This window comes from Pseudomonas sp. St386, assembly GCF_018325865.1.
GTDB lineage: Bacteria > Pseudomonadota > Gammaproteobacteria > Pseudomonadales > Pseudomonadaceae > Aquipseudomonas > Aquipseudomonas brassicacearum.
The window spans coordinates 286,423-344,093 of record NZ_AP021900.1; the positions used below are offsets into that span (position 1 = coordinate 286,423).

The window sequence follows — 57,671 nt, forward strand, 5'->3', positions numbered from 1 at the left end:
ACCTGGACCGCGACGCTCACCCCGAGCGCCAGCACCACCGATGCCACCAACCTGATCATCCTGGCCAATACCGGTGTGGCGGACGCGGCGGGCAACACCGGCAGCGGCACCACCAGTTCCAACAACTATGCCGTCGACACCCAGCGTCCGACCGCGACTATCGTCGTGGCCGACAACGCCTTGAGCGTCGGCGAAACCTCGCTGGTGACCATCACCTTCAACGAAGCGGTGACAGGCTTTACCACCGCCGACCTGACGGTCGCCAACGGTACGATCACCGGCCTGAGCAGCGGCGACGGCGGCATCACCTGGACCGGCACGCTCACGCCAAGTGCCAGCGTCAGCGACACCACCAACCTGGTCACCCTGGATAACACCGGCATTACGGACTCAGCCGGCAACGCTGGCAGCGGGACCACCGATTCCAATAACTACGCCATCGACACCGTGCGTCCGACCGCCACCATCGTGGTCGCCGACACGGCCATCGCCGTTGGCGAAACATCGCTGGTGACGATCACCTTCAGCGAGCCCGTGACGGGTTTCACCCTGGCGGACCTGACCGTCGCCAACGGCAGCCTGAGCGGCCTGAGCACCAGCGACAACATCACTTACACCGCGACCTTCACGCCGAGCGCTGGCATCAGCGATACCACCAACCTGATCACGCTCAATAACACGGGCGTGGTGGACGGTGCAGGCAACGTCGGCAGCGGTACCACCGACTCCAACAACTACGTCGTCGACACGCTGCGCCCGACCGCCACCATCGTGGTTGCCGATACGGCGCTGAGCGTTGGCGAAACGTCGCTGGTCACCATCACCTTCTCCGAAGCGGTGACCGGTTTCGACAATTCGGACCTGAGCGTGGCCAACGGCACGTTGAGTGCCGTCAGCAGCAGTGATGGCGGCATCACCTGGACCGCCACCTTCACGCCAGCCCTCGGGGTCAGCGACACGTCCAACCTCATTGTCCTGAACAACACCGGCGTCAGCGATGCGGCGGGCAACACCGGTACCGGCACCACCAACTCCAACAACTACCAGGTCGACACCAACGTGCCGACGGCGACCATCGTGATTGCCGATACCACATTGAGCATCGGCGAGACGACGTTGGTCACCGTGACGTTCAACTCGGCGGTCAGCGGGTTCGACAACGCGGACTTGACCGTCAGCAACGGTACGCTCAGCACCATGAGCAGCACCGACGGCGGCGTCACCTGGACGGCCACGTTCACGCCGAGCGCGAGCATTTCCGACACCAGCAACGTGATCACCCTGGACAATACCGGCTTGATCAACGCTGCGGGCAACGCCGGCGTGGGCACCACCGACTCCAACAACTATGCTGTCGATACAGTGCGCCCAACCGCGACCATCGTCGTGGCCGACACCGCCATTGCCGCTGGCGAGACCTCGCTGGTGACCATCACCTTCAACGAGGCCGTGACGGCATTCACCAGTGCTGACCTGACGGTCGCCAACGGCGTGATCTCCGGGCTGAGCAGCAGCGATGGTGGCATCACCTGGACTGCGACCTTCACGCCGACCAGTGGCGTCACGGACACCAGCAACGTCATCTCGCTCAACAGCGGCAGCATCGTTGACCTGGCGGGCAACCTCAATGTCGGCGGCACCGACTCCAACAACTACGCGCTGGACACCGAACGTCCGACCGCAACGATCGTGCTGGCCGATGCCAACCTCAGTGTCGGCGAAACCTCGCTGGTGACCATCACCTTCAGCGAGGCGGTGACCGGTTTCACCAACGCTGACCTGAGCGTTGCCAACGGCACGCTGAGTGCCGTCAGCAGCAGCGATGGCGGCCTGACCTGGACTGCGACCTTCACGCCGACCCTCGGTGTGCGGGATACATCCAACCTGATCATCCTGGACAATACCGGCGTGAGTGACGCGGCGGGCAACACCGGAGCCGGCACGACCAACTCGACCAACTACGCGATCGACACGCAGGTGCCGACGGCGACCATCGTGGTGGCCGATACGTCCCTGAGCATCGGTGAAACCAGCCAGGTGACCATCACCTTCAACGAAGCGGTGAGCGGTTTCGACAACAGCGACCTGACCATCAGCAACGGCACGCTGAGCAACGTGTCGTCCTCCGACGGTGGCGTTACCTGGACGGCCACGTTCACACCGAGCGCGAGCATTTCCGATACCAGCAACCTGATCACCCTGGACAATACCGGTGTCGTCAACGTCTCAGGCAACGCTGGCGTCGGCACCACCGATTCGAACAACTACGCCGTCGACACCGTGCGCCCAACGGCGACCATCGTCGTCGCCGACACCGCCATTGCCGCCGGTGAGACCTCGCTGGTGACCATCACCTTCAACGAGGCCGTGACCGGTTTCACCGACGCCGACCTGAGCGTCGCCAACGGTACGCTCAGCGGGTTGAGCAGCAGTGACGGCGGCATCACCTGGACCGCGACTTTCACTCCGACCAGTGGCGTCACGGACACCAGCAACGTCATCACCCTTGCCAACAGCGGCGTCGCCGACCTGGCGGGCAACGCGGGCAGCGGCACCACTGATTCGAACAACTACAGCGTCGACAGCCAGCGCCCGTCCGCCACTATCGTGCTGAGCGATTCGGTGTTGAAACCGGGTGAAACCGCGCAGGTGACCATCACCTTCAGCGAGGCGGTGACCGGCTTCAGCAACGCTGACCTGAGCGTCGCCAACGGTACTCTGAGCGCCGTCAGCAGCAGCGATGGCGGCCTGACCTGGACCGCAACCTTCACGCCGACCCTGGGCGTGACCGACACCAGCAACCTGATCACCCTGGACAATACCGGCGTGAGCGACGCGGCCGGCAATACCGGGACCGGCACTACCGATTCGGCCAACTATGCAGTCGAGACGCAGGTGCCGACGGCCACGATCGTGGTGGCCGACAGTGCGCTGCGCATAGGAGAAACCTCGCAGGTCACCATTACGTTCTCGGAAGCGGTGAGCGGTTTCGACAACAGCGACCTGACCATCAGCAACGGTACGCTCAGCAATGTGTCGTCCACCGACGGCGGCGTCACCTGGACGGCCACGTTCACGCCGAGCGCCAGCATCACCGACACCAGCAACCTGATCAGCCTGGACACCAGCGGCGTGGTCAACGCCTCGGGCAACAGCGGTGTCGGTGTGGTGGACTCCAACAACTACGCAATCGACACGGTTCGCCCTGGCGCCACCATCACCGTGGGCGATACCACCCTGGGCATTGGCCAGAGCACCACCGTGACCATCAGCTTCACCGAGGCGGTGTCCGGTTTCGACTTGTCGGATCTCAGTGTCGCCAATGGCGTGTTGTCCAACCTTGCCAGCAGTGACGGTGGCCTGACCTGGACCGCGACCCTGACGCCGACTGTGGGCGTCAACGATGCCACCAACCTGATCCTGCTCGATGCCGGCAATGTGCAGGACCTGGCCGGTAACGCCGGCGTGGGCATCGCGATTTCCGCCAACTACGCACTCGACGCCACCCGGCCGACGGCAACCATCGTGGTCGCCGACCCGAATCTGACAGTGGGCGAGACGACCCAGGTGACCTTCACCTTCAGCGAAGCGGTGACGGATTTTGACCTGTCGGACCTCAGCGTCACCAACGGTGAACTGACCAACCTGACCACCAGCGATGGTGGCAAGACCTGGACCGCGACGTTCACACCGACGGTGAACCTCACCGACCCGAGCAATTTCATTGCCCTGGACACCAGCAACGTCAGCGACCAGACGGGCAACGCCGGGGCCAGCGTGGCGGTGTCCAACAACTATGCGATCGACACTGTGGTGCCCAACGATGTGAAGCCGCCGCCGGAGTTCCTGACCACCGATCCGGTCACGGTTATCCCGCCGTCCGAGGTGCCGTTGCAACCGATCGTCTTTACCCCGCCGACCGGCAACCTCGGTTCGCCGCTGGGCTTCCCGCCGCTGTTCGAGCAACGGGACGTGGGCGGTGGCCTGCGGCCGATCGGGGATATTTTCATCAACCATGGTGCGCTTGCGCCGAGCTATATCGCCCAGGTCTTCAGCACTGACGCCGCCGGCGACGGTAGCGGCCAGGGGTTCCTGGGCTTTGGTGGTGGTGATGGCGGGGTGTTCGGCACCAGCACGCTGTCGACCCTGTTCAACCAGGACTCCGGCTCCGAGGGCGAATCAATGGACGCCTTCGACAGCCAGTCGATGCAGGGCGGCGATGTTTCCCAAGGGCTGCGCGGGACGTTCGGGGCGCCGACCCTGGGTCAGCAACTGCAACACCTCAAGGACACTGAACAGCGTCAGGTCGACAGCCTGGCGAGCGCGTTACAACAGGTCGGCATCAGCCAAGTGCAGGCCTGAATTCTAAAAAAATATTGGGGCAGCCAGGGGCAATCCAGGGAATGAATAGAAGTCAGAAGTTATTCGGTATGAGTTTGCTGGCGTTGGTGGTGAGTGGTTGTGCGGTCACCAGCGATCCGATCGAGCGTAGCGTCAGCGAACAGCGCGCTCGAACCGACCTGCAGAATATGTACAAGGATCAGGAGCCGCTCAGCGGCCCGCTGACCCTGCACCAGGCCATGGCCCGGGCAGTGAAGTACAACCTCGAAGGCCGCTTGAAGATCATGGAGGAAGCCCTGGCCAAGCGTCAGTTGGACCTGGCCAGTTTCGACATGCTGCCGCGCATGGCCCTGGACGCCGGTTATGTGGGCCGCAACAACGTCAACGCCTCCAGCAGCCAGAGCGTGGAAACCGGCACCCAGTCCCTGGAGCCGTCGACCTCCCAGGACCGCGACCGCGAGGTGGCGGACCTGACCATGGTCTGGAACGTGCTCGATTTCGGCGTCAGCTACATCAGCGCCAAGCAGGCCGGGGACCAGCGCCTGATCGTGCAGGAGCGCCGGCGCAAGGTGATCAACACCATCGTCCAGGACGTGCGTTCAGCCTACTGGCGCGCCATGGCCGCCGAGCGCCTGCTCAAGCAGATCGACAGCCTGATGGCCCGGGTCGAGACGGCGCGGGACAATAGCCAGAGCATGAGCGAACAGCGCATTGGCGACCCGGTGCAGGCCCTGGGCTACCAGCGCTCGCTGATCCAGGCTACTCGCCAGCTCGAAGAGCAGCGTCGGGCGCTGTCCCTGGCCAAGACCGAACTGGCGACCCTGATCAACTTGCCCTTGGGCACCGAGCTGACCCTGGCGACCCAGGATGAATACGCCATCCCGGAACTCAAGGTCGACCTGGCCCGTCTCGAACAGGAAGCCCTGGCCAGCCGTCCGGAACTGCGCGAGCAGGATTACCAGACCCGCATCACCGCCGCCGAAACCCGCAAGGCCATGCTGCGCCTGCTGCCGGGGCTGGAGTTTTCCGCCGGCGGGCATTACGACAGCAACTCGTTCCTGGTGGAACAGGGCTGGGCCGACTATGGCGTGAAAGTCACCTGGAACCTGTTCAACGTGATTTCCGCCCCGGCGGCCATCGACGTGGCCAAGGCCGGTGAAGAAGTGGCGTCGGCGCGGCGCCAGGCGATGTCGATTGCCGTGTTGGCGCAGTTGTACGTGGCCAATGCCAACTATCGCGAAGCGCTGCGCCAGTTCAAGACCAGCCAGCAACTGGCGGACATCGACGGGCAGATTGTCGGTCAACTGCGCAACCGTCACGAGGCTGCCGGCATTGGCGAGCTGGATCTGATCCAGGGTGAACTGAACACCCTGCAGGCCGATCTGCGCCGGGACCTGGCCTACGCCGACCTGCGCAACGCTTATGGGCAGATCTTCGCCAGCGCCGGTCTGGACCCGCTGCCAAACGAAGTGCAATCGACCGCAGTCCAGTCGATTGCCTCGGCGCTGGCTAATCGTGAAGCAGCCTGGGCCCAAGGCGACATCACGGTGCCGACGACGGCCGCGGTGACTCAATAACCGGGCGCTGGCATGACGCGCCCGGCGTTTTCCCGGCTGCCGGTGGCGGTGAACCTGCCGTTGCTGTTGCAGGCACTGGCCGCCGTTGAAGACGAGCGCTGGCAGGGGCATTTCAACAGTGCCTATTACAGCGGCGACTGGAGCGGGGTGGCGCTGATCTCGGCGGCGGATGCCGTCACCGAGCTGTCGCCCGGGCGCGGTCAGCCCCTGCACCGCGCGCCTTGGTCAACGGATGGCCGTTGGCATGAGGCGTTGCGCGACTGGCCCCTGGAGATCGTCTCGGCCCGGCTGCTGCGGCTCGGGCCCGGCGGGTGCATCCACGAACATCGCGACTATGACCTGGACGGGCCGGACGCCGACCTGCGCCTGCACGTGCCGCTGCTCAGCTCGCCTGGCGTGGACTTCTTCCTGGATGGGCAAATCATTCCGATGACGGCGGGCGAGTGCTGGTTCCTCGACCTGGCGCGACCTCATCGAGTTGTGAATCGAAGCGCTCATTCGCGGGTTCACCTGGTGCTCGATTGTCGTCCTGGGCCTTGGCTGGCACAGCAGATTGCCGATGGGCTGCCCACCACACCCGCTGTGGGCGTCGGGCCAAGCGACTTTGTCCTTTTTCGGCAGCGTGTAGAAACGGATCCCCATCTCGCCCGAACCTTGCAGAACCTGCATGAGCCGGAAGCTTTCATTGACTCCGCGCTGGCGCTGGGGGCCGAACGAGGGCTTCATTTCACCCGGGAGGAGTTGCGGGCTGCGATGCGCACCGGTCGCCAGCAGTGGAGAGACCAATGGAAGACCTGAATCTGCATGGCTGGTTGCCGATCCGCGTATGGCAAGAGGCCGGGCAGTGGCGGGTCGATTGGTGCTGGTTCGGCGACGCGCGACTGTCGCAGCCATTCTTCGGCGACGCCGTGGAAGACGCCCTGCGCTTGCCCTTCAACCAGGCGTTCCGCCGCCAGACACCCTTGGACGTGTTCGGTCAGTGGCAACGACAAAGCCCGGGCCTGGCGCCCAGTGCGTTCATTTTCCATGCCTCCCGCTGCGGCTCGACCTTGATCAGCCAGATGCTTGCCCAATTGGACGATCACATCGTTATCTCGGAACCACCGCCCCTGGATACGTTGCTGCGCAGTGATCTGTCGCCTGCCGAGCAGTGCGTGGCGCTCAAGGGCTTGATGTCCGCCTATGGGCAGCGCCGCCGAGGCGTGGAGCAACGCCTGGTGGTCAAACTCGACGCCTGGAACATCGGTGAGCTGGCGCTGTTGCGTGAGTGTTTCCCCGACACGCCCTGGCTGTTCCTGTACCGCGACCCCTTGGAAATCGCCGTCTCCCACCTGCGGCGTCCCGGCATGCACATGGTGCCGGGGATGATCGGGGCGACGGTCCTGGACGATGGATTGCCGTTCGGCAGCCCGGAAGATTTCATCTCGCGTCGGGTGGGACGGTTGTTGGCGACGGGTTTGGAACACTGTCAGGTATTTGGCGCAATGGCGGTCAACTACACCGAACTGCCCGAGGCGATGACGGGCAGGCTAGCGGCGTTTTTCCGGCTCGATGATGAGCAATGCGGGCAAGTGTTCGCAGCGGTCGGGCAGCACGCCAAGCAGCCGGCGCAAGCGTTTGTAGGCGATAGCGAGGACAAGCGCCGGGAGGCTTCGGCGTTGTTGCGTGAGCGGGTCATGCGCTGGGCGCAGGGGCCCTATGAAGCTCTCGAAACATTGCGCTATGGCGAGGGGTTCTAGCGAAACGCCGCACTTCCCCATTGTGGGAGCAAAGCTTGCTCGCGAAACAGGCGCCTCGATTTCTGAAAGACCGCATCGCCGCCATCGCGGGCCAGCCTTGCTCCCACAGTGGGCAATGCATCAAGCCTTGTTGGGCGACAACTCCGCCATCCCCTTGAGCAATTCAATCGGCAAGGGGAAGACGATGGTGGAGCTTTTATCCCCGGCAATCGAGCCCAGCGTCTGCATGTAGCGCAACTGCATGGCGCCCGGCTGGCGGCCGAGCATTTCGGCGGCCTGCATGAGTTTTTCCGAGGCTTGAAGCTCGCCTTCGGCGTGGATCACCTTGGCCCGGCGTTCCCGCTCGGCCTCGGCTTGGCGGGCGATGGCGCGGATCATCGATTCGTTGAGGTCCACGTGCTTGATCTCGACGTTCGCCACCTTGATGCCCCAGGCGTCGGTCTGGGCGTCGAGCACTTGCTGGATGTCGCCGTTCAATTGCTCGCGCTCGGCCAGCAATTGGTCCAGGTCATGCTTGCCGAGGACCGCGCGCAAGGTGGTCTGGGCCAGTTGGCTGGTGGCCATGAGGAAGTTTTCGACCTGAATGATGGCTTTCTGCGGATCGAGCACGCGGAAATACAGCACCGCGTTGACCTTCACCGAGACGTTGTCGCGGGTGATCACGTCCTGGGGCGGCACGTCGAGGACAATGGTGCGCAGGTCGACGCGGATCATCTGCTGCACCACTGGAATCAGCAGGATCAACCCCGGCCCCTTGACCTGCCAGAACCGTCCGAGCTGGAACACCACTGCCCGTTCATATTCACGCAGGATCCGGAATGTCGAAGCCGCCAACGCGATCAACAGCAACAACAGCATCGTAAAACCGATTTGCATACCCATCTCAGACTCCTTGCGAATCAGCGGGGGCCACTTCCAGCAGCAAACCCTTGCGAGTGATGACACGCACCGCTTGCCCAGGCCGCAGCGGCGTCGCGCTTACCACCTGCCAGCGTTCGCCTTCCAACCGGACCCAGCCATGATGATGATTGCCGGCCTGCAACGCGGTCACCGTCGTGACACTGCCCAACAGCGCGGCATCGCCGCTGAAAGGTCGGCGCGGTCGTGTTTTCAACGCACGGACCAACAGGACGATCAGCAGCAAAGCACTGACCAGGCCCAGGCCGAGCATCAGCGGAACCGGGACTTCGGCGTTGGTCAGGATGACCGCGCCAATCACACACAGGACAATCCCGCCCAGCCCCGCGACGCCGTAATTGGGCAGGGCCGCCTCGAAGACCAGCAAGCCCACGCCAAAGGCGATCAGCCAGAAAGCCATCGGGTCGGTATATGGCAGCGCGAGGCCATCGGCGCCGAATGCAGGCCCGCTGATCGCCAGCAGCGCAACCGTCAACCAGTGAATGTTCACGGGATCCTCCGCAACGTGTATTCGTCGGGACGTTATCCAAAGTCTAGTCGAGTCGAGGGTTGATTGAATTTTGATCAGTCTGGCGGTCGGCGAGGGGCTAGACTGCGGAGAAACACCCCGCCATCTCCATTATGTTCAGGAGGCCCGTATGGAAACCCCAATTCACCCTCTTTCCTCATTATTCAAGCAACTTGGCTTGCCCGATGACGCTCAGGGCATTGATCAATTTATCACCAGCCATTCACCCCTCAAGCCTGGGCTGCACCTGGCCGATGCGTTTTTCTGGAGCGAGGGCCAGCGGCAAATGTTGCGCGACGAGATCCTCGAGGATGCGGACTGGGCGGAAGTGATCGACCAGTTGGATGTGTTGTTGCGCAAGGGGCGTAGCGAGTGAGATCGACGCATTACCTGTGGGAGCGAGCTTGCTCGCGATAGCGAACGGTCGGTCAGCATGGATGTACCAGACATACCGCTATCGTGAGCAAGCTCGCTCCCACAGGTTCGAGTTAATATTCTTTTCAGGTCTTAACAAATAGCTTCTTATTCCTTAAGTAATATAGCTCTCCTCCCTATACTCGTCCGGGAACAGACACGCAGGAGAGCACCCATGCGCAACGAATCGATTCGCTACCTGATTGTGCCGGGCTGGCAAGGATCGCCGGAAAATCATTGGCAAACCCACTGGCAGAACAGCTTGCCCAACAGCGCCCGGGTCGAGCAGGCCGACTGGGTCACGCCCCGGCGTGAAGACTGGGTCGCGGCGCTGGCCGAGGCCGTGGCCGCCGACAGCACGCCAGTGATCCTGATCGCCCATAGCCTGGGTTGCATCACGGTGGCTCATTGGGCCGCCACCGCGCCGGTGCAATTCCTGCGACAAGTCCGTGGGGCGTTGCTGGTGGCGCCGGCGGATGTCGAGCGGCCAGCCTGCGCTCCGGCGCTGCGCAACTTCGCGCCGATTCCCACTGATCTGTTGCCGTTCCCAAGTCAAGTGGTCAGCTCCGACAACGACGCCGCCGTGAGCGCCCCGCGTGCCCTGGAACTGGCGCGCAATTGGGGAGCCGAGGCCGGGATCCTGGCGGGGGCGGGGCATATCAACGTGAAGTCCGGCCACCAGCGCTGGGAGCAGGGTTTCGCTTATCTCTATCGTCTGCAAAACCGCATGGAGCATCACGCCCTGCGTCGCGCCTGAATTTTTAGCGCCCCCCGTCTCCCGGCGGTCTGGGGCGGGAGCCAGCCATGAGTTTGCATGAAACCTTCGGTCAGCCCTTGCTGACCTTTCCCGATGCGGAAAAAAGCCCCCTGAGCATTCGCGCCAAGGCGCTGGTGTTCGTCGACCCCCGTTCACGGCAGTTGCGCCAGGAATTGGAGCAACTGGCACCCCGTGCGATTTCGGTGCTGATACGCGGCGAAACCGGTAGCGGCAAGGAACTGCTGGCCCGGCATATCCATCGCGAAAGCGATCGCGGCGGATTGTTTGTGTCGGTCAACTGCGGCGCTATCAGCCCGACCTACGCCGACGCCGAACTGTTCGGTTATGCCGCCGGCAGCTACAGTGGCTCGGCCAGCAGCCGGGCCGGTTGGTTCGGCTCGGCCAACGGCGGCACCCTTTACCTGGACGAAATCGGCGATTTGCCACTGCCGATCCAGATCAAGTTGCTGGCGGCCCTGGAGAACCACGAAGTCACCCGTGTCGGCGCGCATCAGCCCAGTCCGGTGGATGTCCGCCTGGTTGCGGCCACCAGCATCGACCTGGCGCAAGCAGTGGCCGCCGGGAAATTCCATGAGCGGCTCTATCACTACCTGAGTGAAGGCCGGCTCGAATTGCCCGCCCTGCGTGAGAGAGTGGGCGATATCCTGTCATTGGCCGAGTATTTCCTGGGCATCTACAGCCAACGCCTGGGCCTGACAGTGCCGCTGATCAGCGAAGCGGCGCAACTCGCACTTGAACAGCACAGTTGGCCGGGCAATACCCGCGAACTGGAGAATGTCATTCATTTTGCGTTGTTGGTGAGCACTGGGGATTACATCTTGCCAGAACATCTTAACTTGCCAGCCCTGACGGAACCTTTGGCGGTGGTAAAGCAGATGGCTCTAACGTTAGTCAGGTCCGGCAATCATCAGCAACTGGAGCAGTTGAAAGAGTGGTTTGCTGAACTCTGATTTGTGCATGTGCCCGCCGATTTTATTTAGCCCCGACGGCTGTGCCGTCGGGGCGATTTGTTATGTGAGTATTAAAAGTATTGCCTTGATAATGTTATGTCAGTCGTTAAGTTATATATTTTAATATAAATAATATGTTTGATTTGTCCGCTTGATTTACGGAGGTTTTGTGGCCGTTAATTGAATGGCGCAAGCAGTTTTGACTTGCGAATTCATTAACTAAAGGTCGAGGTTTAAAATGCAGTTTGGAAATGATACGTCTGTCGTGGCAAATGCTCCTGCATGGTTCGAGTTGCAAGAGTTCAAGATTTTTTCAGTGTCGGGTGGTAACCGAGTATATAGGAATGGTCGTCAACAGCTGAAGGTCAGGGTAGTTGTCGCGGTGGCAGATGCGTTCCATAGGAGAGTTCCCCTGACCCAGTCCGAACTTGACTCCATCGTTTTGGTCGATGCATCGAGTGGGTTGCCTTTGTCCAAAAAAAACAGATACGGCCCGGAGGGTACCCATGTATGGGAGTACATGGAGTTCCAAGATAGTCGATTTCGCGAACTGCCTCACAACGGCCCTGTGCCTGGTTCGGTACCGCCGGGACCGTTCGTCTATGTAGTGGATTTTTATGTCAGCAGCACTTCGTATACACCCATTAGAGTGCGGCCGCGAATAACGCGGGCGGACGGCGAGATGTTCCAGTTTGATACGAAAACCGAACTGGCATCTCTTCAATTGTATTCGCTTCCTGTGGCGGTTTATCGGGCAGAACAGTATTCGCTCAATCGCACTTCGGCCCCCTACGCCTCCACCTCGCGTGACATTGAAAAGGTCGAGGTTTTTGTCTTGGAACTGATCATTGATCAGCAGCGAATTGAGTTCGTAACGGGCTTCAATATCGGCACTCATCCGCGGATAGGAAGCTCGGATCGCCGATACACAGGTTATTACCTGGTTGGCTATGGCAATGGCAGGTATATGCGAACAGGCGGGGCTCCGAGGTGGGAGCGACCTGATGCGTTGGGAGGGAGTCGCAGCGAAGAAGGGCAGGTTGCTTTGGTACTTGCCTACGGCAAACACGGGGGGATGTGTGGGTCCGAGACCCTGTATCCAACACGCTTATGGAATTTCAAGATATGTATGGGAATCCTCACCAACTGCGCTTGGAGCTAACCGATGATCCGCTTTTGGTCCGGATTCATCGATAAATAAAAAGACGTTTTCAAGGACGATCCCATGAGTAACTCAACCTCTCCTTCCGGGCAGTTAACTTCGGCTGCCTTCAAGTTTGATAGTTTTGTCCGTTCGGGTGTGGACCCCCGTACCGGTACCTACAGCTGCAGTGTGGCGCTGGACGCGGTGCCGGCTGAGGCAGCCGGCGGCCCGAAGGTCTCACTGACCCTTTCATACGATTGCTTCAATGATAGGAATCTGGGCCTCGGAACCGGCTGGTCTCTTCGTACCTGCAGTTACGATCAACGTCGACGTAAATTGACATTGACGAACGGAGAGACCTATCAGCTATTTATCAGCGGTGGCCAGGTAACTTTCCTTGATAAGAAGCTCGATAACCTACTCGTCACGATACAAGACAATGAAATGCTTATTAAGCACATCGATGGCAGGATTGAAATTCTTTCACGCCCCAGCGCGACCTATAACGAGTGGCTGCTGGAGCGCGAGTATTGGCCCGATGGCAAGGAAACGCTCTACCAGTATCATCTCCTGTCCGGAACGCGACAGTTGGCGACGGTCCATCATCAGCGTCGACGGGTCTTGCATATCGACTATGCCCTGAACAGCCCGGAGCCACCGTCAATTACCGTGTGGCCGGATATTCCCTCCAAGAGGCTTCAGTACCTGCTTGCGCTACGGCTTGGAGAGCTCCAGGGCATCAAGCTGGTTACCGCTGAAAATACCGAGTTGAATTGGAACTTTGGCTATTCCCCGATCAATGGCTTCTTGGTGATGAGCGAAGTTCATCAGCCAAACGGTGCCCAGGAAAGTCTCACGTACAAGAGTCAGGGGCATAGGCTACCCGACGGTGCACCAGTCCCCGACATGCCGTACGTCACCCAATCGGTCATGTTTCCCGGCGGAGACCAGCCGGCGATTATCAATACATACCAGTATTCGCCTAGAAACTTCCTTGGCAATGCCTCAGGTTTTCGCTGGTCCGCTGAGCGTGATGTGCTTTATAGCGTCAGTAGCGATTATCAATACTCCTGCACTCAGATTCAGTGGATCCTTGATAGAAACGGTCGACGCGAATACTCACGAATTATTCGTACCTACAACCGCTTCCATTCGATGATTTCACAAAGGACGATCTGCGGCAGCACGATGCAACTGCGGGAGATCCAATATCACGATGTGCCCGATAAGGCTTTCAGCAATCAGCCTCCACAGTTCCAGATGCAACGCGCCGTGCATGACAGCTTTTTTTTCAACACCAGCGCGACTGAGGATATGGGGCGCAGCAACGTCCGGACGGAGACCACCCGGACGTCTTATGACGTGCATGGAAACCTGTTGGAAAAAACCAGTCCATGCGGTGCCCGGGAGATTTATGAGTACTTCCCGGCACAAGGATGCGTGGATTGTCCACCCAGCCCCATAGGCGTGCCTTGTTTCCTCAAGCGCAAGTCGATACACCCTTCGCCTGATTTCGCCACCGCACCTACCACCGTCGTTCATTACACCTACAGCCAATCGCCCTCACTGCTTGCTGGGCGTCCCTGTGTTCGGCTCGCCAGTGAAACACTCTACGAAGAGGGCATCAGCGAGCCACGGGTGGACTGTCGGTTGAAATACATCAACAACGTTAGTGACGTCTTTCATGGGCGGTTGCAGAGCAAAGTTGAAACGGTAGGTGGCGTGCGGAGCGAATATCGTTACGCCTACCAACATGAAAACGATAACGTTCGCACCGACCAGACCTTTAGCGCCCAAGGACTGAGCCATCTACGACAGGACTGGCATGACGTATGCGGATGGTTGATCAAGAGCAGTGAGGCCGGTGGCTGCGTGGTCAGCATGGAATACGATTCGCTGGGGCAGTTGACCCGTGAAACGGTAATGCCCGACACCGGCCACTCTGCGTTGCGTGAGTTCATCTATCAGTCGGCGCCCGGCGGTCATGCCACCGTCACTGTCAAGGACGCCCGCGGCGGCCTGACAGTGACCCGCAGCGACGGACTGGGTCGCACCCTGAACGTCGAGAAACAGGACGTCGATATGCCCGGCGCGCCGATGCGGGTCGTTTATGAGGCCCGATACGACGGCCTCGGTCGCCTGCAGTCGGATAAACAAATCGATTGGTTCAACGGCGAGCCGAAAACGCTGGAAACGCTTTACGACTACGACCAGTGGGGGCATCAGAACCGTACCAATCGTCGTGGGCAAGTGATCGTTCATGATGAGATCGATCCTGTGGCACGCACTCGTACCCACTGGACGGATGGTGGCGGCAAGACCTGTACATTCCTTAACGCTCTGGAGAAACCAGCGCGCGTCGAACGTATGGATCTGTCAGGCGTTGTGCGGGAGGTCACTGTCTATGACTACGATGGCTTGGGACGGTGTATCAGGCAAATCGCTTCCGACGGTGCGGTTACCCGCTACACATACGATTTGGCTGGCCGTGTGCTGAGTACGACTCTACCGGACGGTACTGTCATCGAGAAAAAGTACGCGCTGCAAAGTCAGGCTGATCACCCCACGCAAATCAGCGCGAACGGCTATGTACTGGGAACTCGTGCCTACGATGGGTTGATGCGCATTACCGACAATCAATGCGGCGGTCGCAGCGAACGAATGAGCTATGCGGGTTCCAGCAGGAACGCTTCGCGCAAGCGCACTCCCGCCGGGAAAGAGCTGCGGTTCACACTTGATCCAATGCTCGATGATTGCATCACCAGCCGCTCCGGCAGCCAGGCATCCGTCGCCACGAAGCATCGGTTTGATCCGCACACCGGCTTGCTTCAGGAAGCGGCCAATTCGCTGGTGCAGCGGCGTATGGAATATGGTCCTTCAGGCCGGCTCAGCCGAGAATCCTGGGTCACTGCGCTTGACCGGTTCGATAGTGAGCAAACCTATTCATTGATGGGTAAGCCGATTGGCCATACCGACGTCAACGGCATGGCCCGCATCTGTCTTTATGATCAAACGGGACGCCTGTCGGGAGTCACACAAGGCCCAGTCAGCGCCTCCGCTCAAGAACGCATCACCGCCACCTATTCGTACGACGCCCAAGGGCTCGTCAAGTGCATCACCGTCACCGATCCTCGATCAGGCCTTTCGATGGTCACCGATCTGGTATACGACGAGTTTGGCCGCGAAATCCTTAGACGTTCCGCCTCCTCGGCCAATGACGTCGTCGAGGTCGCCCAGTCGTTCGGCCCGGGGGATAAGCTCAGCCGGCGTACGCTCAAGTCAAACGGGGTGCTGCGTGTCGAGACGTTTGCCTATGATTTGCGGGGCCGATTGACCCGTTACGCCTGTCAAGGCCCGCAGGCGCCCGTGGACGTACAGGGCAAAATCATCACGTCGCAGGATTACACCTATGACTATCTCGATAATATCCGGCGGGTCGTCACGCGTTTCGCGGGCGGCGAGAACACCGCCACGTACCGATATGACCTGGCTGACAAAACGCAACTGAGTGCTGTTACCCACAGTCATCGCGATTATGTGTCCGCCAATTCGACCTTCCGATATGACGACGACGGCAACTTGCTCAACGACTCATGGGGTCGCCAGCTGACCTACGATGAATTGGGCCGCCTGGAGCGCGTGAGTTCGGCTGACTCAAGGTCGACATTGGCGCGCTATCGGTACGATGCTTCGGACCGGCTTCATGCCGTTGAGTTGACGGGGCAGGAGCCGTATCGCCGGTTCTACCGAGAAGAGCAGTTATCCAGCGAGGTAACGGAAAAGGGCAGTCGCAGCATCGTTCGCGAAGAACGACAGTTGTTGGCGTTGTTGCAGGGGCAAGAGACAGCGTTATTCAGAACCGATGGCTGCGGCAATGTCCTGCAAGCACTTTCTGGCGGCGACAATCCCCATCACGCCTATTCGCCTTATGGCCAACGCCCGGGGGGAGACGGGTTGGGCAGCCTGTTCGGTTTCGGCGGCGAACCGCTGGATCCGGTCACTGGCTGCTACCTGCTTGGCAATGGCTATCGGGCCTACGATCCGGTACTGATGCGATTTCATAGGCCCGACAGTTGGAGTCCTTTTGATGGCGGTGGCCTGAACCCCTATGCCTATTGCCTCGCAGACCCGATCAATCTCAGCGATCCGACCGGTCATATTTCTACCTGGGGCTGGATCAAGATCGGCCTTACTGCTGCTTTCGCGATCGCCTCTGTTGCATTCACCATTGCGACACTTGGCGCATCCGCGCCATTGGTAGGGGTGTCGTTTTCGGCTGCGGCGGCCTTGACGCTGGAGGTGGTGGGAGGCGCGGTATCGATTGCGTCGGTGGTGTTGGAAGAGGCCGCGCCGGACGCCGTTGCCGCTCAAATCCTGAGCTACACCAGCCTTGCCTTGGGCGCCGTCTCCGGCGGGGCTGCGCTGGCCGGCAAATTGCTGGGAAGGGGGACATCGCTAGCCCTGCGCAAAACCGTTGATTCGCTCGGTGACGTGGTGACGCTGGGTCGCAGCAATGTGCGCGCGACACGTGCTGGCGGCTACTCCAAGGCCGCGAGCCCTTTGGTTCGGGAAGGCCAGCGCAACTTCATCGGCCTGCAAGACGATCTCGCCAACGTGCTGACGGCCAAGGATGTAGTCGGCTACGCCAATTACCCGGTTAAAGGCGTCACCTATACAATCGAGAGAGAAAAATACATTGAAAAGGCCAAAGGGTATCTTCGACAGGCGGACGAATGGTTCAGCAATCATGAGCGAGCTGAAGCCCCCGAAGATATTTACGGTGAAGTCAGGAAGCGAGGCTCGGACATCCGATTTGCATGACGAAGGTACCTCCGTATGTTTTTGTTATATGCAATATTGATATATGTCCGTCCATAAAAAATATTTTTAAGGCATAAAAAATATCGGTATCTTCCGCATCACGCCAGCGATAGCACTTAGCTGGCACTCCCTCGTTGGCCGTCGTCCATGACGACAGTGATATTCGATAAGGACACTGCATGAAAAAGGTTCTGTTGTTCACCGCATTGGCGGCAGCCCTGGCCTCGGGCCTGGCCCAGGCCGCGGAAAAACTGGTCGTGGCGGCCACGCCTGTACCCCACGCTGAAATCCTCGAGCTGATCAAGCCAGCCCTGGCCAAGGAAGGCGTGGACCTGGAAATCAAGGTCTTCACCGACTACGTCCAACCCAACGTGCAGGTGGATCAGAAGCGCCTGGACGCCAACTACTTCCAGACCCTGCCGTACCTGACGAACTTCAACGAAGGCAAAGGCACCCATCTGGTGACCGTGATCGGCGTTCACGTCGAACCGTTCGGCGGCTACTCGAAGAAGTACAAAAAGCTGGCTGATCTGCCAAATGGCGCGACCATCGCGTTGCCTAACGAAGGCAGCAACAGCGGCCGTGCGCTGATCCTGCTGCAGAAGGCAGGCCTGATCGAGTTGAAAGACCCGAAAAACGCGTTGGCGACCCCGAAAGACATCGCCAAGAACCCGCACAACTTCAAGTTCAAGGAACTGGAATCGGCCATGCTGCCGCGTGTGCTGGACCAGGTCGACCTGGACCTGATCAACACCAACTATGCCCTGGAAGCGGGTCTCAACCCGGCCAAGGACGCACTGGTGATCGAAGGTGCGGATTCGCCTTACGTCAACTTCCTGGTGGCCCGTCCGGACAACAAGGACAGCCCGGCCATCCAGAAACTGGCCAAGGCCCTGACCAGCCCTGAAGTGAAGGCGTTCATCGAGAAGAAATACAGCGGCGCGGTACTGCCGGCGTTCTGATTCGCGCGGTAAACCTTGTCACGGTTTCAAGCGCCGACGGCTGATACAGCGTCGGCGTGATCGTTCCCCTCAGGCCACCCCGCTCTTCAACGCCCTGCGCAACGCCACCAACAATTTCACTATTTCCTGCGGTTCCAGTCGCTGCGGCACTTTTACGTCAGCCATGTTCTCTTCCTTGTGATGGTTCGGCCGGGTGAAAAACAGTGCTCCCTTGGAGGGGTACTTAAAAATCCGTCTTTCGGCGAAAAGAAAAGTAGTCGTCTTTGTCCTTCGCGGCAAATTCGGGGTGTGGGAGCGAGCTTGCTCGCGATTCGGTTTATCAGGCGCTGGCTAGTCCGGCCAATGCCACGCCGGCTCATCCAACACCCGCTGCCCGACAATCCCGGTCTGCCCAAGCTCCTTTTCCAGCACGATGCAATTGCAACCCTCATCCTGCTCCAGGGCGGCGATCAGGCGCGTGGCGTGGGACACCACCCAGACCTGGCAATTGACTGAAGCCCGGATGATCAGCCGCGCCAAGGCCGGCAACAGATCGGGGTGCAGGCTGGTTTCCGGTTCGTTGAGCACCATCAGCGAGGGCGGTCGTGGTGTGAGCAGGGCGGCCACCAGCAACAGATAGCGCAGGGTCCCGTCCGACAGTTCGGCGGCGGACAACGGGCGCAGCAGGCCATGCTGTTGAAACGCGATAGCGAAACGTCCGCCTTGCAGTTTCTCGATGTGCAGGTGGGCTCCGGGGAACGCGTCTCCGATGGCGGCATGCAAGGCCTCGACGTCACCGATTTCAAGGATGGTCTGCAACGCGGCGGCCAGGTCGCGTCCGTCGTGGTGCAGCACCGGCGTGCGGGTGCCCAGTTGCGGTTGGCGCACCGGGGCGTCGGCATCGCTGCGAAAATGATCGTAGAAGCGCCAGCGACGAATGAACTCGCGCATCTGCAGGACCTCCGGCGAAGTACGCAGGCTGCCGACCTGGTCGAACAGGCTGTCGAAGGTCGGCGTGTGCTGGGCCAGCACATCCCAGGAGCGGCCTTCGCGGGCACGGATCATCGGCCCGTTGCGGTCCACCAGCAGACTGGCCGGCCGAAACACCGGGCCGGCCCAGATGCATTCGCGCTTGATTTCAGGGTCCAGTGAAAATGCTGAAAGACTGGGCTCCGGCAAGCCCAGGGCGATGCAATAGCTGAAGTCTTCCCCAGCGAAGCCCAGGCGCAGGCGCTTGGTGCCCTGGCGCACAATCGCCTGGACCGGCACTTCGCCGTTACGCATGCGCCGGCTGATTTCTTCCGGCCCGGCCCAGAAGGTCGAGTCCAGTCCGCCTTCGCGGGCCAGGGCGTTGACCACTCCGCCCTGGGCTGTCTCTGCCAACAGGCGCAGGGCGCGGTACAGATTGGACTTGCCGCTGCCGTTGGGACCGGTGATCAGGTTCAGCCGACCCAGGGGGATTACCAACTTGTTGATGGAGCGGTAATTGGCCACCGCCAGGGTCTTGAGCATGAGCAGACTCCTGCTGCAGGGGTCCATAGGAGACGATCAGTTTGCCTGATTTGTGCTCCTGTTGTATTCGTTGAACCCTGTTCTAAGCTCACAGTCGTATCGTCACTGGTACGTCCGTACAGCGCAAAGGAGTCTGCATGGCTGGTCCCCGAATCAAACTGATAGTTGGCCTGGGCCTCTGTGCGATGTTGGCCGGATGCGGTGATGACAAGCCTGTGGAAAAAGCCCTGCCACGGGTTTTTGTGCAGCAAGCCGTGCCCAGCGAATACGCCGCTTCTGTGACCCTGACCGGCGATGTCCAGGCGCGGGTGCAGGCTGACTTGTCGTTTCGCGTGGGTGGCAAGATCATCGAACGCAAGGTCGATGTCGGCGCCCGGGTCTCGGCCCGGCAAGTGCTGGCCCGGCTCGATCCTCGGGACCTGCAGACCAACGTCGACTCCGCCGAGGCCCAGGTGGCTGCAGAGCAGGCGCGGGTCAAGCAGAGTGCGGCGGCGTTCGTGCGCCAGCAGAAACTCTTGCCCAAGGGCTACACCAGCCAGAGCGAATACGACGCTGCCCAGGCTCAACTACGCAGTAGCCAGAGTGCGCTGACCGCTGCCCAGGCCCAACTGGCCAACGCCCGCGAGCAACTGAGCTACACCGCACTGATTGCCGAGGCACCGGGCATCATCACGGCGCGTCAGGCGGAAGTCGGCCAGGTGGTGCAGGCCACGGAGCCGATCTTCAGCCTGGCCCGGGATGGCGAACGCGACGCGGTGTTCAACATCTACGAATCGCTGTTGAGCGAACCGCCGTCGGACCCTGCAATCACCATCAGTTTGCTGGATAACCCCGCCATCAAGACCACCGGCACGGTGCGTGAGATCACCCCGGCGGTGTCTGCCCAGACCGGCACCGTGCAGGTCAAGGTCACCCTCGATGATTTACCCGAAGGCATGCACTTGGGCTCGGTGGTCAGTGCCACGGCCAAATCCGCCGGCAAGACCGCCTTCGAGCTGCCCTGGTCGGCCCTGACCAAGAACCTCAGTGACCCGGCCGTGTGGCTGGTGGATGGTGAGGGCAAGGCGCAGTTGCAGACGGTGACCGTCGGCCGTTACCTGACCGGCAAAGTCATCATCAGCGATGGCCTCAAGGGCGGTGAGAAAATCATCACCGCAGGCGGGCAATTGCTACACCCCGGCGTACGCGTCGAGATCGCTGAAAACACCTCTGAAAAAACCAGGCCGGGAGCCCAGCCATGAAGCGTTTATGGATGGTCTCGGCCGGCCTCTTGCTGGCTGCCTGCTCCAAGGAAGAAGCGCCACCCGAACCGGTGCGCCCGGTGTTGTCCATTGAAGTCAGGGCCCTCGACCAGCAGGCGCTTGGGCGGTTCGCCGGGAATATCCAGGCGCGCTACGAGAGCGACGTGGGTTTCCGCGTGCCAGGACGGATCGCCAGCCGCAATGTCGACGTCGGCGCGGAGGTGAAGAAGGGCGACCTGCTTGCCACGCTCGACCCTACCGACCAGCAGAACCAGTTGCGCGCCGCCCAGGGCGATCTGGCGCGGATCGAGGCGCAGTACATCAATGCCCAGGCCAATGCCCGCCGCCAGCAGCAATTGTTCGACCGTGGCGTCGGTGCCCAGGCGCAGTTGGATATCGCCCAGACCGATTTGAAAACCACAGGCGCTTCCCTTGAACAGGCCCGGGCTTCGGTGGAGCAGGCCCGCGACCAGCTCAACTACAGCGAACTGCACACCGACCACGACGCCGTCGTCACGGCCTGGAATGCCGAAGCCGGGCAGGTGGTCACCGCCGGCCAGCAAGTGGTGACCCTGGCCCGCCCGGACATCAAGGAGGCGGTGATCGACCTGCCGGCCGGTCTGGCCGAGCGCCTGCCCGCGGACGTGGTGTTCGAGGTCGCCGCGCAATTGGACCCGAGCATCCACACCACCGCCACCGTGCGCGAGATCGAACCCCAGGCCCAGAGCGCCACCCGCACCCGCCGCGCGCGCCTGACATTGGCCGATACGCCGCCAGGTTTTCGCCTGGGCACGGCCATCAGCGTGACCCTGAGCTCGACCATCGAACCGCGCATCGAGCTGCCACTCAGCGCGTTGCAAGAGATCGACGGCAAGGCGCGGATCTGGCTGGTCGACCCGCACAGCCAGACCGTCTCGCCCCGTGACGTGCGGATTCTCGAACGTTCGGCCAGCTCGGTGCTGGTGGCCAACGGCATCAAGGCCGGCGATCGCGTGGTCAGCGCCGGGGTGAACAGTCTCCAGCCGGGGCAGAAAGTGAAACTCGACGAGGAAGCACGATGAAAGGGCCTTTCAATCTGTCCGAATGGGCCCTGCGACATCAGTCGTTCGTCTGGTACCTGATGTTCGTGGCATTGTTGATGGGCGTGTTTTCGTACATGAACCTGGGGCGCGAAGAAGACCCATCGTTCACCATCAAGACCATGGTCATCCAGACCCGTTGGCCTGGCGCGACCCAGGAAGAAACCCTCAGGCAGGTCACCGATCGCATCGAGAAGAAACTCGAAGAGCTCGATTCCCTCGACTACGTCAAAAGCTACACCCGACCGGGGGAGTCGACGGTGTTCGTGTACCTGCTCGACACCACCGGGGCCAAGGATATCCCCGAGATCTGGTACCAGGTGCGCAAGAAGATCAACGACATTCGCGGCGATTTTCCTGACGGCCTGCAAGGGCCCGGGTTCAACGACGAGTTCGGCGATGTCTACGGTTCGGTGTACGCCTTCACTGGCGATGGCCTGTCGATGCGCCAGTTGCGCGACTACGTAGAACAGGTGCGCGCCGAGATCCATGACGTCCCGGGCCTGGGCAAGGTCGAGATGGTGGGCGAGCAGGACGAAGTGCTCTACCTGAACTTCTCCACGCGCAAACTTGCCGCCCTGGGGATCGATCAACGACAAGTCGTGCAAAGCCTGCAAACCCAGAACGCCGTGACCCCGGCCGGGGTCATCGATGCCGGACCCGAGCGGATTTCCGTGCGCACGTCCGGGCAGTTCCAATCCGAAAAAGACCTGGCCAACGTCAACCTGCGGCTCAATGACCGCTTCTATCGACTGGCCGACATCGCCGATATCAGCCGCGGTTACGTTGACCCTGCCACGCCGATGTTCCGTTTCAACGGCACGCCGGCCATCGGCCTCGCCATCGCAATGAAGAAGGGCGGCAACATCCAGGATTTCGGCAAGGCGTTGCATGCGCGCATGAGCGAGCTGACCGCTGACCTGCCGGTAGGCGTTGGCGTGCATACCGTGTCGGACCAGGCCGAAGTGGTGGAAGAGGCGGTCGGCGGCTTCACCAGTGCCTTGTTCGAGGCGGTGATCATCGTCCTGGTCGTCAGCTTCGTCAGCCTCGGCGTCCGGGCCGGACTGGTGGTGGCCTGCTCGATTCCGCTGGTGCTGGCGATGGTCTTCCTGTTCATGGAATACAGCGGCATCACCATGCAGCGGATTTCCCTCGGTGCGTTGATTATCGCCCTCGGCCTGCTGGTGGACGACGCGATGATCACCGTGGAAATGATGGTCACACGCCTGGAAAAAGGCGACAGCAAGGACCAGGCCGCGACGTTCGCCTATACCTCGACAGCGTTCCCGATGCTCACCGGGACCCTGGTGACCGTGGCCGGCTTCGTGCCCATCGGCCTGAACGCCAGTTCCGCTGGTGAGTACACATTTACCCTATTCGCAGTCATCGCCGTGGCGATGCTGGTGTCGTGGATCGTCGCGGTGTTGTTTGCCCCGGTGATCGGCGTGCACATCCTCAGCACCAATGTGAAACCCCACAGCGCCGAGCCGGGGCGGATCGGCCGGGCGTTCAACGGCGGCCTGCTGTGGGCGATGCGCAATCGCTGGTGGGCCATCGGCATTACCGTGCTGCTGTTCGTGCTGTCGGTGTTTTGCATGCGCTTCGTGCAGAACCAGTTCTTCCCGTCCTCGGACCGGCCGGAAATCCTGGTGGACCTCAACCTGCCGCAGAACGCCTCAATGGACGAGACCCGCCGGGCCGTCGATCGCCTGGAAGCGACCCTCAAGGGCGACCCGGATATCGAGCGCTGGAGCACCTACATCGGCGAAGGCGCGATTCGCTTTTACCTGCCGCTGGACCAGCAACTGCAGAACCCGTACTACGCGCAACTGGTGATTGTCAGCAAGGGCCTGGAGTCGCGCACGGCCCTCACCGAGCGCCTGCAAAAGCGTCTGCGCGAGGATTTCGTCGGGATTGGCAGCTACGTGCAGGCCCTGGAAATGGGGCCGCCGGTGGGCCGGCCGATCCAGTACCGGGTCAGTGGCAAGGACATCGACCAGGTGCGCAAGCATGCTATCGAACTGGCCACCGAGCTGGACAAGAACTCGCACATTGGCGAAATAATTTACGACTGGAACGAACCGGGCAAGGTGCTGCGCATCGACATCGCCCAGGACAAGGCGCGGCAGTTGGGCTTGTCTTCCGATGATGTGGCCAGGCTGATGAACAGCATCGTCAGCGGCTCGCCCGTGACCCAGGTCAACGACGATATTTACCTGATCGACGTGGTCGGCCGTGCCGAAGATGCCGAGCGTGGTTCGCCGGAAACCCTGCAGAACCTGCAAATCGTCACCCCGGGCGGCACCTCGATTCCGTTGCTGGCGTTCGCCACGGTGCGCTATGAACTGGAACAACCCTTGGTATGGCGTCGTGACCGCAAGCCGACCATCACCATCAAGGCCGCCGTGCGCGACGAGATCCAGCCCACCGACCTGGTCAAGCAATTGCAACCGGCCATCGACAAGTTCGCTGCCGGTCTGCCAGTGGGCTACAAGGTCGCCACGGGCGGTACGGTGGAAGAGAGCAGCAAGGCCCAAGGGCCGATCGCCAGTGTCGTGCCGTTGATGCTGTTCTTGATGGCGACCTTCCTGATGATCCAGCTACACAGCGTGCAGAAACTGTTCCTGGTGGCGAGCGTCGCGCCTCTCGGGTTGATCGGCGTGGTGCTGGCGCTGGTGCCGACGGGCACGCCCATGGGCTTCGTGGCGATCCTCGGGATCCTCGCGTTGATTGGCATCATCATCCGTAACTCGGTGATCCTGGTGACCCAGATCGATGAATACGAACGTGACGGCTACGAGCCCTGGGATGCCGTGGTGGAAGCCACCGAGCACCGACGCCGACCGATCCTGCTCACGGCGGCTGCGGCGAGCCTGGGGATGATCCCGATCGCCCGGGAAGTGTTCTGGGGGCCGATGGCCTACGCGATGATCGGCGGGATCATCATCGCGACGCTACTGACGCTGCTGTTCCTGCCGGCGCTGTATGTGGCCTGGTACAAGATCCGCGAGCCGAAGCGCGATTGAATTGGCGTTAACTCATGAGGGCTGCTGTGCAGCCCATCGCGAGCAAGCTTTGCTCCCACAGCAGATATGTGGTGATTCAAGTTCTGTCTTCACAAAGATCCAACTGTGGGAGCAAGCTTTGCTCCCACAGCAGATCCGTGGTGAATTCAGATTCTGTATTCGCAAAGATCTGTGGGAGCAAAGCTTGCTCGCGAGGCGTCATTTCAGCCCCCTGAGCGCTTCATTTGCGCAACAACCGCAACCCATTGAACACCACCAGCAAACTCACCCCCATGTCGGCGAACACCGCCATCCACATGGTGGCGAACCCGGCGAAGGTGAACCCGAGGAAGATCGCCTTGATCACCAACGCCAAGGCAATGTTCTGTTTCAGGATGCTTGAAGTCTGCCGCGACAGGCGAATGAAAGCCGGGATCTTGCGCAGATCATCGTCCATCAAGGCGACATCGGCGGTTTCGATGGCCGTGTCGGTGCCGGCCGCCGCCATGGCGAAACCGATTTCCGAACGGGCCAGGGCCGGGGCGTCGTTGATGCCGTCGCCGACCATGCCGACGCGGTGACCCTGGGCGTACAACGCTTCGATGGCTTGCAGCTTGTCTTCGGGCAGCAGGTCGCCCCGAGCCTGGTCCATGCCTACCTGCGCGGCAATCGCGTCGGCGGTGTGGGCGTTGTCGCCGGTGAGCATCAAGGTCTTGATGCCCAGGCCATGCAGTTGCCGGATGGCCTCGCGGCTGGAGTCCTTCACGGTGTCGGCCACGGCAAACAGCGCCAACGGGCCTGTAGCGTCGAGCAGCAGCACCACGGACTTGCCTTGTTTTTCCAGGGCGAAGAGTTTCTCTTCCAGTTCGGGCGAGCACAGGCCGAGGTCTTCCACGAGGCGGTGATTGCCCAGGTGATAAGTCTGCCCGCCGATGTCGCCGCGCACGCCGCGCCCGGCAAGCGCCTCGAAGTTATCCACAACCTGCTGTGTCAGTTGTTTATCCACAGCCGCGTTGGCAATCGCCCGGGAAACCGGGTGGTCGGAGCGGGCAGCGAGGCTGGCGGCCAGGGCCGGAGCGGTGGTTTCCACGCTCGGGTCCAGCGCCACATAGTCGGTTTGCACCGGCTTGCCGTGGGTGATCGTGCCGGTCTTGTCCAAGGCCAGGTAGTCGAGCTTGTAGCCGCCCTCCAGGTACACGCCGCCCTTGACCAGGATGCCTTTGCGCGCAGCGGCGGCGAGGCCGCTGACGATGGTCACGGGGGTGGAAATCACCAGTGCGCACGGGCAAGCGACCACCAGCAGCACCAGCGCCCGGTAGATCCAGTCGAACCACGCCGCGCCCATGAACAGCGGTGGGATGATGGCTACAGCCAGGGCCAGGACAAACACCGCCGGGGTGTAGATTTTCGAGAACTGGTCGACGAAGCGCTGGGTCGGCGCGCGGGAGCCCTGGGCCTGTTCCACGGCGTGGATGATTCGCGCCAGGGTGGAGTGATCGGCCGCCGCGGTCACGGTGTATTCCAATTCGCCGGCCTGGTTGATGGTGCCGGCAAACACCTTGTCGCCGATGGTTTTTTCCACCGGCAGGCTCTCGCCCGTGATCGGTGCCTGGTCAATGGTCGAACGACCGGCGACCACGTCGCCGTCCAGGCCAACCCTTTCGCCCGGGCGAACCCGTACCCGCGCACCGAGGGCGATGACTTTTACGTCTTGCGCCTGCCAGCTGCCATCGGCCTGTTGCACGGTGGCCTGTTCCGGGGCCATCTGCATCAGGCCACTGATGGCGTTGCGCGCCCGATCGAGGGATTTGGCTTCGATCAGCTCGGCCACGGTGAACAGGAACATCACCATCGCCGCTTCCGGCCATTGGCCGATCAACACGGCGCCGGTCACGGCGATGCTCATCAGCGCGTTGATGTTCAAGTTGCGGTTCTTCAGGGCGATCCAGCCCTTCTTGTAGGTACCCAGGCCGCCGCTGAGGATCGACACCAACGCCACCAGCGCGACCACCCAGTTTGGCGCGGCGCTGGTGAAGTGGATCAACTCGGCACCCAGGGCCGTCACGCCGGACAGCGCCAGCGGCCACCAGGGCTTGGCCGGGGCGGGCAAGTCAGGGGTGGCTTTCTCTTTGCCTGGCGTCATCGGCTCGGCCTGCATCCCTAAGGATTCGATGGCCTTGATGATGGGCGCGTCGCTAGGCAAATCATGGGTCACGCCCAGCACGCGGTTGATCAGGTTGAAGTCCAGTTGCTGCACGCCTTCGAGCTTGCCGAGCTTGTTCTGGATCAGCGTCTGTTCGGTGGGGCAGTCCATGGCTTCGATGCGGAAACTGCTCAGCCGCGCACCGTCCGTCGGCGTTTTGTCGAGGATGACCTGCGACGGGGCTGCTTTCGATGCGCAGCAGGAATGCCCGTGGTCATGGCCGTGGTCGGGTTTGTGGATGTGAAGGGAATCGCTCATCGGGTGACGTCCGTGAAAAGTGCCTGTTGCGCAGTAAAGACCCTGTAGCCACTATAGGGTCAAGCACCTATTTGGGAGGCCGCACCATGAAGATCGGAGAACTGGCGAAAATCACTGACTGCCAGGTCGAAACCATCCGTTACTACGAGCGCGAAGGCTTGCTGCCGGAACCGGCCCGCAGCGACGGTAATTACCGCGTCTACACCCAGGCCCATGCCGAGCGGCTGACGTTCATCCGCAACTGCCGCACCCTGGACATGACCCTGGAAGAAATCCGCAGCCTCCTGGCCCTGCGCGACAGCCCCCAGGACCAGTGCGAAAGCGTCAACGCGCTGATCGACGAACACATTCAACACGTCAAGGCCCGCATCGACGGCCTGCTGGCGTTGCAGACGCAACTGATCGACCTGCGCCATCGCTGCGGCGAAGGACCGGACCTGGATCAATGCGGGATCTTGCGGCGGTTGGAAGTCAGTGGAGCGGTGGCGCCGGAGGTGGAGCATTCGCATGTGGGGCGCAGCCACGGGCATTAAGCCCTTGCCGCTAATCCGAATACACAGAGGCCTATAGGCGAGCCTGTGGGAGCAAAGCTTGGTGCGATCCTGTGGGAGCAAAGCTTGCTCGCGATGAACGATAACGCGATCTTCTGACGGATCGAGGCGTTTCCATCGCGAGCAAGCTTTGCTCCCACAGGCCCGTCCACAGGGGTGATGGTGGGATTCTTTTAGACCGCCATCGGCGCGGTCATCGGCGCGTGGTGCTGGTAGCCTTCGAGGGAGAAGTCGCTCGGTTCCACCAACTCCAGCCACTCAGGCTGGTACACACCGGTCTTGGCGAATTCCGGCACACGCTCGGAAATCACCAGCTTGGGCATCGGGAACGGCTCGCGCGTGAGCTGTTCGTTAAGCATGTCCAAGTGGTTTTCGTAGACGTGGGCATCGCCGATGAAATAGGTGAACCAGCGCGGTGTGTAGCCGGTCAGGCGACCGATCAGGCTCAGCAGCGCGGCGCCTTCGGTGAGGTTGAACGGCGTGCCCAGGCCCAGGTCGTTGGAGCGGATATAGAGGGTCAGGGAGATTTCCCTGGTCTCGACATTCGGGTGGAACTGGTAGAGCAGGTGGCACGGCGGCAGGGCCATCTCATCGAGCTGGGCGCAGTTCCAGCCGTGGAACAGGATGCGCCGGCTGCCCGGGTCCTTGATGATGGTGTCGACACACTGGCGAACCTGGTCGATGGCCTTGTACAGCACCACGTAGGCCTGGCCGTTTTCTTCGCCTTCGGCGATCTGCCGGTAACCCTGGGCCAGGGTCTGCTCGATGGCCGCCGGGTTGCTCAGGGGGATCTGTTTGTAGGCCGGCCACTTGCGCCATTGCACGCCATAGATCTCGCCCAGGTCGTCTTCGCCCTGGCGGAACGGGTTGGCCAGCCACTGGGCGTTTTCGTTGGCGTTCTGGTCCCAGACCTTGCAGCCCAGGGCTCGGAATTCGGCGGCATTGTTTACGCCGCGCAGGAAGCCGCACATCTCGCCGATGGCCGATTTGAAGGCCATCTTGCGGGTGGTGATGGCTGGGAAGCCATCTTTCAAGTCATAGCGCAGCATGGCGCCGGGGAAGCTGATGGTGTTCACACCGGTGCGGTTGGCTTGCTTGGTGCCGTTCTTGATGACGTGGGCCACCAGATCGAGATATTGCTTCATGGGTTACCTGTGTCCTTGAACCCAGGGCCAGCGCCCCGGGGTTCGAATTTTAAACCTTGGCCGCCGCAGCCGGCGCACGATGATAAGCCAGCCAGATCAGCGCCAGGCCGCCGACGATCATCGGCAGGCACAGCACCTGGCCCATGGTCAGCCAGTTCCACGCCAGATAGCCGAGCTGGGCGTCCGGTACGCGGACGAATTCAACGATGAAACGGAAGATCCCGTAGAACAGCGCAAACATGCCCGACACCGCCATGGTTGGCCGTGGCTTGCGCGAGAACAGCCAGAGGATCAGGAACAGTGCCACGCCTTCGAGGGCGAACTGATACAGCTGCGACGGGTGGCGCGGCAGCTGCGCCGGATCGCTGAACGGCGGAAAGATCATCGCCCACGGCACGTCGGTCGGCTTGCCCCACAATTCGGCATTGATGAAGTTGCCGATGCGCCCGGCGCCCAGGCCGATCGGCACCATCGGCGCGACGAAGTCCATCAGCTCGAAAAACGATTTGTTGTTGCGCTTGCCGAACCACAACGCCGCCAGCATCACGCCGATGAACCCACCGTGGAACGACATGCCGCCCTTCCAGACCTCGAAGATCAGCGTCGGGTTGGCCAGGTACGCACTCAGGTCGTAGAACAGCACGTAACCCAGGCGCCCGCCGACGATCACGCCCATGGATAGCCAGAACACCAGGTCGGAGAGCTTTTCCTTGTTCCAGGTCGGGTCGAAACGGTTGAGCCTGCGCGACGCCAGCAACCAGGCGCCGCCGATGCCGACCAGGTACATCAGGCCGTACCAGTGGATTTTCAGCGGGCCGATGGCCAGGGCCACCGGATCGATCTGCGGGTAAGGCAGCATTGATATTCCTCGTAAACGTCAAAAATACCCGGGCGACGCTGCCACCTCGGGATTAAGCCAGGATTGCGTCAGAACAGGAAACTCAAGCCGACGCAGAATAGCAGGGCGGCGAACAGCCGCTTGAGCAAGCGCGGTGACAGGCGATGGGCCAGCCGCGCACCGAAGCGGGCGAAGACCATGCTGGTCAGGGCGATGCCCAGCAGCGCCGGCAAATACACAAAACCGAGACTATGGGCCGGCAGCAGCGGATCGTGCCAGCCCAGAATCATGAAACTTAAAGCACTGACCACGGCGATGGGCAGTCCGCAGGCCGATGAGGTTGCGACCGCCTGCTGCATCGGCACGCTGCGCCAGGTCAGGAACGGCACGGTCAGCGAACCGCCACCGATGCCGAAAATCGCCGAGGCCCAGCCGATCACCGTGCCGGCCAGGGTCAGTCCGGCCTTGCCCGGTACGCTGCGACTGGCGTTGGGCTTGAAGTCCAGGGCCAGTTGCACGGCAACGATCAGGGCGAACACGCCGATGATCTTTTGCAGGTGCGGGCCGGAAATCGCTTCGGCGGTGATCGCGCCGAATCCGGCACCGATCAGGATCCCGACGGTCATCCAGGCGAAAATCGGCCAGCGCACCGCGCCTTTGCGCTGGTGCTCACGCACGGCATTGACCGAGGTGAAGATGATTGATGCCAGCGAGGTGCCGACGGCCAGGTGCGTCAACACCTGCGGGTCGAAGCCCTGCAGGGTGAAACTGAACACCAGCACCGGGACGATGATGATCCCGCCCCCCACGCCGAACAACCCGGCCAGCACGCCGGCGCAGGCGCCGAGCAGCAGATAGAGCACAAATTCCACCAGCGTCTCCCCACCCATCCCCGAAATAAGAGCGGCATGGTAACGGATCCATGGTCCCTGGCTCCACTGAAGGCGATGGATGCATGATGGATGTGTGAGTAGAGTGGCTAATGATCGCTGTCCCTGTGGCGAGGGGATAAATCCCCTCGCCACAAAAGCGGTGTCGTTCAGCTTCATTTTTAAACAGGACAACCTGATGTGCCTGATCGTATTTGCCTGGCGACCCGGCCATGCCCGGCCGCTGATCGTGGCGGCCAACCGCGACGAGTTCTATGCCCGGCCGACCTTGCCCCTGGCCCAGTGGCCTGATGCGCCCCATGTGCATGCCGGGCGCGACCTGGAGGCCGGCGGCACCTGGCTCGGCATTGGCGCCGAGGGGCGCTTTGCAGCGCTGACCAACATTCGTGACCCGGGCCAGTTGCCGGCATTCAAGTCGCGTGGCGAACTGGTGGCGCGGTTTCTGACCGGAAATCTTTCGATTGCCGAGTATTTGAGCGAAATCGTGCCCCGCGCCAGCGAGTATGGTGGGTTCAACCTGCTGCTCGGCGATGGCGTCGAGCTCTGGCACCACAACGCCCGCGATACCCAGCCGCAGCGGTTGGGCGAGGGGCTCTATGGCTTGTCGAACGCTGGGCTGAACACACCCTGGCCCAAGTTGCTCAAGGCCCGCGCGGCGCTGGGCGAAGTGCTGGACGATCCGCGGCCTGAGGCACTGCTTACGCTGTTGAACGACCCGCAACCTGCTTCGGTGGCTGAGCTGCCTGATACGGGGGTGGGAGTGGCGACCGAGATGCTGCTATCGAGTGTGTTCATCGCCAGCCCGGCCTACGGGACGCGGGCCAGTACGGCGCTGATTGTCCATGCCGACGGGACGCGGCAGATGGTCGAGCGCAGTTTCGGGCCGCATGGGGGGCATTTGGGGGAGGTGGAAGTCAGGGTTTAGTTTTTGCTGTGTGATTGCCGGCCTCATCGCGAGCAAGCTCGCTCCCACAGTGGATCTTCAGTGAACACATATTTTGTGAACAACCGAGATCCCCTGTGGGAGCGAGCTTGCTCGCGATAGGGGTCAGAGGGTCTTGTTCGAAGCCGGATTGATCATCCGCGCCAACCCAAGGTTCTTCAGCGCCAGTTGCAAGGAGCTGTGGATTACTTGCGGGTTGTCGATGGTCATCACCTCCGCGAGCAATTCCTGGGCCTTGCTGAGGTTGATCTGGCGCAGCATCCACTTCACTTTCGGCAGGTTGGTGGCGTTCATCGACAAGCTGTCGAACCCCATCGCCATCAGCAGCACTGCCGCCGCCGGGTCGCCGGCCATTTCGCCGCAGATGCTCACCGGCTTGCCTTCGGCATGGGCATCACGCACCACGTTCTGCAAGGCTTGCAGCACCGCCGGGTGCAGGTAGTCGTACAGGTCCGCGACCCGCGGGTTGTTGCGGTCCACGGCCAGCAGATACTGGGTCAGGTCGTTGGAACCCACCGACAGGAAGTCCACCTGCCGCGCCAGTTCCTTGGTCTGGTACACCGCCGCCGGAATCTCGATCATCACGCCCACTGGCGGCATCGGTACATCGGTGCCTTCGTCGCGTACTTCGCCCCAGGCCCGGTGGATCAGGTGCAGGGCTTCTTCCAGTTCATGGGTGCCGGAGATCATCGGCAACAGGATGCGCAGGTTGTTCAGGCCTTCGCTGGCCTTGAGCATGGCGCGGGCCTGGACCAGGAAGATTTCCGGGTGGTCGAGCGTCACGCGAATACCGCGCCAGCCGAGGAACGGGTTGTCTTCCTTGATCGGGAAGTAGGACAGGGACTTGTCGCCGCCGATGTCCAGGCTGCGCATGGTCACCGGTTGCGGGTGGAACGCGGCCAGTTGTTCGCGGTAGATCGCCAGCTGTTCCTTTTCGCTGGGGAAGCGCTGGTTGATCATGAACGGCACTTCGGTGCGGTACAGGCCCACACCTTCGGCGCCACGTTTCTGCGCCCGGGCCACGTCGGCCAGCAGGCCGGTGTTGACCCACAGCGGCATGCGGTGGCCGTCGAGCGTCACGCACGGCAGGTCCCGCAGCGCATCCAGGCCCAGGGACAGTTGCTTTTCTTCCTCGACCACATCGGCAAACTGCTTGCGCAGCACGTCGCTGGGGTTGGTGTAGACCTCGCCGTGGTAGCCATCGACGATCATCTGGATGCCGTCGACCTTGGAGTACGGCAGGTCCACCAGGCCCATCACCGTCGGGATGCCCATGGCCCGGGCCAGGATTGCCACGTGGGAGTTGCCCGAACCCAATACCGAGACCAGCCCCGCCAGCTTGCCTTCGGGCACTTCGCCGAGCATGGCCGGGGTCAGCTCTTCGCTGACCAGGATGGTGTTGTCGGGGTAGACCAGGGTCTGCTGGCGCTCTTGCTGCAAGTAGGCCAGCAACCGGCGGCCAAGGTCCTTGACGTCCGAGGCCCGCTCGCGCAGATAGGCGTCGTCCATCAGTTCGAAACGGTTGACGTGGTCGGTCACCACCTGGCGCAGTGCGCCCTGGGCCCACTGGCCGGTCTTGATGATGGTGGTCACTTCGCTGCCCAGGGAGGCATCGTCGAGCATCATCAGGTAAACGTCGAACAGCGCGCGCTCTTCAGGGCGCAACTGCGTCGCCAGCTTGGCCGACAGGGCGCGCATGTCGGCGCGCACGCCTTCGATGGCGGTCTTGAACAAGCCCAATTCGGCGTCGATATCGGTGATGGTCTTGTCTGGCACCACGTCCAGGTCGGCGGGCGGCAACATGACCACCGCCGTGCCCACCGCCGCGCCCGGTGAACCCGGTACGCCGACGAACTTGGCTTCCTGGATGCCCTTGCCCTGTCGACCCAGGCCGCTGATCGAGCCGGTGGCCTCGGCGTGGGCGATAACCCCGGCCAGTTGCGCGCTCATGGTCACGAGGAAGGCTTCTTCACCCTCATCGAACTGGCGGCGTTCTTTTTGCTGGATGACCAACACGCCGACAACGCGGCGGTGGTGGATGATCGGTGCGCCGAGGAACGAGGCATAGCGCTCTTCGCCGGTTTCGGCAAAGTAGCGGTAGCGCGGGTGATCCGCAGCGTTTTCGAGGTTCAGGGGTTCTTCGCGTGTGCCGACCAGACCGACCAGGCCTTCATTGGGGGCCATGCTGACTTTGCCGATGGAGCGCTTGTTCAAGCCCTCGGTGGCCATCAGCACGAAACGATTGGTCTCGGGATCCAGCAGGTAGACCGAGCAGACCTGGCTGCCCATGGCCTCTTTGACACGCAATACAATAATCCCCAACGCCGCCTTGAGATCCTTGGCGGAGTTAACTTCCTGGACGATCTTGCGCAGCGTATTGAGCATGGCTCGGGGTCGAACTCCGTCGTCAGTCGCGCGTCAGCAGGCGCGGGGCAAGCTCTTTGAGAGCGCGTCGGTACACTTCGCGCTTGAATGTCACCACCTGGCCCAACGGATACCAATAGCTGACCCAGCGCCAGCCATCGAACTCCGGTTTACCGGTCAAATCCATCCGCACCCGCTGCTCGTTGGAGATCAGGCGCAGGAGAAACCATTTCTGCTTCTGGCCGATGCACAGCGGTTGGCTGTGCGTCCTGACCAGGCGTTGCGGCAAACGATAGCGCAACCAGCCTCGGGTGCAGGCGAGTATTTCGACATCTTCTCGCTCAAGCCCCACTTCTTCGTTCAACTCGCGGTACAAGGCCTCTTCCGGCGTCTCCTGGGGGTTGATCCCGCCCTGGGGAAACTGCCAGGCGTCTTGATTGATACGGCGAGCCCATAGCACCTGCCCTGCATCATTCGTAAGAATGATCCCCACATTGGGGCGGAAACCATCGGGGTCGATCACGGCAACAACCTCGCAAACGCATGTCGCCGCATTGTTCCACAAAGGTTGTGAAAGCAGCAACGAGCCCGCCTAGCTTATGTGCACTCTTGTGAAAAGTCCGTATTCTGGACGCCTTTCTTCAGATTTTTCAGCGAGTAACTGCAATGCGGCTGGCTTTATTCGACTTGGACAACACATTGCTGGGCGGCGACAGCGACCACGCGTGGGGCGATTACCTGTGCGAGCGCGGTTTCCTGGACGCTGTGACCTACAAGGCACGCAACGACGAGTTCTACCAGGATTACCTGGCCGGCAAGCTCGACAACGCCGAGTACCTGAATTTTTGCCTGGAAATTCTCGGTCGTACCGAAATGCACGTGCTGGCCCAGTGGCACCTGGACTACATGCGCGACTGCATCGAGCCGATCGTCTTGCCCCAGGCCATCGAATTGCTGGAAAAGCACCGTGACGCCGGCGACAAGCTGGTGATCATCACCGCCACCAACCGCTTTGTCACCGGGCCGATTGCCGAGCGCCTGGGCGTCGAAACCCTGATCGCCACCGAGTGCGAGATGATCGACGGGCGCTACAGCGGGCGCAGCACGGATGTCCCGTGCTTTCGCGAGGGCAAGGTGACCCGGCTGAACCGTTGGCTGGAAGAGACCGGGCATTCGCTCGACGGCAGCTATTTCTACAGCGACTCGATGAATGACCTGGCGCTGCTGGAGGTGGTGACGCATCCGGTGGCGGTGGATCCGGATCCGAATCTTCGGGTCGAGGCCCAGAAGCGGGGTTGGCCGGTGATTTCGTTGCGCAATTGACTGTGGGAGCAAGCCTTGCTCCCACAGACTGTGTTTTAAACCGGCTTGGCCCCCATCAACCCCGCAATGGCGATAAAGCAGACAACACTGAACAGCGCCAAGGCAAAGGTAAACTTCCCGCTACCTCCCGGCGTCTTGCGCAATTTGTTCAGTCGCACCACCAGCCAGAACCCCGCCAGCGCCGCCACGGTGTAGAGCACGCTGGAAGCCAGCAGCCAGGTCTGCCCCAGCGACCAGCCAACCTGATGCACCATCCACCAGCCCGTGAAGGGCAGGCTTGCCAGTGCCAGGATCATCACCAGCCAGATGAACAGCCGCGGACGTTGCAGCGTGCGCGCCGCCGCCGTGGCATCGCCGTTGCGGCGCGTGCGCCAGACCCAGATGGCCAGCCCCAGGGCGCCCGCCAGCAGCAGTACGGTGGCGATGACGTGAGCGATCTTCAGCGCAGTCAATGTTTCCATTGTTGGATTTTCCTCAAGTCTTGCTCACAGCCTAGCCCGGCTTTATCAACCCAGGAACAGTTGGTAGGCCGGGTTATCGCTTTCATCCCAGTACGGGTAGCCGATTTCTTCCAGGGCGGCCGGCACCAGGTGGCGCTCATCGTGCGGCACCTGCAGCCCGGCGACCACACGGCCATCCGCCGCGCCATGGTTGCGGTAGTGGAACATCGAGATGTTCCAGCGCCCGCCCAGCTTGTTGAGGAAGTTGAACAGCGCACCCGGGCGTTCCGGGAATTCGAAGCGCAGTACCACTTCGTCGATGACATGTGCCGCATGTCCGCCGACCATGTGGCGAATGTGCAACTTGGCCAGTTCATTGTCGGTCAGGTCCAGCACCGGGAAGCCTTGTTCGGTCAGGCTGGCGATCAGCGCGCTGCGCGGGTCGTTTTCCGGGTGGGTCTGCACGCCGACGAAGATGTGCGCTTCGCTGCCAGTGTTGTAGCGATAGTTGAATTCGGTGATCTGGCGCTTGCCGACAGCTTCGCAGAACGCCTTGAAGCTGCCCGGCTTCTCGGGGATGGTCACGGCGATGATCGCTTCGCGGCCTTCGCCCAGTTCGGCGCGTTCGGCAACGTGGCGCAAGCGATCGAAGTTGACGTTGGCACCGGAGTCGATGGCCACCAGGGTCTGGCCGCTGATGCCCCGTGACTCGACGTATTTCTTGATCCCGGCCACGCCCAGGGCGCCGGCAGGTTCGGTGATCGAGCGGGTATCGTCGTAGATATCCTTGATGGCCGCGCAGATTTCGTCGGTGCTGACGGTGATGACTTCGTCCACGTAGTGCTTGCAGATATCGAAGGTGTGCTGGCCGATCTGTGCCACGGCGACGCCGTCGGCGAACAGCCCCACGGTCGGCAGGACCACGCGCTCGCCAGCGGCCATCGCCGCTTGCAGGCAATTGGAGTCGTCCGGCTCGACGCCGATGATCTTGATGTCCGGGCGCAGGTATTTCACGTAGGCCGCGATCCCGGCAATCAGCCCGCCACCGCCCACCGGGACGAAGATCGCATCCAGGCGTCCCGGGTGCTGGCGCAGGATTTCCATCGCCACGGTGCCCTGCCCGGCGATGGTGTGGGGATCGTCATACGGGTGGATGTAGACGTAGCCTTTTTCGTCGACCAGTTTCAGCGAATAGGCCAGGGCTTCGGGGAACGAGTCACCGTGCAGCACCACCTTGCCGCCACGTGAGCGCACGCCTTCGACCTTGATTTCCGGGGTGGTCTTGGGCATCACGATGGTGGCCTTGACGCCCAGCACCTTGGCCGCCAGGGCCAGGCCCTGGGCGTGGTTGCCTGCCGAAGCCGTGACCACGCCGCGTGCGCGCTCTTCGTCGCTGAGCTGGGTCAGCTTGTTGTAGGCCCCGCGAATCTTGAACGAGAACACCGGCTGCAAGTCTTCGCGCTTGAGCAAAATGCTGTTGCCCAGCCGCTCGGAGAGCTGGCGAGCGGTCTGCAGCGGGGTTTCTACGGCAACGTCGTAAACGCGCGAGGTGAGGATCTTTTTGACGTACTGTTCAAGCATCGGAAAGCATCACTGAGCGGGTTGGGCAGGGCCAAGGAGTCTAACCCGGCTTTTAGCTGGGCGACCACACGAATCCCAAGGTTTTGTTGGGTTATACTCGCGGCCCTCTTTACTTCCTGCCCGCTTTCGGAGCCCGCATGACCCAGGATCAACTCAAACAGGCCGTGGCCCAGGCCGCCGTCGACCTCATCCTCCCGAAGCTGGATGACAAGAGCGTCGTCGGGGTTGGCACCGGCTCTACGGCCAATTGCTTCATCGACGCGCTGGCGCAACACAAGGGCGCGTTCGACGGCGCGGTCGCCAGCTCCGAAGCAACCGCCGCGCGCCTCAAGGGCCACGGGATCCCGGTGTACGAGCTCAACACCGTGAGCGACCTGGAGTTCTACATCGACGGCGCCGACGAAAGCGACGCGCACCTGAACCTGATCAAGGGCGGTGGCGCGGCCCTGACTCGCGAGAAGATCGTCGCGGCCGTGGCCAAGACCTTCATCTGCATCGCCGACGCCAGCAAACTGGTGCCGGTGCTTGGCGCGTTCCCATTGCCAGTGGAAGTCATCCCGATGGCCCGCAGTCATGTGGCCCGCGAACTGGTGAAGCTGGGCGGCGACCCGGTGTATCGCGAAGGCGTGCTGACCGATAACGGCAACATCATCCTCGACGTGCACAACCTGCAGATCACCAACCCGGTGGAACTGGAAAGCCAGATCAACGCCATCGTGGGCGTGGTCACCAACGGTTTGTTCGCTGCACGGCCTGCGGATGTGCTGCTGCTAGGGACCCCTGAAGGGGTGAAGACCCTGCGGGCTGAATAAACCGGGCGATCAGTTATTGGATTCAACACCGGACCCTGTGGGAGCAAGCTTGCTCGCGATGGCGGTATGTCAGTCGATACCTTCATGGCTGATACACCGCTATCGCGAGCAAGCTCGCTCCCACATTGGGTTTTTGTGGTCGTTCAGGGTAAGTGGATCAAGGTTGTGACTTCTTGAACACGTAGAACAGATTCGGCTCGCTCACCAGATACAGGTTGCCATCGTCGTCCATGGCGAGGCCTTCGGCCTGGGGCACGGTTTTTTGCAGGCCCTGGCGGCCCTTGCTCAACGACAGCGTGCTCAATGGCCGGCCGTCGATATCCAATTCGATAATCAACCGCGACTCCTCGGACAGCGCCAGCAAATGGCCGCTGCGTTCGTCGTATTGCAGGCTTGAGAGGTCGCGCACGAACAACCCGGCATCGCGCTTGGGGTTGTTGATCACATGGACTGCATAGGACTTTTCCGGATTGTGGTGAGGAAACCCATGCACTTCATAAATCAGCATCGGGTCGCGTTCCTTCGCTACGAACAGGCGTTTGCCTACCGAATCGTAGGCGAGTCCTTCGAACCCCTTGTTGCCGCTCATATGCACGCCCAGGGTCATCTGTTCGGCTTCGGCGGCGTCGAGGAATTGGGTGTCGTCTTCCAGGCGAATCTTTATCAGCCGCTGCTGGCGCTCGTCGGTGATGACGTAGATGTCTTCGCTGATGAATTCCACTGCCTCCGGATCGCCAAAGCCGATCAGCGCAATGCGCCGCAGGATCTTGCCATCGAGTGACAGCTCGATCAGCTCGGAATTCTGGTTGGTAACTGTAAACAAGCTCTTGCGTACCGGATCGAACGTCAGCGCCGAAACGTCATCGTTCAGGCCTTCGATTACCTGCGCCTCGACTGTGACCTGGTATTGGTCCAGTGCGATGGCTTGCTCGTTGATGGGTTTGAAGAGGATGTTGACGTTGAACCAGGCGCGTTCGAACAGGCGCAGGTGCTGGCCGGCGGCGATCAGGAAGATCAGCGCCAGCGTCAGCAGCATCAGGATCAAGGGTTTTGGGCGGGCGAGTCGACGCATGTCAGGGTGGGCTCGGATAAGAACAGGTGCGTGGAAATACCACGGCTGCCTGAACTGAAGCTTAATGGCTGTGTGCCACACCCTACAACGAAGGAAGATTTATCCCGCAGAGTTAGTGCTGTCAGCGCTGTTTTTCGAAACGATAGAACAGATTCGGCTCGCTGACCATGTACAGATTGCCGGCCTCATCGACGGTGACGCCTTCGGCACGAGGGATTGTGTCTTTCAAGCCGTTGAAGCCGCCCAGCAAGGTCATGAAGCTGACCTGCTCGCCTTTTTCGTCCAGTTCCAGCAACAGATGCGAGTCGGCCGAAAGCACCAGCATGTGCCCGGTGCGCGGATCGATCGCCAGTGCCGAGAGATTGCGCAGGTCCAGTTCATTGCTGACATGGATCTGCTTGTCGCCCTTGAGCGACTGGCTGCCATCGCTTTTCCAGGTGAACAGCGCTGGCGGGCGTTCCTCTCCGAGCACCAGTTGCTGGTTGCGCGGGTCCCAGACGATCGCTTCGAACCCTTTGTTCTGGTTCTTGGATGGGCCGAGATCATAGTGGGGGAAGTCGGCGTTGTTCAGTTCGCGGGTATCGGCACCAACGTGGACGATGGTCAGCGTGTGATTGCGTTCGTCGGTGATCGCCAGCAGGCCGTTTTCCATATAAGCCACGCCCTCGGGGTTGCTCCAACCCACCAAGGGCATCTTGCGCAGCACATCGCCTTGCAGGGTCAGTTCCACCAGGAACGGGTTTTTGCCCATGACGGCGAACAGGGTCTTGGTCTGCGGGTTGTAAGTCACATCGGACGCCTCGTCCTTCTCCATGCCGGATAGTGGCTTGGCGTCGATCACGGCGCGGTAGTCTGGCAGCCAGATGCTCGCCTGGCGCTCGGCTGGGCTCTGGAAGCGTTCCGATAGCCAAAGCAGGCCGCGGTCGTCCCAATGCATCGCAAACGCCAGGCCATAGGCAGCGGCCACCGCCAGCAGCGACCAGGCATACCAGGGCAGGGCGAAGCGGGAGCGGCGGGCAGGTTTGGTGGCGGACAGTGCTTGGGGTTTGGCCATCGGGGAATGCGTTCCAGAAAATTCGGCTAGGGGAGTGGCTGGCTCAGATGCCGCATTCCCCGGAATTATCCGGATGGCATGTGAAAAAAACGGTAAATGGTGGGGTGGAACTCAACCCAGCCCTGTGGGAGCCGAGCTTGCTCGCGATAGCGGTGTATCAGCCAACATCAATGCTGGATGTGATGGCCTCATCGCGAGCAAGCTCGCTCCCACAGGGGGGCGCAGGTGTAGCCGTTAGCGAACGCTGCTTTCGAAGCGGCTCGCCCCCGGCAACTCCAGTACCAGCTCATCACCTGCATTCAACGGCCCGACGCCCGCCGGGGTGCCGGTGAGGATCACGTCGCCGGCCTGCAGCGAGAAGCAGCCGGCCATGTACTGGATCATCGGCACGATAGGGTTGAGCATCAGGCTGCTGTTGCCGTCCTGGCGCACTTCACCGTTGATGGTCAGGCGAACGGGGATGTCGGTCAGGTCGGCAAAGGTGCCGCTCGACACGAACGGTGCGAGCACCGCCGCGCCGTCGAAGGACTTGGCCACTTCCCACGGCAGGCCCTTGGCCTTGAGTTCGGCCTGCTTGTCCCGCAGGGTCAGGTCCAGGGCCGGGGCGAAGCCGGAGATCGCGTCCAGTACTTCTTCAACGCTGGGCTTGGTGGACAGCGGCTTGCCGATCAGCACGGCGATTTCCGCCTCGTAGTGCACCGAGCCACGGTCGGCAGGAATGCTGAAACCGCCTTCCAGCGGTACCACGCAACTGCCCGGCTTGATGAACAGCAAGGGTTCGGTGGGCACCGGGTTATCCAGTTCCTTTGCATGTTCGGCGTAGTTACGGCCAATGCACACCACTTTCCCTACCGGGAAATGAATACGTGTACCGTCGACATACTGGTGCTGATAGCTCATTACCGACTCCTGCTTCTGGGATTCATCAGGTGTTTTTAGGCGTCAAATCGCGAAAATCTTGCCCGGGTTCATGATGCCGTTCGGGTCGAATACCGCCTTCACCGCTTTCATGTACTCGATTTCCACAGGTGAACGACTATAGGTCAGGTAGTCGCGCTTGGTCATGCCCACGCCGTGTTCGGCGGAAATCGAGCCGTTGTACTTCTCGACGGTTTCAAAGACCCATTTGTTCACGGTCGCGCATTTGGCGAAGAACTCATCCTTGCTCAGGTTTTCCGGCTTGAGGATGTTCAAGTGCAAGTTGCCGTCGCCGATGTGGCCGAACCAGACAATTTCGAAGTCCGGGTAGTGTTCGCCGACGATCGCGTCGATTTCCCGCAAGAAACCCGGAACCTTGGAGACGGTTACCGAGATGTCGTTCTTGTACGGCGTCCAGTGGGAGATGGTTTCGGAGATGTATTCGCGCAGCTTCCACAGGTTCTGCAGCTGGGTTTCGCTCTGGCTCATCACGCCGTCCAGCACCCAGCCTTGCTCCACGCAATGCTCGAAGGTTTCCAGGGCGTGGTTGGCGACTTCTTCAGTGGTGGCTTCGAATTCCAGCAGGGCATAGAACGGGCACTCGGTTTCGAACGGTGCCGGCACGTCGCCGCGAGCGAGGACCTTGGCCAGGGCCTTGTCGGAGAAAAACTCGAAGGCGGTCAGGTCCAGCTTGCCCTGGAAGGCGTGCAGCACCGGCATGATCGAATCGAAGTCCGGTGTGCCGAGCACCATGGCGGTGAGGTTCTTCGGCGCACGGTCCAGGCGCATGGTGGCCTCGACCACGAAGCCCAGGGTGCCCTCGGCGCCGATGAACAGCTGCCGCAAGTCGTAGCCGGTGGCGTTCTTGATCAGGTCCTTGTTCAGCTCCAGCAGGTCACCCTTGCCGGTGACGACCTTCATGCCCGCCACCCAGTTGCGGGTCATGCCGTAGCGAATGACCTTGATCCCGCCGGCATTGGTGCCGATATTGCCGCCAATCTGGCTGGAACCGGCCGAAGCGAAGTCTACCGGGTAGTACAGGCCATGTTCTTCGGCCTTGTTCTGCAGTTGTTCGGTGACCACGCCAGGCTGGCAGACCGCGGTGCGGTCGGTGAGGTTCACGTCGAGCACCTGGTTCATGTAGTCGAACGACACGACCACTTCGCCGTTGGCGGCCACGGCTGCGGCGGAAAGCCCGGTACGTCCGCCCGATGGCACCAGCGCGATTTTGTGCGCGTTGGCCCAGCGCACGATGGCCTGGACCTGTTCGGTGGTCTTGGGGAAGACGATGGCCGAAGGTGCAGGGGCAAAATGCTTGGTCCAATCCTTGCCGTAAGCGTTCAGGGAGTCGGCATCGGTCAAGACCTTGCCAGGCTCAACCAGGGTCTTCAGCTCATCTATCACGGCAGGATTGGTCATCGACAGAACTCTCGAACAATTCATGGTCATCCTGAGAACGCTTCACGTCGCAGGAATGAGTGTTTAGCGGGGTGCATATGCTAGCATACCGACCCCGCAGCGTAGTGCCCAACGGCTGTTCTGCGGCGACGGCTGTCACGCCGGTCGGGCCAGCATGCGCTGTCCGATTCCCTGCCATTTTTCTCCGGGACACAGGTTTACGCAGATGAGCAAGACTTCTCTCGATAAGAGCAAGATCAAGTTCCTTCTTCTCGAAGGCGTCCACCAATCGGCTGTCGACGTCCTCAAGTCGGCGGGCTACACCAGCATCGAGTACATCACCAGTTCTCTGCCGGAAGCCCAGCTCAAGGAAAAGATCGCCGATGCTCACTTCATCGGCATTCGCTCCCGTACCCAATTGACCGAAGAGATCTTCGACCACGCCAAGAAACTGGTGGCGGTCGGCTGCTTCTGCATCGGCACCAACCAGGTTGACCTCAATGCGGCGCGCGAGCGCGGTATCGCGGTGTTCAACGCGCCGTACTCCAACACCCGTTCCGTTGCCGAACTGGTGCTGGCCGAAGCGATCCTGCTGCTGCGCGGCATCCCTGAGAAGAACGCTTCCTGCCACCGTGGTGGCTGGATCAAGAGCGCGGCCAACTCCTTCGAAATCCGCGGCAAGAAGCTGGGTATCGTTGGCTACGGCTCGATCGGCACCCAGTTGTCGGTATTGGCTGAAGGCCTTGGCATGCAGGTGTTCTTCTACGACACCGTGACCAAGCTGCCGCTGGGCAACGCTACCCAGGTCAACAATCTGCACGAGTTGCTGGGCATGTCCGACATCGTGACCCTGCACGTCCCGGAAACCGCTGCCACCCAGTGGATGATCGGCGAGAAGGAAATCCGTGCCATCAAGAAGGGCGGGATCCTGATCAACGCCGCGCGTGGCACCGTGGTCAAGCTCGACGCCCTGGCCGACGCGATCAAGGACAAGCACCTGATCGGCGCCGCCATCGACGTGTTCCCGGTGGAGCCACGCTCCAACGACGACATCTTCGAAAGCCCGCTGCGTGGCCTGGACAACGTGATCCTGACTCCGCACATCGGCGGTTCCACCGCTGAAGCCCAGGCCAACATCGGCCTGGAAGTGGCGGAAAAACTGGTCAAGTACAGCGACAACGGTACCTCGGTATCGTCCGTGAACTTCCCGGAAGTGGCTCTGCCGGCACACCCTGGCAAGCACCGTTTGCTGCACATCCACGAAAACATCCCGGGTGTGATGAGCGAGATCAACAAGGTCTTCGCCGAAAACGGCATCAACATTTCCGGTCAGTTCCTGCAGACCAACGAGAAAGTCGGCTACGTCGTGATCGACGTCGACGCCGAATACTCGGATCTGGCGCAAGAGAAGCTGCAGCACATCAACGGCACCATTCGTTGCCGCGTGTTGTTCTAAGCAGGCCTGGCTTGCAATTAAAAACGGGAGCCCCGAAAGGGCTCCCGTTTTTTATTGCCTGACACCGGGGGCAACATGAAACCCACAGGTGTTTGTGTTGCGTCAGCCGGTGCGTGTTATTTCACGTTGACAGTGATTTTCTCGGACACGATCGACGGATCGAACGGCATATGGCCGGTGTCGCCCAGGATCAATTGCAAGGTGTGCTTGCCCGGGGTCAGTTTGATGGTGGCCTGGGTTTGTGCCTTGCCGAAGTGCATGTGGTTGGCGTCGTTTGGAATCGGCGCGCCGGCGGCAGGCAGTTTGTCGACATCGATCAGCAAATGGTGGTGCCCGGTGTTTTTGGTCATATCGCCGGCCGGAGCCAGGGAGATATCCTTGACGCCGAACTTGACCGTGAATTCCTGGGCGACGGTGGCGCCGTCTGCCGGGGAAACGATGAACACTTCTGCACCTTTGGGCGCCGGGGTCGCGGCGGTTGCCAGCATCGAAGCGCCCAGTAACAGGCCGGTCAACGCGGCACGAGACATAAAGCTTTTCATTTTTTTCTCCAGTTTTTCCATGAAATCCGCCTGGCCATGACAACTTCATGACCAATCGTTGTCGAAGCCTGCAACAACCATAGCAAAGCGAGCCTGAAACGAGCGTCGCTTGTATAAATACAAAGGAGTGACCATGCGCTTTCTGCCTGGCCTGATTTGCCTGCTACCCCTTTTGAGTCCCCTGGCTCATGCCGAACTGATCGATGACATCAATGACCGTGGCGAACTGCGCATTGCCCTCGAGGCCAACACCGCGCCCTTCAACTTCAAGGAAGACGGCAAACTCACTGGTTTCGAAGTGGAACTGGGCGAAATGCTTGCCAGTGAGCTCGATGTACGCCCCGACTTCGTGGTCACCGATGCCGGCGACCTGATGAGCGGGGTGGAGAGCGGCAAGTACGACGTCGCCATCAACCACATAGCAATGACCCCGGAACTGGCGGAACGTTTCGACACCAGCGCCGTTTACAGCCATCCGGATGCACAACTGCTGGCGAGCAAGGATGAGACGCCACGCCCGTTGGTCATGGCGCAGTCATTCCAGCCAGAAAAAAAGAGCGAGCCGGCGCCGAGCCTGGTGATTCCGTTCCAGAAGGGCAACCCGGCGTTCAAGGCCAGCCTGGACAACGCCCTGGCGCGTATCAAGGATGACGGGCGGTTGGAGAAGTTGTCGCAGAAGTGGTTGGGTAAGCAGGAGTGAAGCCTTTCAGGCGATGAGGCCATGGCGCTTCATTGGCCAATACACCGCCATCGCGAGCAAGCTCGCGATGGCGTCTTCAAATGTTAAGCAGGTTTACGCCAGACACTCGCCAACCAAGGCTGTTGCTCCCGCGGCAGCCCAGCCGGTCGGTAGTAATGCTCCAGTTCCACGAAGCCTGCGTCGCCAAGCAACGTGCGCCAGGCCGCGAGGTCGTGGTAGGCGCCGAAGCGCTGGCCGTTCCAGCCCTCCTGGTTTTCGCCTCGCGGGTTTGAGCTGAACAGCGCGCCGCCGGGCTTGAGCGTGGCGTGCAGTTGCTTGAGCACTCGAGGCAGTTCCTGGACGGGCACATGAAACAGCACCGCGTTGGCGAAAATCCCGTCAAAGCGCTCGGCCGGCAGGTCGAGTTCCAGGAAGTCCTGTTGCCACACTTCACAGCCGCTGTCCTGGCGCGCCATCCGGGCAAACTTTTCTGAACCGTCGAGGCCGACCGCGACATGACCCATGGCCGTGAATGTGCGCAGGTCGCGCCCCGGGCCGCAGCCCAAATCCAGGATGTGCAGCGGTGCCTCGCCCTGGATATGGCGCAGCAAGGCGTCGATGTTCTGGCTGACATCGTGATCGCGGGTGCCTTCGCGAAAGCTTTCTGCCACGGCGTTGTAATGGCCCAGGGTCGTGGCGGTGATGGCGTGCAGGTCTTCGGTGGTGTGTTTCATGATTGGGGCTTGAGTGAGGAGCGTCAGGTGACTATACCGCAAGCCCGCTGGTCTGCCTGTGGGAGCAAGCTTTGCTCCCACAGGTCAACTGCTCCCCCCGGTCAGCGCTTGTTCAAGCCGCGTGCCAGGCGGTCGCCACCCAACTGGATCACTGCCACCAGCGCCACCAGCAACACGATCACCGTGAGCATGATCTGGCTGTCGAATCGCTGGTAGCCGTACCGGTAGGCGATGTCGCCCAGGCCGCCGGCACCGATCGCTCCGGCCATGGCCGAAGAGTTGATCATGGTCACCAAGGTGATGGTAAAACCGCCGACGATGCCCGGCAGCGCTTCGGGCAGCAATACATGCCAGACAATGTGCCAGCGTCGGCAACCCATGGCCTGGGCCGCTTCGATCAGACCATGGTCAACCTCCCGCAGGCTGACTTCGGCGATGCGGGCAAAGAACGGTGTGGCGGCGATGGTCAGCGGTACTACCGCTGCCCACACGCCATAGGTGGTACCGACGATCAGCCGGGTGAACGGGATCAACGCCACCATCAGAATCAGGAACGGTATCGAGCGGAACAGGTTCACGAACGCGCCCAGGGCTCGGTTCAAGACCGGCGCTTCATAGATCCCGCCCTTGCCGCTGGTCACCAGGATCACCGCCAGCGGGATGCCCGCCAACAACGCGATCAGCGACGACACGCCGACCATCAGGAACGTGTCGATGAAACCCTGCAACAGCCGATCAAACCACATAACCCAGCACCTCTACCCGTTGCGCCCAATTGCCCGCCCGTTGCCGCAGTTCCTCGGCGCCCCACGACGAACCGCTCACGGCCAGTAGCAATTGCCCCAGCCCGTGGCCCTGAATTCGCTCGATGCCGCCGTGCAGCAGTCGCACCCGTCCACCGAGGGCGCTGAACAAAGCGGCGAGATCCGGCTCTTCACGATCTATGCCGGTGAATTGCAGGCGCAGCACAATGGCGGCATCCGCCGATGCCGGCTGCGTCTGCAAGCGGTTTTGCAGTTCTTCCGGTATCGCGTGTTGCAACGGTGCCAGCAGTGTTCGACTGACCTCGTGTTGCGGGTTGCCAAACACTTCCCAGACCGGCCCCTGCTCGACGATCCGCCCTTGCTCAAGCACCACGACCCGGTCGCAGACTTCGCGAATCACCGCCATTTCATGGGTGATCAACACGATGGTCAGGCCCAACCGCTGGTTGATTTCGCGCAGCAGGCCGAGGATCGATTGTGTGGTCTCCGGGTCCAGGGCCGAGGTGGCTTCATCGCATAACAAAATCTGCGGGTCATGCACCAGCGCCCGGGCAATCCCCACCCGCTGTTTCTGCCCGCCCGAAAGTTGCGCCGGATAGGCCTTGTGCTTGCCTTGCAGGCCGACCAGTTCCAGCAGCTCGCGAACTTTGCGCTGGCGTTGCTCCTTGGGCACGCCGGCGACTTTCAGCGGCAGCTCAACGTTCTGCCACACGGTCTTGGCCGACATCAGGTTGAAGTGCTGGAAGATCATGCCGATGCGCCGACGCAGTTCCACCAGGCGGTCTTCATCGAACTCGCCGATGTCTATCTGATCGATCAACACCCGGCCACTGGTGGGTTGTTCGAGGCGGTTGATGGTGCGGATCAGCGACGACTTGCCGGCGCCGCTGCGGCCGATGATGCCGAACACCTCGCCGCGCTGGATCGCCAGGTCGATGCCTTGCAAGGCGGCCACCGGACCCTGGGCACCGTTATAGGTCTTGCCCAGGCCGATGAAGCGCACATGGGCACGGTTGAGCTCCGGATGCAGTTCGGTGTGTTCGGCGCTCTGGGGCGTGGGGGCTTCGTGTCGGAGTCGAGCGTTGACGGCGTTCATGTCAGCCTTCCCAACCGGCTTGGTAGAGCTTGCCGTGGGCCTTGTCCAGGGCGGCGCGCACGGCTGGCGAGTGTTGGTAGATGTCGACGAACTTGATCAGCCGTGGATCGTTTTTGCTCTTGGGCTGGATCACGAACTGAATCACGTATTCCTTGTGATCGAGGCCGTCGAACAGCAAGGCGGAGCTGGCGTCGAAGGTCTTGGCCAGGCGGATGTAGGCGGGATAACCCTGCACCAGGTCGGCGTCTTCATAAGCGCGCACCAACTGCACGGCTTCGACCTGCAGGATCTTGAGCTTCTTCGGGTTGGCGACGATGTCGTCTTCGGTGGCCTTGTAGCCGACGCCCGGCTTGAGGCTGATCAGTCCGGCCTTGGCCAACAGTTGCAGGCCGCGACCGCTGTTGATCGGGTCGTTGGCAATGGCGACGCTGGCACCTTCTGGCAGTTCGTCGAAGCTTTTGTATTTTTTCGAATAGAGGCCGACGTTGTTGATGATCCCCGGCGCAAAGGGCACCAGGTCGAACCCGGCTGCGGCCTTGGCATTTTCCAGGAACGGGATGTGCTGGAAGTAATTCACGTCGATATCGCCAGAGGCCAGGCTGACGTTGGGCGCGATCCAATCGCTGAACTCCACCAGCTCGACCTTCAAGCCTTGCTTGCCGGCTTCTTCGACGGCCGCTTCCAGGGGAATGGCGAACGCGGCGGTGGTGCCGATTTTCAACGGCGCATCGGCGGCAAACAGCGCCGAGCTGAACAGGCCGAGGGCCAGGGCCAGGGTTTTGACTGGCAGGGTCAGGAAGTGCTTGGTCATGTCAGTTATTCCAGTCATTTAGGAGGAGGTGCATATTTTTTGGCGAACAGAGCTATGTGGGAGCAAGGCTTGCCCGCGATGAAGTTGATGCGGTCTCTCAAAAAGCGAGGTGTCTGCATCGCGAGCAAGCTTTGCTCCCACAGTGCCTTGCTCCCACGTCAGTGCCGGTAAGTCGAACCGGTGTGTTGCTTGGGGAGATGGGCCTGTGCGTGAAACAGTTTTTCGCGCAGGGTGCCGTTGTCGTATTCGGTCTTGTATGAGCCGCGTCGCTGCAACTCGGGGACCACCAGATCGATGAAGTCCACGTAGCTTTGCGGCGTGACGATGCGGGTCAGGTTGAAGCCATCGAGGCCGGTTTCGGCGATCCAGGACTCCAACTCGTCGGCCACTTGTTCGGGCGAACCGACCACCGTGATGTAGCGACCGCCCAGGGCGTGTTGCTCGAGCAATTTGCGCCGGGTCCAGTCGTTGTTCTGCAAGGTCTTGGTGGCGGACTGGATGGCGTTGCTCTTGACGTACTGGATCGGTTCGTCCAGTTCGTACTGGGAAAAATCGATCCCCGTCGATGCGGAAAAATGCGCCACGCCAGCCTCGGCGCTGGCGTAGCTCAGGTACTCGGCATGCTTGGCCCAGGCGGCCGCTTCGGTCTCGCCGACGATCACGTTCAGGCCCATGAACACCTTGATGTCCCCGGGGTTGCGCCCGGCCTCTACGGCGCTGGCGCGGACCTTGTCCACCTGGGCCTTGGTCGCCGGTTTACTCTGGCCGCTGATGAACACGCACTCGGCATGCCGACCGGCGAACAGCAGGCCGCGCTCGGAACTGCCGGCCTGGAACAGCACCGGTGTGCGCTGGGGCGAGGGTTCGCACAGGTGATAGCCCTCGACCTGGTAGAACTCGCCCTGGTGCCGGACCTTGTGCACTTTTTCCGGCCGGGCATAGATCCGCTGCACGCGGTCATTGAGCACCGCGTCGTTTTCCCAACTGCCCTCCCACAGTTTGTAGAGCACTTGCAGGTATTCGTCGGCCTGGTCGTAGCGGCGGTCATGCTCGACTTGCGCGGTCAGGCCCATGGCCTTGGCGGCGCTGTCCAGGTAGCCGGTGACGATGTTCCAGCCGACTCGGCCGCGACTCAGGTGGTCGAGGGTGCTCATGCGTCGGGCGAACAGGTAGGGCGGTTCGTAGGTCAGGTTGGCGGTGAGACCGAAACCGAGGTTTTTCGTCACGGCGGCCATCGCGGACACCAGCAGCAACGGGTCGTTGACCGGCAGCTGGATCGACTCCTTGAGCGTGACGTCCACCGACTGTTGGTACACGTCATAGACCCCGACGATGTCGGCGATGAACAACCCGTCGAACAATCCGCGCTCGAGCAATTGCGCCAGGGCGGTCCAGTATTCGATCGTATTGAACTGGGTCGACGTGTCCTGGGGATGGGTCCACAGGCCGTGATTGATGTGCCCGATGCAGTTCATGTTGAACGCGTTGAGCAGGATCTTTTTCTTGCCGGCCGCCATCAGATGGTCCCCCGCAGCGGCGGTTTTTCATCGTTGAGGTAGAAGTTGCCCACCGCGTGGTATTTCCAGCGCACCGGGTCATGCAGGGTGTGCACCCGGGCGTTGCGCCAGTGGCGGTCGAGGCCATGTTCGGCCAGGGTCGCCTGGCTGCCGGCCAACTCGAACAGCGTGCTGCCGGCGGCCAGGGAAATCTCGGTGCTGATGGCGCGGGCCTCGGCCACGGCAATCGAGGCAGCGGCGACTGTGTCGGCCCGGGTGTCGGCCTGTGCTCGGTCGAGAAACTCACCAGCGCGCTCCAAGAGGGCTTCGGCGGCGTGCAGGCGGATGCTTAGTTGGCCGAAACTCTTGAGGGTGTGCGGGTCTTCTGTGGCGACGTCGCTGGTGGCGTCGATCCAGGGGCGGGTTTTATTGCGGACAAAATGCAGGGCGTCTTCGTAGGCGGCGCGGGCGATGCCGGTGTCGATGGCGGCGTGAAGAATCTGCGCCAGCGGCCCTACCGGTGTGGGGCGTTCGAAGGCGCTCTGGAAGGGCACGATGTCGGCGGCGGCGACATACACGTCTTCGAACACCACCGAACCACTGCCCGTGGTGCGCTGGCCAAAACCGCTCCAGTCGTCGATCACCGTCAGGCCTTGGCTGCTGCGAGGGACGAACGCCAGTTGTTGCACGCCGTTTTCGTCCACCACCGATGTGGGGATGCGCTGGGCGTAGATCGCGCCCGTGGCGTAGAACTTGCGACCGTTGATGCGATAGCCCTCGCCGTCGCGGCGCAGTTGGGTGATGCGGTCATGGGCAGTCTTGGTGCCAAGTTCGGCCAGGGCATTACCAAAGCGCTGGCCGGCGAGTACTTCGGCGTACAAGCGTTGTCTTTGCGCTTCAGTGCCGTTTACCCGCAGCACTTCCAGGGCATAGAAATGATTTTGCGGAATTTGCCCCAGCGAGCCGTCGGCCTGAGAAATCAGCGCGATGACTTTGGCCAGGGTGACGTTGGAAACACCGGCGCCGCCATAGGCCTTGGGCACGCTGATGCCCCACAGGCCCGAGCGGGAGAAAGCCTCCAGTTCCGGGTACGGCAGGCGGCGCTCGCGGTCGCGCAGGGCGCTGTCGCGCTTGAAGTCATCGGCCAGGTCGCTGGCCACGATCAGGGCTTGTTCATCGCTGGTGATCACCGCGACGTGTTGAGAAAACGTCATGTACTGCTCCAGAGGTCGGGTCGTCAGATCCAGGAATGGCGGGCCGGCAAGGTGCCGTTCAGGTGGTAGGCGCCTACCGCGTGATACTTCCAGCGCACCGGGTCGTGCAGGGTGTGGACCCGTGCGTTGCGCCAGTGGCGATCGAGGTTGAATTCGGCGAGGGTGGCGCGGCTGCCGGCCAGCTCGAAGAGTTTTTCGCTGGCTTGCAGGGCGATCTCGGTGGTGAGCACTTTGGCCTCGGCCACGGCAATCGAGGCGCGGGCGGCCGATTGCGCCGTGATGGGGGCGGCACTGACCTGATCCAGCACCTGTCCGGCCTTGCGCAGCAAGGCTTCGGCGGCGTGCAGTTCGATTTTCAGTTTGCCAATGTCGGCGATCACGTAGAGGTCGTCACTGGCTCGCTCGACCTTGGCGTCGACCCAGGGCCGGGCTCGTTCACGGACGAAGGCGATGGCGTCGTCAATGGCGCCACGGGCGATACCCGCATCGATGGCGGCCTGGATCAGTTGGGAAATCGCGCCTTGCACACCGGGTGTTTCGTTGATGCGCCAGTTATCCAGGACCAACTCGGTATCCACCCGCACATTGTTCAGCAGCACGGTGCCGCTGGCGGTGGTGCGCTGGCCGAACCCCGACCAGTCGTCGACGATCCGCAGGCCCGGGGTGCCGCGCCGCACGAACGCCAGCACCTGCCGGCCCTCGTCATTCAGCGCCTTGACCGCGACCCAATGGGCAAACAGCGCGCCGGTGGAATAGAACTTCTGGCCATTGATGACAAATCCGTCACCGTCGGCGGTGATCCGAGCCTTGAGCTCAAGGGTATTGCGAGTACCGCGTTCCGGCCCGGCGTTGCCGATGCGCCAACCTTCGAGCACGCTCTGCAAGAGGATTTTTTTCTGCCGTTCGGTGCCGGTGCCGAGAATCAGTTGGAGCACGCCGAACTGGTTTTGCGGGATCTGCCCGAGGGCGGGATCAGCGGCGGAGATGATCGCGAAGACGTCGGCCAGTGTGACGAACGAAACCTGCGGGCCGCCGTATGCCCGGGGGATGGCGATGCTGCCCAATCCGCTGCGGGTGAATAGCTCGATTTCTGCCCAGGGCAGTTTGCGTTGCTGGTCACGACGCGCGGCCTGCTGACGGGCGACCTGCGCCAGTTCATGGGCAGCTTTGATGGTCTCGGCATCGTTGCGCAACACCTGTGCGGGCAACAACAGCGGTGCGATGTCCAGGTCGCTCTGGACTTTTGCTTGCGCCAGATCCGACATTACAGCCACTCCGTGGCTGCTGGCAGTGCCCTGGCGTATTGCCCTGGGGTGATTGTGTTCCGTTCCATACCCACCTCACATCTCAAGAAACGCCGCGATGAATGCGGCGAGCAAAAATCAAGAATGTCCGGTGGTCCGGTTCATATACCCTAAGCGTGTATAAATTATTTTTGAACTAACTTTTAGGAATATGTATAGGTTGGATTTAGATGGGCGGCTGTACGCTCACTTGGGGCGAAGCGGCTTTTGTGGTGAGGGAGCTTGCTCCCGCTATGTGGGAGCAAGGCTTGCCCGCGATGGACGCGATGCGGTCTTGCAGAATCGAGGCGCCTGTTTCGCGAGCAAGCTTTGCTCCCACAGCCCAAGCGGGAGCAAGCTCCCTCGCCCACAAAAGCGTCCCTCGCAAAAGTGTCTCTCGTATCAAGGCCTTTTGCGGTGCGGTTCGGCCGCCATGAGGGCTTCTTTCGGCGGTTTTTTCAGGTACGGATTGGCGCAACCGATCTTCAATGTCCGTGGCGGTGCCCAGTGGGAGTTGTTGCCCACACGGTCGAGGATGCAGTAGGTCACTTCCAGGCGCAGGTCTTCTCCTGCCTCCAGGATGATCTGCGGCGGGACCCAGATATTGATTGGCTGGCCGACCTCGCTGGCGGTGACGGCAGGCAGGTCCATGCGCACATCGCCCCAGCGCAGGGTCACGGCATCGCCGGCGGCCATGTTCAGGTAGGGCTCGATGGTCAGCGGTACGCCGCGCTTGATCTGGTTGGGGTTCACCCCTTGGCGTCGGATAGTGCCGGGAATGCGCACTGGCGCCAGGCCCTGGTTTTCATCGCCGCTCAGGGCCGACGGCTGTCCGCCGGGGCAATCGAGCTTCGCATGTACCCGTTGCTTGGCGGATAGCGCCGGCCCACGCCCGACCTGCATCACCCGATAGTGAATGCGCGACGCTCCATCGACGATAAAACTCTCCGGGACCCGCAGGGTGACGCTGTCTTGCACATCGGCCTGCGACAACAGGCGCGAGCCGACGTAGCAGTTGTCCCAGAACAGTTCGATCAGGTCACCTGCGTCCATACCAGGGTAGGGCGCAATGGCAACCTCCAGGTGAGCGGCGTTGGCGATATTGATGCCGGTAGGGTGGGCATTGGCCAGGGTGGGGGCGGCCAGTTCAGGACTCTTCGACTTACATGTCATGGTGTTCTCCTTGATGCTTGAAAACGAAGTCCGTTTGATCAAAGGCGCTTGATAATCGCGACATATTTATTTGTGCAGTCATAGAGGCTGGCTACGTTTAGTCACTGCGCAGAACTAAAATAATGTGCGTCGCCTATTGCTCACTAGATAAGGTCTCAGTAGTTTCAGTGTCAATAGAGGAACTTGCTTAATAATTAATTGTGAAAGGCTTCAGAAATATCCTACGCGGCAAAGTTAATAATACGCGGCGCCGCCCGCCTTTTTCCTAGGCTTGCCAGTTTTCAAAAAAATGGATGCGCAAGGGCACTGGAGACTGAAGTGGAAAGACACTTGGGTGACGGGGAGTGTTACGAGAAGTTGTATATCCCGCACATGAAAACAGTGCGAGTTGTTTCTTTTGCAGCGGTCTCACTTCCTTCCCTGGAAGTGATAATGCTAAGAATAACTTACTGGGCGCCGTGCCCGGCGGAAAGGAACTTGCTGAGGAACTGTCGCGTGCGTTCTTCCTTGGGGGCTGCAAACAAGGCCTTGGCTTCGCCTTGTTCGACGATCACGCCTTTGTCGAAAAACACCACGCGGTTGGCCACGTCCCGGGCGAAGCCCATTTCGTGGGTCACGATGACCATGGTGCGTTTTTCTTCGGCCAAGCCGCGAATGGTTGCCAGCACCTCGCCCACCAGTTCCGGATCGAGGGCCGAAGTCGGTTCGTCAAACAGGATCACTGCCGGTTCCATCGCCAACGCCCGGGCAATCGCCACGCGCTGTTGCTGGCCGCCGGAAAGACGCCGTGGGTAGGCGTCCTCCTTGCCGGCCAAGCCGACCTTGGCCAAGAGCTTGCGCCCCAGGGCTTCGGCTTCGGCGCGAGGGATTTTCTTCACCACCTGCGGGCCTTCAGTGACATTTTCCAATGCGGTGCGATGGGGAAACAGGTTGAAGTTCTGGAACACGAAGCCCACCTGCTGGCGCAAACGGCGCACCAGGCCCTGTTGCTGGTTCAGCGGGCGACTGCCATCGATCTCGATGTCGCCGACCTTGATCCGGCCGCTGGTAGGCTCTTCGAGGAAGTTCAAGCAGCGCAGGAAGGTGGTCTTGCCCGAGCCGCTGGGGCCGATGATCGCAACCACTTCGCCTTCTTCGATCTTCAAGTCGATGCCGTTGAGCACCACCTGGCCCTTGAACTGCTTTGTCAGTTTTTCCACGACAATCATGGGTCAGGACTCCTGGTCATGCCGATTGACCCGGGCTTCCAGGACGTTCTGCAGGTGCGAGAGCACGCTGGCCAGAACCCAATAGATCAGCGCGGCGGCAAGGTACATGGTGAAGATTTCGAAGGTCCGCGCGGTGATCAACTGCGCCTGGCGGAACAGCTCCGGTACCTGGATAGTCGCCGCCAGCGCGGTGTCCTTGACCAGGGAAATGAAGCTGTTGCCCAACGGTGGCAGGGCCGTGCGTGCGGCTTGCGGCAGGATGGCTCGGCGCAGGGTCTGGGCGCGGGTCATGCCGATGCTTGCCGCCGCTTCCCACTGGCCGCGCTCGATGGAGCTGATGGCGGCCCGCAGGATTTCACACGCGTAGGCGGCCATGTTCAGCGAGAAACCGATCAGGGCCGCCGGTAGCGGATCCAGCTCGATGCCCAGTTGCGGCAATCCGTAATAGATCACGAATAGCTGCACCAGCAACGGCGTGCCGCGAAAGAACGACACGTAGATGCGGGCGATCCAGTTCACCAGTTTGAAGCGCGACAGGCGCATCAGCGCCAGGCCGAACCCCAGCAGCAAGCCGAAAAACATACCGCCCAGGCTGAGGAAGACCGTGTAATACGCGCCCTTGAGCAGGAAGGGCGCGGAGTCCAGTGCGAGTTGAAGAGCAGCTTCCATTATTGGGTAACGTCAGCGCTGAAGTATTTTTCCGAAAGCTTTTTCAGCGTACCGTCGGCGCGCAGTTTTTCGATGGCCTTGTTTACGGCTGCCAACAGCTCAGGCTCGCCTTTGCGCAGGGCAATACCGGACTCCTGGCGCGAAAAGGCTTCGCTGGTGACGGTGGTGTCCTTGGCTTTCTTGGCGTATTCCAGTGCGGCCAGGCGGTCGATCAGGATGGTGTCGATACGACCGACGCGCAGGTCCTGGAACTTGGTTGGGTCGTCATCGTAGGTTTTGACTTGGGCGCCCGGTACTTCTGCCTTGACCCACTGTTCGTAGTTGGTGCCCAGGCCCACGCCGACTTTTTTACCATCCAGGTCGGCGGCCTTCTTGATGTTCAGCTCGTCGGCTTTCTTGGTCAGTACCAGCGCTTGAATCCCGGAAACGGTGTACGGCTCGGAGAAATCGTACTTTTTCTTGCGTTCCTCGGAGATGGTCACCTGGTTGACCACTGCGTCCAGACGCTTGGACTCCAGGGCCGCGAGAATGCCGGCCCATGGGGTCGTCTGCAGCTTGACCTTCACCCCCAGTTCCTTGGCCAGGGCTTCGGAGAACTCCACTTCGAAGCCGGTCAGTTTGCCGCTGTCATCGACGAAACTGAACGGTGGATAAGTGCCTTCCAGGCCGATCTTGATTTCGCCGGCATCCTTGATTTTCTGCAGCTGCTCACCGGCAACTGCTTGCCCCAACAACCCGGCGCTCAATGCCAGGCCCAGCGAACCTACCAACAGGTTGCGACGTAATGCGGAAAAATTCATGACAAGCCCCTGTGTTTTCTTATGAAGAGGTTATTTTGGCTGAGATAAGGCGTAGCCGCGATCCGAAAAGATTGCCACATCCTGCCTTAAAGCAGCTTGGGCGTCTCGCGGCAAATGTGCCTGCGGCGAGACTATAGGATGGCTTTTATAGATTGGAAAATAATATTAAACAAAGCGCATATGTCTATTTGGAATGACTGCTTGTGGGAGCGAGCTTGCTCGCGATCACGGTGGATCAGCCGAAATTTATGCAGCTGACATACCGCTATCGCGAGCAAGCTCGCTCCCACAGAAGTCTCCACTAAGCCTGGAGCGCCGCGCTGTAGGCAAACAACGCCGGTGCGCCGCCGGTGTGCAGGAAGATGATCGGACCTTCGTCGAAACGGTCGCGACCCATGCCGTCGAGCAGGCCGGCCATGGCCTTGCCGGTGTAGACCGGATCGAGCAGCAGCCCTTCCTGGCTGGCCAGCAGCTTGACCGCCGCCAGTGTCCCGGCGTTGGGTTCGCCGTAGCGGGGGGCGAAATATTCGTCCCACAGGTTCACTTTGAACGCCTCCGGAAGGGCGACTTCGAGCAACGCTGCCGTGCGCTCGGTCAGGCCCTGGACCTTTGGAAACTGGTCCTCCTCGCTGCGCGAGACCGTGACGCCGATGACAGGCAGCGCCGGCAGGGCTTCGCTCAGCGCCAGCGCCAGGCCGCTGTGGGTGCCGGCACTGCCCGAGGCCAGTACCACGGCGGCGAATTCAATCCCGGTGTCCTTGATCTGCTCGGCCAGTTCCAGGCCGGCGCGCACATAACCCAGCGCGCCCAAGGCGTTCGAACCTCCAATCGGCACCAGGTAGGGTTTTTTCCCGTTGCTGCGCAGGCGACCGGCCAGGGCCTGCAGCTGCTCATCGGCGTTGTCCAGGTTGTCCACCAACTCGACCTTGGCGTCGAACAATTCCAGCAGCAGCCGGTTGCCGTTACCCAGGTAATCGCTGTCTTCGGT

At 61.2% G+C, this 57,671-nt stretch carries 47 protein-coding genes (2 of these 47 only partly in view); 19 read left to right on the top strand and 28 right to left on the bottom strand.

Annotated features, from left to right (window positions below; genetic code table 11):
• The 4 genes in view from KI235_RS01240 to KI235_RS01255 are tightly spaced (at most 41 nt apart) and all read left to right on the top strand, a layout consistent with a single transcriptional unit that may run on beyond the window.
• Window positions 1–4,362: the 3' portion of an Ig-like domain-containing protein gene (locus KI235_RS01240; RefSeq protein WP_212795447.1), read on the top strand. The gene continues 2,877 nt to the left of window position 1, outside the view; the window shows 4,362 of its 7,239 coding nt (coding positions 2,878–7,239); its start codon lies off the left edge, out of view; it ends in the stop codon at window positions 4,360–4,362.
• Between the two features lie 41 nt (window positions 4,363–4,403).
• On the top strand, window positions 4,404–5,918 hold the full coding sequence (locus KI235_RS01245) for a TolC family protein (RefSeq protein WP_003196589.1): 1,515 nt from the start codon (window positions 4,404–4,406) through the stop codon (window positions 5,916–5,918).
• 12 nt (window positions 5,919–5,930) lie between these two features.
• Window positions 5,931–6,716, top strand: a complete 786-nt coding sequence (locus KI235_RS01250) for an aspartyl/asparaginyl beta-hydroxylase domain-containing protein (RefSeq protein WP_003196591.1) — start codon at window positions 5,931–5,933, stop codon at window positions 6,714–6,716.
• A complete protein-coding gene (locus KI235_RS01255) occupies window positions 6,704–7,657 on the top strand; it encodes a sulfotransferase family protein (protein WP_003196594.1) in 954 nt (317 codons plus the stop codon). The genes KI235_RS01250 and KI235_RS01255 overlap by 13 nt, the downstream gene beginning before the upstream one ends.
• A gap of 120 nt (window positions 7,658–7,777) precedes the next feature.
• On the opposite strand, the gene KI235_RS01260 is transcribed toward KI235_RS01255, so the two are convergent.
• Together KI235_RS01260 and KI235_RS01265 are read right to left on the bottom strand one after the other, a co-directional pair.
• Complete coding sequence (locus tag KI235_RS01260; protein ID WP_003196596.1) at window positions 7,778–8,539, bottom strand: slipin family protein; 762 nt, start codon at window positions 8,537–8,539, stop codon at window positions 7,778–7,780.
• A 1-nt stretch (window position 8,540) separates the two neighbouring features.
• A complete protein-coding gene (locus KI235_RS01265; RefSeq protein WP_003196597.1) occupies window positions 8,541–9,065 on the bottom strand; it encodes an NfeD family protein in 525 nt (174 codons plus the stop codon).
• Window positions 9,066–9,213: 148 nt separating this feature from the next.
• Between KI235_RS01265 and KI235_RS01270 the strand changes: the two genes are divergently transcribed.
• The 6 genes from KI235_RS01270 to KI235_RS01295 all read left to right on the top strand — a co-directional run bounded on the left by KI235_RS01270 (window position 9,214) and on the right by KI235_RS01295 (window position 18,152).
• Window positions 9,214–9,459 (top strand): DUF2789 domain-containing protein, encoded by a 246-nt coding sequence (locus tag KI235_RS01270; RefSeq protein ID WP_003196599.1) that lies wholly within the window; start codon window positions 9,214–9,216, stop codon window positions 9,457–9,459.
• A 213-nt stretch (window positions 9,460–9,672) separates the two neighbouring features.
• Window positions 9,673–10,254, top strand: coding sequence for an alpha/beta hydrolase (locus tag KI235_RS01275; RefSeq protein WP_003196600.1), 582 nt, complete (start codon window positions 9,673–9,675; stop codon window positions 10,252–10,254).
• Between the two features lie 47 nt (window positions 10,255–10,301).
• Complete coding sequence (locus KI235_RS01280; protein WP_003196603.1) at window positions 10,302–11,225, top strand: sigma 54-interacting transcriptional regulator; 924 nt, start codon at window positions 10,302–10,304, stop codon at window positions 11,223–11,225.
• Between the two features lie 238 nt (window positions 11,226–11,463).
• Complete coding sequence (locus tag KI235_RS01285; protein ID WP_212795448.1) at window positions 11,464–12,387, top strand: hypothetical protein; 924 nt, start codon at window positions 11,464–11,466, stop codon at window positions 12,385–12,387.
• Window positions 12,388–12,450: 63 nt separating this feature from the next.
• Window positions 12,451–17,190 carry an RHS repeat-associated core domain-containing protein gene (locus KI235_RS01290; protein WP_212795449.1) on the top strand — a complete coding sequence of 1,580 codons (4,740 nt, stop codon included), beginning with the start codon at window positions 12,451–12,453 and terminating at the stop codon, window positions 17,188–17,190.
• Window positions 17,191–17,369: 179 nt separating this feature from the next.
• Window positions 17,370–18,152, top strand: a complete 783-nt coding sequence (locus KI235_RS01295) for a MetQ/NlpA family ABC transporter substrate-binding protein (RefSeq protein WP_003196610.1) — start codon at window positions 17,370–17,372, stop codon at window positions 18,150–18,152.
• A gap of 330 nt (window positions 18,153–18,482) precedes the next feature.
• Here the strand turns inward: KI235_RS01295 and KI235_RS01300 are convergent, their stop codons facing one another.
• Window positions 18,483–19,643 (bottom strand): AAA family ATPase, encoded by a 1,161-nt coding sequence (locus KI235_RS01300; protein WP_003196612.1) that lies wholly within the window; start codon window positions 19,641–19,643, stop codon window positions 18,483–18,485.
• A 137-nt stretch (window positions 19,644–19,780) separates the two neighbouring features.
• Between KI235_RS01300 and KI235_RS01305 the strand changes: the two genes are divergently transcribed.
• The 3 genes from KI235_RS01305 to KI235_RS01315 are packed head-to-tail and all read left to right on the top strand — an operon-like array spanning window position 19,781 to window position 24,989.
• Window positions 19,781–20,884, top strand: coding sequence for an efflux RND transporter periplasmic adaptor subunit (locus tag KI235_RS01305; protein WP_003196615.1), 1,104 nt, complete (start codon window positions 19,781–19,783; stop codon window positions 20,882–20,884).
• On the top strand, window positions 20,881–21,945 hold the full coding sequence (locus KI235_RS01310) for an efflux RND transporter periplasmic adaptor subunit (RefSeq protein WP_003196618.1): 1,065 nt from the start codon (window positions 20,881–20,883) through the stop codon (window positions 21,943–21,945). Before KI235_RS01305 ends, KI235_RS01310 begins: the two co-directional genes overlap by 4 nt.
• Window positions 21,942–24,989, top strand: coding sequence for an efflux RND transporter permease subunit (locus KI235_RS01315; protein ID WP_003196619.1), 3,048 nt, complete (start codon window positions 21,942–21,944; stop codon window positions 24,987–24,989). Before KI235_RS01310 ends, KI235_RS01315 begins: the two co-directional genes overlap by 4 nt.
• A gap of 220 nt (window positions 24,990–25,209) precedes the next feature.
• On the opposite strand, the gene KI235_RS01320 is transcribed toward KI235_RS01315, so the two are convergent.
• Complete coding sequence (locus KI235_RS01320) at window positions 25,210–27,429, bottom strand: heavy metal translocating P-type ATPase (protein WP_013692031.1); 2,220 nt, start codon at window positions 27,427–27,429, stop codon at window positions 25,210–25,212.
• An 86-nt stretch (window positions 27,430–27,515) separates the two neighbouring features.
• Between KI235_RS01320 and cadR the strand changes: the two genes are divergently transcribed.
• A complete protein-coding gene (gene cadR, locus KI235_RS01325) occupies window positions 27,516–27,962 on the top strand; it encodes a Cd(II)/Pb(II)-responsive transcriptional regulator (RefSeq protein ID WP_212795450.1) in 447 nt (148 codons plus the stop codon).
• Between the two features lie 191 nt (window positions 27,963–28,153).
• Here the strand turns inward: cadR and KI235_RS01330 are convergent, their stop codons facing one another.
• The 3 genes from KI235_RS01330 to KI235_RS01340 all read right to left on the bottom strand — a co-directional run bounded on the left by KI235_RS01330 (window position 28,154) and on the right by KI235_RS01340 (window position 30,835).
• Window positions 28,154–29,125: a thymidylate synthase gene (locus KI235_RS01330; RefSeq protein WP_003196624.1), complete on the bottom strand. Its 972-nt coding sequence runs from the start codon at window positions 29,123–29,125 to the stop codon at window positions 28,154–28,156.
• Window positions 29,126–29,174: 49 nt separating this feature from the next.
• Window positions 29,175–29,984: a prolipoprotein diacylglyceryl transferase gene (gene lgt / locus KI235_RS01335; RefSeq protein ID WP_003196626.1), complete on the bottom strand. Its 810-nt coding sequence runs from the start codon at window positions 29,982–29,984 to the stop codon at window positions 29,175–29,177.
• A gap of 68 nt (window positions 29,985–30,052) precedes the next feature.
• Complete coding sequence (locus KI235_RS01340) at window positions 30,053–30,835, bottom strand: sulfite exporter TauE/SafE family protein (RefSeq protein WP_003196628.1); 783 nt, start codon at window positions 30,833–30,835, stop codon at window positions 30,053–30,055.
• 196 nt (window positions 30,836–31,031) lie between these two features.
• On the opposite strand from KI235_RS01340, the gene KI235_RS01345 reads away from it, so the two are divergent.
• Window positions 31,032–31,778 (top strand): NRDE family protein, encoded by a 747-nt coding sequence (locus KI235_RS01345; RefSeq protein WP_013692032.1) that lies wholly within the window; start codon window positions 31,032–31,034, stop codon window positions 31,776–31,778.
• Window positions 31,779–31,901: 123 nt separating this feature from the next.
• Here the strand turns inward: KI235_RS01345 and ptsP are convergent, their stop codons facing one another.
• Together ptsP and KI235_RS01355 are read right to left on the bottom strand one after the other, a co-directional pair.
• Window positions 31,902–34,181, bottom strand: a complete 2,280-nt coding sequence (gene ptsP / locus KI235_RS01350; protein ID WP_003196632.1) for a phosphoenolpyruvate--protein phosphotransferase — start codon at window positions 34,179–34,181, stop codon at window positions 31,902–31,904.
• A gap of 22 nt (window positions 34,182–34,203) precedes the next feature.
• A complete protein-coding gene (locus KI235_RS01355; protein ID WP_003186867.1) occupies window positions 34,204–34,683 on the bottom strand; it encodes an RNA pyrophosphohydrolase in 480 nt (159 codons plus the stop codon).
• Between the two features lie 143 nt (window positions 34,684–34,826).
• On the opposite strand from KI235_RS01355, the gene KI235_RS01360 reads away from it, so the two are divergent.
• On the top strand, window positions 34,827–35,483 hold the full coding sequence (locus KI235_RS01360) for an HAD family hydrolase (protein WP_003196633.1): 657 nt from the start codon (window positions 34,827–34,829) through the stop codon (window positions 35,481–35,483).
• A gap of 35 nt (window positions 35,484–35,518) precedes the next feature.
• On the opposite strand, the gene KI235_RS01365 is transcribed toward KI235_RS01360, so the two are convergent.
• Together KI235_RS01365 and ilvA are read right to left on the bottom strand one after the other, a co-directional pair.
• Complete coding sequence (locus KI235_RS01365) at window positions 35,519–35,944, bottom strand: DUF2269 family protein (protein WP_003196634.1); 426 nt, start codon at window positions 35,942–35,944, stop codon at window positions 35,519–35,521.
• A gap of 45 nt (window positions 35,945–35,989) precedes the next feature.
• The gene (ilvA, locus tag KI235_RS01370; protein ID WP_003196635.1) at window positions 35,990–37,504 is read right to left on the bottom strand and encodes a threonine ammonia-lyase, biosynthetic; all 1,515 of its coding nucleotides are present in this window, start codon (window positions 37,502–37,504) and stop codon (window positions 35,990–35,992) included.
• Between the two features lie 137 nt (window positions 37,505–37,641).
• On the opposite strand from ilvA, the gene rpiA reads away from it, so the two are divergent.
• Complete coding sequence (gene rpiA / locus KI235_RS01375) at window positions 37,642–38,316, top strand: ribose-5-phosphate isomerase RpiA (RefSeq protein ID WP_013692033.1); 675 nt, start codon at window positions 37,642–37,644, stop codon at window positions 38,314–38,316.
• 157 nt (window positions 38,317–38,473) lie between these two features.
• On the opposite strand, the gene KI235_RS01380 is transcribed toward rpiA, so the two are convergent.
• From KI235_RS01380 to KI235_RS01395, 4 genes are all read right to left on the bottom strand, one after another.
• Window positions 38,474–39,388 (bottom strand): SdiA-regulated domain-containing protein, encoded by a 915-nt coding sequence (locus KI235_RS01380; RefSeq protein ID WP_003196637.1) that lies wholly within the window; start codon window positions 39,386–39,388, stop codon window positions 38,474–38,476.
• Between the two features lie 121 nt (window positions 39,389–39,509).
• Window positions 39,510–40,442, bottom strand: coding sequence for an SdiA-regulated domain-containing protein (locus tag KI235_RS01385; RefSeq protein ID WP_003196638.1), 933 nt, complete (start codon window positions 40,440–40,442; stop codon window positions 39,510–39,512).
• Between the two features lie 234 nt (window positions 40,443–40,676).
• The gene (locus KI235_RS01390) at window positions 40,677–41,342 is read right to left on the bottom strand and encodes a fumarylacetoacetate hydrolase family protein (protein WP_003196639.1); all 666 of its coding nucleotides are present in this window, start codon (window positions 41,340–41,342) and stop codon (window positions 40,677–40,679) included.
• 42 nt (window positions 41,343–41,384) lie between these two features.
• Complete coding sequence (locus KI235_RS01395) at window positions 41,385–42,779, bottom strand: FAD-binding oxidoreductase (protein WP_003196640.1); 1,395 nt, start codon at window positions 42,777–42,779, stop codon at window positions 41,385–41,387.
• Window positions 42,780–42,984: 205 nt separating this feature from the next.
• On the opposite strand from KI235_RS01395, the gene serA reads away from it, so the two are divergent.
• Window positions 42,985–44,214, top strand: a complete 1,230-nt coding sequence (serA, locus tag KI235_RS01400; RefSeq protein WP_003186856.1) for a phosphoglycerate dehydrogenase — start codon at window positions 42,985–42,987, stop codon at window positions 44,212–44,214.
• 116 nt (window positions 44,215–44,330) lie between these two features.
• Here serA and KI235_RS01405 read toward each other — a convergent pair whose 3' ends face one another.
• Window positions 44,331–44,756, bottom strand: coding sequence for a DUF4399 domain-containing protein (locus KI235_RS01405; RefSeq protein ID WP_003196642.1), 426 nt, complete (start codon window positions 44,754–44,756; stop codon window positions 44,331–44,333).
• 133 nt (window positions 44,757–44,889) lie between these two features.
• On the opposite strand from KI235_RS01405, the gene KI235_RS01410 reads away from it, so the two are divergent.
• Window positions 44,890–45,456, top strand: a complete 567-nt coding sequence (locus KI235_RS01410; protein WP_003196644.1) for a transporter substrate-binding domain-containing protein — start codon at window positions 44,890–44,892, stop codon at window positions 45,454–45,456.
• A gap of 83 nt (window positions 45,457–45,539) precedes the next feature.
• Here KI235_RS01410 and KI235_RS01415 read toward each other — a convergent pair whose 3' ends face one another.
• The 12 genes from KI235_RS01415 to KI235_RS01470 all read right to left on the bottom strand — a co-directional run.
• Window positions 45,540–46,169: a class I SAM-dependent methyltransferase gene (locus tag KI235_RS01415; RefSeq protein ID WP_003196646.1), complete on the bottom strand. Its 630-nt coding sequence runs from the start codon at window positions 46,167–46,169 to the stop codon at window positions 45,540–45,542.
• A gap of 101 nt (window positions 46,170–46,270) precedes the next feature.
• On the bottom strand, window positions 46,271–46,915 hold the full coding sequence (locus tag KI235_RS01420; RefSeq protein WP_003196648.1) for a methionine ABC transporter permease: 645 nt from the start codon (window positions 46,913–46,915) through the stop codon (window positions 46,271–46,273).
• Window positions 46,905–48,029 carry an ATP-binding cassette domain-containing protein gene (locus KI235_RS01425; RefSeq protein ID WP_013692036.1) on the bottom strand — a complete coding sequence of 375 codons (1,125 nt, stop codon included), beginning with the start codon at window positions 48,027–48,029 and terminating at the stop codon, window positions 46,905–46,907. Before KI235_RS01425 ends, KI235_RS01420 begins: the two co-directional genes overlap by 11 nt.
• A gap of 1 nt (window position 48,030) precedes the next feature.
• Window positions 48,031–48,840: a MetQ/NlpA family ABC transporter substrate-binding protein gene (locus tag KI235_RS01430; RefSeq protein ID WP_003196652.1), complete on the bottom strand. Its 810-nt coding sequence runs from the start codon at window positions 48,838–48,840 to the stop codon at window positions 48,031–48,033.
• 158 nt (window positions 48,841–48,998) lie between these two features.
• Window positions 48,999–50,357: an LLM class flavin-dependent oxidoreductase gene (locus KI235_RS01435; protein WP_003196654.1), complete on the bottom strand. Its 1,359-nt coding sequence runs from the start codon at window positions 50,355–50,357 to the stop codon at window positions 48,999–49,001.
• Window positions 50,357–51,550 carry an SfnB family sulfur acquisition oxidoreductase gene (locus tag KI235_RS01440; protein ID WP_003196655.1) on the bottom strand — a complete coding sequence of 398 codons (1,194 nt, stop codon included), beginning with the start codon at window positions 51,548–51,550 and terminating at the stop codon, window positions 50,357–50,359. The genes KI235_RS01435 and KI235_RS01440 overlap by 1 nt, the downstream gene beginning before the upstream one ends.
• 23 nt (window positions 51,551–51,573) lie before the next feature.
• The gene (locus tag KI235_RS01445) at window positions 51,574–52,815 is read right to left on the bottom strand and encodes an SfnB family sulfur acquisition oxidoreductase (RefSeq protein ID WP_013692038.1); all 1,242 of its coding nucleotides are present in this window, start codon (window positions 52,813–52,815) and stop codon (window positions 51,574–51,576) included.
• A gap of 420 nt (window positions 52,816–53,235) precedes the next feature.
• On the bottom strand, window positions 53,236–54,006 hold the full coding sequence (locus tag KI235_RS01450; RefSeq protein ID WP_003196659.1) for a hypothetical protein: 771 nt from the start codon (window positions 54,004–54,006) through the stop codon (window positions 53,236–53,238).
• A gap of 446 nt (window positions 54,007–54,452) precedes the next feature.
• Window positions 54,453–55,214, bottom strand: a complete 762-nt coding sequence (gene tcyN, locus KI235_RS01455; RefSeq protein WP_003196662.1) for an L-cystine ABC transporter ATP-binding protein TcyN — start codon at window positions 55,212–55,214, stop codon at window positions 54,453–54,455.
• A gap of 3 nt (window positions 55,215–55,217) precedes the next feature.
• Window positions 55,218–55,883: a cystine ABC transporter permease gene (tcyL, locus tag KI235_RS01460; RefSeq protein ID WP_003196663.1), complete on the bottom strand. Its 666-nt coding sequence runs from the start codon at window positions 55,881–55,883 to the stop codon at window positions 55,218–55,220.
• Complete coding sequence (tcyJ, locus tag KI235_RS01465) at window positions 55,883–56,683, bottom strand: cystine ABC transporter substrate-binding protein (RefSeq protein WP_003196665.1); 801 nt, start codon at window positions 56,681–56,683, stop codon at window positions 55,883–55,885. Before tcyJ ends, tcyL begins: the two co-directional genes overlap by 1 nt.
• Window positions 56,684–56,984: 301 nt before the next feature.
• Window positions 56,985–57,671, bottom strand: partial view of a D-cysteine desulfhydrase gene (locus KI235_RS01470; RefSeq protein ID WP_212795847.1) — the 3' portion only. The gene runs 312 nt beyond the window's last position; 687 of the gene's 999 nt are visible here — the last part of the coding sequence; its start codon lies beyond the right edge, outside the window; it ends in the stop codon at window positions 56,985–56,987.

Coding starts and splice junctions, on each gene's coding strand:
- KI235_RS01245 (WP_003196589.1), top strand. CDS start 4,404: ATGAATAGAAGTCAGAAGTTATTCGGTATGAGTTTGCTGGCGTTGGTG.
- KI235_RS01250 (WP_003196591.1), top strand. CDS start 5,931: ATGACGCGCCCGGCGTTTTCCCGGCTGCCGGTGGCGGTGAACCTGCCG.
- KI235_RS01255 (WP_003196594.1), top strand. CDS start 6,704: ATGGAAGACCTGAATCTGCATGGCTGGTTGCCGATCCGCGTATGGCAA.
- KI235_RS01260 (WP_003196596.1), bottom strand. CDS start 8,539: ATGGGTATGCAAATCGGTTTTACGATGCTGTTGTTGCTGTTGATCGCG.
- KI235_RS01270 (WP_003196599.1), top strand. CDS start 9,214: ATGGAAACCCCAATTCACCCTCTTTCCTCATTATTCAAGCAACTTGGC.
- KI235_RS01275 (WP_003196600.1), top strand. CDS start 9,673: ATGCGCAACGAATCGATTCGCTACCTGATTGTGCCGGGCTGGCAAGGA.
- KI235_RS01280 (WP_003196603.1), top strand. CDS start 10,302: ATGAGTTTGCATGAAACCTTCGGTCAGCCCTTGCTGACCTTTCCCGAT.
- KI235_RS01285 (WP_212795448.1), top strand. CDS start 11,464: ATGCAGTTTGGAAATGATACGTCTGTCGTGGCAAATGCTCCTGCATGG.
- KI235_RS01290 (WP_212795449.1), top strand. CDS start 12,451: ATGAGTAACTCAACCTCTCCTTCCGGGCAGTTAACTTCGGCTGCCTTC.
- KI235_RS01295 (WP_003196610.1), top strand. CDS start 17,370: ATGAAAAAGGTTCTGTTGTTCACCGCATTGGCGGCAGCCCTGGCCTCG.
- KI235_RS01300 (WP_003196612.1), bottom strand. CDS start 19,643: ATGCTCAAGACCCTGGCGGTGGCCAATTACCGCTCCATCAACAAGTTG.
- KI235_RS01305 (WP_003196615.1), top strand. CDS start 19,781: ATGGCTGGTCCCCGAATCAAACTGATAGTTGGCCTGGGCCTCTGTGCG.
- KI235_RS01310 (WP_003196618.1), top strand. CDS start 20,881: ATGAAGCGTTTATGGATGGTCTCGGCCGGCCTCTTGCTGGCTGCCTGC.
- KI235_RS01315 (WP_003196619.1), top strand. CDS start 21,942: ATGAAAGGGCCTTTCAATCTGTCCGAATGGGCCCTGCGACATCAGTCG.
- KI235_RS01320 (WP_013692031.1), bottom strand. CDS start 27,429: ATGAGCGATTCCCTTCACATCCACAAACCCGACCACGGCCATGACCAC.
- cadR (WP_212795450.1), top strand. CDS start 27,516: ATGAAGATCGGAGAACTGGCGAAAATCACTGACTGCCAGGTCGAAACC.
- KI235_RS01330 (WP_003196624.1), bottom strand. CDS start 29,125: ATGAAGCAATATCTCGATCTGGTGGCCCACGTCATCAAGAACGGCACC.
- lgt (WP_003196626.1), bottom strand. CDS start 29,984: ATGCTGCCTTACCCGCAGATCGATCCGGTGGCCCTGGCCATCGGCCCG.
- KI235_RS01345 (WP_013692032.1), top strand. CDS start 31,032: ATGTGCCTGATCGTATTTGCCTGGCGACCCGGCCATGCCCGGCCGCTG.
- ptsP (WP_003196632.1), bottom strand. CDS start 34,181: ATGCTCAATACGCTGCGCAAGATCGTCCAGGAAGTTAACTCCGCCAAG.
- KI235_RS01360 (WP_003196633.1), top strand. CDS start 34,827: ATGCGGCTGGCTTTATTCGACTTGGACAACACATTGCTGGGCGGCGAC.
- KI235_RS01365 (WP_003196634.1), bottom strand. CDS start 35,944: ATGGAAACATTGACTGCGCTGAAGATCGCTCACGTCATCGCCACCGTA.
- ilvA (WP_003196635.1), bottom strand. CDS start 37,504: ATGCTTGAACAGTACGTCAAAAAGATCCTCACCTCGCGCGTTTACGAC.
- rpiA (WP_013692033.1), top strand. CDS start 37,642: ATGACCCAGGATCAACTCAAACAGGCCGTGGCCCAGGCCGCCGTCGAC.
- KI235_RS01380 (WP_003196637.1), bottom strand. CDS start 39,388: ATGCGTCGACTCGCCCGCCCAAAACCCTTGATCCTGATGCTGCTGACG.
- KI235_RS01385 (WP_003196638.1), bottom strand. CDS start 40,442: ATGGCCAAACCCCAAGCACTGTCCGCCACCAAACCTGCCCGCCGCTCC.
- KI235_RS01390 (WP_003196639.1), bottom strand. CDS start 41,342: ATGAGCTATCAGCACCAGTATGTCGACGGTACACGTATTCATTTCCCG.
- KI235_RS01395 (WP_003196640.1), bottom strand. CDS start 42,779: ATGACCAATCCTGCCGTGATAGATGAGCTGAAGACCCTGGTTGAGCCT.
- serA (WP_003186856.1), top strand. CDS start 42,985: ATGAGCAAGACTTCTCTCGATAAGAGCAAGATCAAGTTCCTTCTTCTC.
- KI235_RS01405 (WP_003196642.1), bottom strand. CDS start 44,756: ATGAAAAGCTTTATGTCTCGTGCCGCGTTGACCGGCCTGTTACTGGGC.
- KI235_RS01410 (WP_003196644.1), top strand. CDS start 44,890: ATGCGCTTTCTGCCTGGCCTGATTTGCCTGCTACCCCTTTTGAGTCCC.
- KI235_RS01415 (WP_003196646.1), bottom strand. CDS start 46,169: ATGAAACACACCACCGAAGACCTGCACGCCATCACCGCCACGACCCTG.
- KI235_RS01420 (WP_003196648.1), bottom strand. CDS start 46,915: ATGTGGTTTGATCGGCTGTTGCAGGGTTTCATCGACACGTTCCTGATG.
- KI235_RS01425 (WP_013692036.1), bottom strand. CDS start 48,029: ATGAACGCCGTCAACGCTCGACTCCGACACGAAGCCCCCACGCCCCAG.
- KI235_RS01430 (WP_003196652.1), bottom strand. CDS start 48,840: ATGACCAAGCACTTCCTGACCCTGCCAGTCAAAACCCTGGCCCTGGCC.
- KI235_RS01435 (WP_003196654.1), bottom strand. CDS start 50,357: ATGGCGGCCGGCAAGAAAAAGATCCTGCTCAACGCGTTCAACATGAAC.
- KI235_RS01440 (WP_003196655.1), bottom strand. CDS start 51,550: ATGACGTTTTCTCAACACGTCGCGGTGATCACCAGCGATGAACAAGCC.
- KI235_RS01445 (WP_013692038.1), bottom strand. CDS start 52,815: ATGTCGGATCTGGCGCAAGCAAAAGTCCAGAGCGACCTGGACATCGCA.
- KI235_RS01450 (WP_003196659.1), bottom strand. CDS start 54,006: ATGACATGTAAGTCGAAGAGTCCTGAACTGGCCGCCCCCACCCTGGCC.
- tcyN (WP_003196662.1), bottom strand. CDS start 55,214: ATGATTGTCGTGGAAAAACTGACAAAGCAGTTCAAGGGCCAGGTGGTG.
- tcyL (WP_003196663.1), bottom strand. CDS start 55,883: ATGGAAGCTGCTCTTCAACTCGCACTGGACTCCGCGCCCTTCCTGCTC.
- tcyJ (WP_003196665.1), bottom strand. CDS start 56,683: ATGAATTTTTCCGCATTACGTCGCAACCTGTTGGTAGGTTCGCTGGGC.